The sequence below is a fragment of the Burkholderia sp. AU4i genome, from assembly GCF_000466765.1.
Classification (GTDB): Bacteria; Pseudomonadota; Gammaproteobacteria; order Burkholderiales; family Burkholderiaceae; genus Burkholderia; species Burkholderia cepacia.
The window spans coordinates 1-55,984 of the sequence record NZ_ASSI01000029.1 but is presented as its reverse complement, the minus strand read 5'-3'; the positions used below and the strand labels follow the sequence as shown (position 1 = coordinate 55,984).

Here is a 55,984-nt window from a genome sequence, read left to right as displayed (position 1 = left end):
GGATATGGTGAGGTGCTGCGCGACGTCAGCGTGCATTGACGCGCGAGAGGGGGTATTGCCTGCCTCGTCCGGGGCGGGAATCATGAGCGGATCGATACCGGGAACATGATGGTCGACAAGCCTGCGAGGTTCAATTGCGTGGCGCTGGCGATCGGCGCGATCCTGGCGGTGTGGGGTGCGGAAACGATCGACGAACGGCTCGCGTTTATCGAATCGTCCGTTGCCGTGCAAGGGACGGTCGTCCGGTTAACCCACGGCGCGCATCACCCGTTGATCGAGTTCGTGACGATAAGCGGCGAACGCGTTTCGTTTCCGGGGAGCTTCGTGACGGTGGAGTTCGGCGACACGGTGCCGGTGCGCTACGATCCGGCCTGGCCGCTAGCCAGCGCAACAGTCGACACGTTCACGAACATGTGGCTCGAGTCGATCATCTCGATCGCTTTCACGATCGCGTTTCTTTACGCCGGCTTGAAGGGAAAGTCGCTTCTGCCGGAACCGGGGGGAGGCGCCGAGTAGTGCGGCCCGCATCGCGGAGATGCCTGCCATCGACACGGATGCGACAGACGCAAAAAAGCCTCCGCTTGGGAGGCTTTATTTGCACTATCAAAGATAGTTGGTAGGGTGGGAGGGACTCGAACCCTCGACTCTCTGATTAAAAGTCAGATACTCTAACCAACTGAGTTACCACCCCACGTTCTTGAAACCTGTTGGTTCGTTGCTTGAACAACTTGGGCAACGACCCAAAGAGCAAAAGATTATAGCGACGGAATATCAGGCTGTCAACATTCCGCCGCGATAATTATTTGATCGTTTCAAGCTTGCCCTGCGCCGTCTGTGCAGCATTCGACCCGGCGTACTGCGAGACGACCTGCTCGAACGTCTTTTTCGCGGCCGCCTTCTGGCCTTGCTCGAGCTGGTTCGTGCCGATCGCCACGAGGGCGTCGGCCGCGCGCGGGTGCTGCGGGAACTTGCTGACGATCCCTTGCCACGTCGCAGTCGAACCGCGGTAGTCGCGCAGTGCGTATTGCGCATTGCCGTACCAGTACTGCGCGGTCGGCTGGTAGGGGCTCTGCGGATACTTCGCGATGAACGCGCGGAACGAAGCCGCGGCCGCCTTGAAGTTGCCGTTGCGGAACTGCTGTTGCGCCGCATTGAGCGCATCCGTTTCACCCGGCTGCACGGTGCCTTCGACACCATCGATCGTCGCCTGCTGCGGCTCGAACTTCTTGAGCCGCGTGTCGAGATCCTGGTAGTACTCCTTCTGCTGCCGTTCGAGCGTCGTCAGCCGGTTCGTCAGATCCTCGTTCTCGCCGCGCAGCGTCGCGACCTGCTGGTTCAGCTGGTCGAGACGGCCGGATTGATCGAGGATCGTACGCTGGGCGGCCGACAACTGGCTGGCCAGGTTGTCGGTCTTGGTGCGCAGATCGAGCACGGCGCGGCGCGCTTCGTTGTCGTCGAACACGCCGGCGTGCGCCGGCGCGACCGACCACGCCGCGCCCGCGACGCAGAATGCTGCGGCAACGCGCAGCAGGGATACACGGTGCGTCATACGGCGATTCTTCCGTTACTTACTGTTGGTAGACGAGGTCGGCGCGACGGTTCTGCGCCCACGATGCTTCGTCGTGACCCGTTGCCTGCGGCTTTTCCTTGCCGAGGCTCACGGCTTCCATCTGCGAATCGTTCACGCCGAGCAGTGCCATCGCACGACGGACGGCTTCCGCACGCTTCTGGCCCAGCGCGAGGTTGTACTCGCTCGTGCCGCGTTCGTCGGTGTTGCCCTGGATCAGCACGTGGCGCTGCGGGTGGCTCTTCAGGTACTGGGCGTGCTGCTGCATCAGCGACTGGTAGTCGTCCTTCACCGAATAGCTGTCGAAGTCGAAGTAGATGCTGCGCTTCGCGAGCGGGCTGTTCGGGTCGTTCAGCGGATCGACGTTCACTTGCGCGACGTTGTCGGCGCTCGGCTGCGTGCTGACCGCACCCGCGTTGTTGGCCTTGTCGTCGAGCTTCACGCCCGACTTGCACGCTGCGAGCGCGCTGATCATCATCACGGCCAGGGCCAGACGAGCTTTATTCGACATCATGGTTACTCTCCTTGTGGTCATTGCATGAAGGGCCCCCACGACGGCTCACGTACGGAGCCGCCCTGGACGGACAGGATTTGCGGCGGCGCGCTGCCGTCGGAGGGCACTGCTGCCAGAACATTGCGACCACCCGACTGGGTAGCGTACAGAAGGTACTGGCCGTTTGCCGCGAAGCTCGGCGATTCGTCGCGATTCGTATTCGTGATGGCGTTCGCCGCGCCCGATTGCAGATCCTGAACGTACAGCTTGAAGCCCCCGCCCGTGCGGGAGATGTAAGCGAGCAGCTTGCCGTCCGGGCTGATACGCGGACTCGTGTTGTAGCTGCCGGTGAAGGTCACGCGCTGCGCGGCGCCGGCGCTCTCGCCCTGTGCGGGCATCCGGTAGATCTGCGGCGCACCGCCGCGATCGCTCGTGAAGTAGATCCAGCGGCCGTCCGGCGAGTAGAACGGCTCGGTGTCGATCGAGCTGCTCTGCGTGAGGCGGCGCAGGCCGCCGCCCGTCGAATTGACCGAATAGATTTGCGTATTGCCCGTCAGCGACAGCGCGACGGCCAGCGTGTTGCTGTCCGGCGACCATGCCGGTGCGCTGTTGTTGCCCTTCTGGTCGGAGACGATGTAGCGGCGGCCGGTCGGCAGGTCGTGAATGTAGACGATCGGCTTCTTGCGCTCGAACGACACGTACGCGACCTTCGTGCCGCTCGGCGACCACGACGGCGAGATGATCGGCTCGGTGCTCGACAGCGCGATGCGCGCGTTCTGGCCGTCCGAATCCGAGATCTGCAACTGGTAGCGGTTACCGGTCTTGATCACGTACGACAGGCGCGTGGCGAACACGCCGCGCACGCCGAGCAGCTTCTGGTAGATGTAGTCGGCGATCTTGTGGCCGGCCGTGCGCAGCGTGGTGTCGGTGGCCGTCAGCGACAGGCCGCCGAGGCTTTGCTGCTTCACGGTGTCGTACAGGATGAAGTTGACCTTGTACTGGCCGTTCGCCTCGCGGTTCACGCTGCCGGCGACGAACGCATTGGCGCCCTTGGCCTTCCATGCGCCGAGATCGACCGATGCGGTCTCCGGCACGGGCGTGCTGCCTGCGTCGATGTTGGTGAATTTGCCGCTGCGGGCGAGGTCGGCGCGGACGATCGACGTGACCTGCTGCGGCAGGTTCGCCTCGTTCGCGAAATTCGCGGTGGCGATGGGGAACTGGGTCGACCCGACACCGGTGATCAGCACGTTGACCTGGGCGTTAGCGGCGCTGCCCGCCGTAATCAGACACGAGGCCACGAGTGCCCTGAAACCTAGCTTTGTCATCAAACTCATGCTTCTTGCTTCCCGTATGGCTTGGATCGCTGCGCAACGGCAGAGACAGTAAAAATACCCGATTCGTTCCCGTCCGACAGCGACGCCCGGAGTGTAAGCGCATTTCGTTTCACTCCGCCGCCTTGAAGGTAATCGTAATGTCAGACGGGGTACGACCGTTAGAATCGGGCGGCAACGGGACCGATGCGTGGATCGCATTGACCACGGCTTGATCCCACCCCGAATTCCCGCTGGAGCGGGAGACCGATGCGCTCAATACGTCACCGGACGGCGTGCACCGAATCTTGACGACGGTGGTCAGGCCTGCCCGCTCGCCGCCCCAAACGATGTTCGGCTTGACGCGGCGGCGCACCTTGTCGGCATAGCCGGGCGTCGCGGCATTGCCGCCGGAACCCGTACCGGTGCCGCTTTTCGCGAGGCCTTCGCCGCCGCCTTCACCGGCGCCGGACAGGCCCTGCATCTGCGCGAGACGCGCACTGCGCTCGCGGTCGAGCTTCGCGTTCGCCGCCGCATTGGCCTTCGCGCGTGCGGTGGCTTCGGCCTTCGCCTTGGCCTGGGCTTCCGCCTTTGCCTTCGCGGCCGCGTCGGCTTTCGCCTTCGCCGCCTGCTGTGCTTCGAGCTGCGCCTGCTTCTGCTGCTGGAGTTTCTGCTGTTCGAGCTTCTGCTGCTCAAGCTTCTGCTGCTCGGCGAGCTGCTGTTGCCTGAGCTTGTCGGCCTGTTTCTGCCGGTCGCGTTCCGCGGCCTTTTGCGCGGCGAGTGCGGCTGCCTGCTGCGCGGCAAGCTGCGCGCGCCGGGCTTCCTCTTCCTGTTGCGCCTTCAACTGCTGTGCGCGGCGCTGCTGCTCGAGCAGCGCTTCACGCGCGGCCGCTTCCTGCTGCCGCTTCTTCTGCTGCAGCGCGATGTCGGCCTGCTCGTCGCGCACGGGGGGAGCGGGGGGCGCGACCTTCGCGGGCGGCGCGGGCGTGACGACGGGCCGCGGTGCGGGCACGTCGGGCACCTCGGTCCACAGCTCGGCTTCGGCGCCGGCCGGCGTGCTGTTCTGCCACTGCACGCCGTGATAGAGGAACAGCGCGAGCAGCACGTGCATCAGCGCGGCGAGCGCGAATGCGCGCCAGGTACCGCGCTCGCGGGGAGGTTGAGGCGGGTAGGCGGAGCTGCGCGTGGATTGCTGCCGGTTCATTGCGATTTGACGAGGAGGCCGACGCGCTTGACGCCGCGCGCCTTCAGATCGGACATCACGGTCATGACTGCATCGTACTGCACGGTCTTGTCGGCCGCGATCACGACCGGCTGGTCGGGATGATCGGCCTGCCGGGCCACGATGAAGCTGTCGAGCTCGGCCTTCGTCATCGTGTCTTCCTGGGTCGCGCCCGAGTCGCCCTTGTACTTGACGCTCATCGTGCGATCGGCCTTGATGTTGACGACGACGGGCGGCGTCTGCTCCTGCGGCGCGGCGTTGCCGACGGTCGGCAGGTTGATGATCGACGGGGCGACGAGCGGTGCGGTGACCATGAAGATCACGAGCAGCACCAGCATCACGTCGATGTACGGCACGACGTTGATGTCGGCCATTGCACGGCGCGAGCGGCCGCCGCGCATGCTGGATCGGATGGGGCTTCCTGCCATGGCGCGCTCCTTACTGGGCCTGACGCTGCAGGATGTTCGAGAACTCTTCGATGAAGGTCTCGAAGCGGATCGCGAGGCGGTCGATGTCGTGCGCGTAGCGGTTGTACGCGACCACGGCCGGAATCGCGGCGAACAGGCCGATCGCGGTGGCGACGAGCGCCTCGGCGATGCCTGGCGCGACGTTCGCGAGCGTGGCCTGCTGCACGTTCGCGAGGCCGCGGAACGAGTTCATGATCCCCCAGACCGTGCCGAACAGGCCGATGTACGGGCTGACCGAGCCGACCGACGCGAGGAACGCGAGGTTCGCTTCGAGCACGTCCATTTCACGCTGGAACGACGCGCGCATCGCGCGGCGTGCGCCGTCGAGCACGAGGCCCGGATCGCTGATGCGCTTTTCCTTCGCCTTCAGGAACTCGCGCATGCCCGATTCGAAGATCCGCTCGAGCGCGCCGATCGTGTGGCGGTTGTTGGCTGCGCTCTGGTACAGCGCCTGCAGGTCGCCGCCCGACCAGAAATCCTTCTCGAAGCGTTCGGTCTGCGCGCGGGCGCGGCGGATCGCGAACCACTTGCGGAAGATGAAGGTCCACGACATCAGCGACAGCAGCAGCAGCAGCCCCATCACGGCCTGGGCCAGCACGCTCGCGTTGAGGACGAGGGAAATGATCGACAGGTCTTGAGAAGTGTTCATAGAGGTTTGAGTAACGTCCCTTCGGGGCGCCCGGTATGCGTGCGGCGCGGCGCGCCGGCCATGCCTGGCGCCGAACCTTGCTTAGTATCGAATCAGAAAGGCAAGTTCATAGGCTGTGTCTAAACGGCGCTCATGCGAGCTTCGTTGACAGTGCAGTCTGCCCGTCGTCGATGACGGGCCCGCGTTCCAGCGCGTCGAGCACGGCCGGCGGGATCGCCGCGGGCCGGATGCCGGTACGGTCGACGCAACCGAGGCGGATGTGCCCGGCCACGAGCAGCGTGTCTCCACACCAGGCTTCCTGCGTGAACTCCACCGATGCGCGGCCGATGCGTCCGGGCCGGCTCGTGATCGCCAGGGTGTCGTCGAGTCGCGCCGGTGCGCGGTAGTCGAGCGACGTGCTGCGGACGACGAAGATCGCACCGGTATCGTCGGCGAGCCGACGCTGGTCGATGCCGCAGGCGCGCAGCCACTCGGTGCGGGCGCGTTCGAAGAACTTCAGGTAGTTGGCATAGAAGACGATGCCGCCTGCGTCGGTATCCTCGTAGTACACGCGCACCGGCCAGATGAAGCCGGAGGGCGCTTCCGGGGAGCGGGTAGGCTGGGTCATGGCGCGCATTCTACCGGAAGGCAGGAGCCTGATTCGTAACCGATTCGTAACGGAATGTAGTATGCGGTAGCACACTGCTGGCCGGCCCGAAGGGGCCGGCCAGCGGGGCTTCAGCCGCGATGGACGGTCGGGCCGCCGGGTGCTTGCGCGATCGGCATCAGCTCGATCGTGTTGACGTTGACATGCGCCGGGCGCGTCGCGATCCAGTAGATCGTGTCGGCGATGTCCTCAGGCATGAGCGGCTGGACGTTGTTGTAGACGTTCGCCGCTTTTTCGTTGTCGCCGCGATAACGGACGTTCGAGAATTCGGTGCCGCCGCACAGGCCGGGCTCGATGTCGGTGACGCGCAACGGCGTGCCGAGCAGGTCGGCGCGCAGGTTCAGGCTGAATTGTCTGACGAAAGCCTTGGTCGCCCCGTAGACGTTTCCGCCTGCATAAGGGTACGAACCCGCGACCGAGCCGAGATTGAAGATATGGCCGCGGCCGCGCTCGATCATGCCGGGCAGCAGCGCGTGCGTGACCGTGACGAGGCCCGTGCAGTTCGTGTCGATCATCGTGTGCCATTCGTCGAGGCTGGCCTTCTGGGCCGGCTCGACGCCGAGCGCGAGGCCGGCGTTGTTGACGAGCACGTCGAGCGCCGCGAATTCGGCGGGAAGGGCGGCCGGCACGGCCTCGACGGCCGCGCGATCGCGTACGTCGAGCTCGAGTGGCAGAAGGGAATCGCCGAGTTCGGCGGCGAGCGCATCGAGACGATCCTTGCGACGCGCGGTCGCGACGACGCGGTGGCCTCCGTTGACAAAGGCACGGGCGATGGCGGCGCCGAAGCCGGCGGACGCGCCTGTGACGAACACGATCATTGCTGCTCCTGGTCGAAGACAAAATAGCGGGTGATATCCCGCAAGCCTACTGAGAATGCCGCACCGCGGCAAGGCGGCAAAGCGTTCCGGCACGGGCGCGTAGAGTCTGGCCCCAATTGCTTCGGGCGCACCGCCGTGCGGTTGCCTATTCATGACGCATCCAATACACTAACGCGCTCATCACCCCTGCGTGACTGGCGATAGAACCCTTCGGGTTCAAGGTGGAGCATCCCACCGTGAAGCGCGGGGCGCCGTTTTTGCCGTTCGCCTGGGCAGCCGTTGTGCGCCGTCGCGTGCATCGCCGGTGGCTGTCCTGCCTCGCGTCATACGGATTCTTCCGCCACGTCGAGCTGGTCCCGCCAGCAGCGCACCGTACTCGGCCACTTCGGTCAACCTGTACACACTTAACGGAAACCGTATGTTTGACAGAGCCCAAAGCACCATCGCGAACGTCGATCCCGAAATCTTTGCTGCGATCGAGCAGGAAAACCGCCGCCAGGAAGATCACATCGAGCTGATCGCGTCGGAAAACTACACGAGCCCGGCGGTGATGGCCGCGCAGGGTTCGCAGCTCACGAACAAGTACGCGGAAGGTTATCCGGGCAAGCGCTACTACGGCGGCTGCGAATACGTGGACGTGGTCGAGCAGCTGGCGATCGATCGCGTGAAGCAGCTGTTCGGCGCGGAAGCGGCGAACGTGCAGCCGAACTCGGGTTCGCAGGCGAACCAGGGCGTGTTCTTCGCGATGCTCAAGCCGGGCGACACGATCATGGGCATGAGCCTCGCGCACGGCGGCCACCTGACGCACGGTTCGCCGGTGAACATGTCGGGCAAGTGGTTCAACGTGGTGAGCTACGGCCTGAACGAGAACGAAGACATCGATTACGAAGCGGCCGAGAAGCTGGCGCAGGAACACAAGCCGAAGCTGATCGTCGCGGGCGCGTCGGCGTTCTCGCTGAAGATCGATTTCGAGCGTCTGGCGAAGATCGCGAAGTCGGTCGGTGCGTACCTGATGGTCGACATGGCGCACTACGCCGGCCTGATCGCTGCAGGCGTGTACCCGAACCCGGTGCCGCACGCGGACTTCGTGACGACGACGACGCACAAGAGCCTGCGCGGCCCGCGCGGCGGCGTGATCCTGATGAAGGCGGAGTACGAGAAGCCGATCAATTCGGCGATCTTCCCGGGGATCCAGGGCGGCCCGCTGATGCACGTGATAGCGGGCAAGGCGGTGGCGTTCAAGGAAGCCCTGTCGCCGGAATTCAAGGCGTACCAGGAGAAGGTGGTCGAGAACGCACGTGTGCTGGCGGAAACGCTGGTGAAGCGCGGGCTGCGGATCGTGTCGGGCCGCACGGAAAGCCACGTGATGCTGGTCGACCTGCGCGCGAAGAACATCACGGGCAAGGCAGCGGAAGCTGCGCTCGGCGCGGCGCACATCACGGTGAACAAGAACGCGATCCCGAACGATCCGGAAAAGCCGTTCGTGACGAGCGGCGTGCGCCTGGGCTCGCCGGCGATGACGACGCGCGGGTTCGGTCCGGCGGAAGCGGAACAGGTGGGCAACCTGATCGCTGACGTGCTGGACAACCCGGAAGATGCAGCGACGATCGAGCGCGTGCGCGCGCAGGTCGCCGAGCTGACCAAGCGTTTCCCGGTCTATCGCTGATCGACGATGCGCTGCCCGTTCTGCCGGCATGACGACACGCAGGTCGTGGACTCGCGCGTGTCCGAAGATGGCGCCGCGATCCGGCGGCGCCGTCGCTGCTCGGCTTGCGACAAGCGCTTCACGACGTACGAGCGGGTCGAGCTGTCCCTGCCGTTCGTCGTGAAGAAGGACGGCAGCCGCACGGAGTTCGACCGTCGCAAGATCGTCGCCAGCATGCAACTCGCGCTGCGCAAGCGGCCGGTTGCTGCCGACGCGATCGACGCGGCGGTCGCCCGCATCGAGTATCAACTGCTCGCGACAGGCGAGCGCGAAGTGCGTAGCGAGAAGCTCGGCGAACTCGTGATGAACGAGTTGCGCGGCCTCGATACGATCGCTTATGTCCGCTTCGCATCGGTGTATCGCCGGTTCGAGGACGTTTCCGAATTTGCCGACGTGATCGAAGAGTTCCGTCGCGCCTCTCCCGCCAAGACTCCGCGTAAGCGCTGACGCGCTGCGTCCGTTCATCGTCTTCTCCGTTGGATCAGTTCGCGCCGATTGTGTCGGTCGCGATCGCATGCCGCCAGTCGGCCGTTCGGCAAATGGCGCGCGTCCGCACGCGTCGCTACAGTCGTCGCATCACCTTGGCGAAGGACGGCTGCGATGGGACTGCACGCTTTACCCCTGAATAATGTGTTGCGCCGCTCGGGCGGGTTCACGCTCGTCGAGCTGATGGTCGCGCTTTCGCTGGCGGCCGGGCTCGCGCTCCATGCGGCGCCCGCGTTTGATCAGTGGCGCATGCGTGAACGTGTGGATGCACGCTCGCGCGCGTTGCTCGGCGCGCTGTCGTTTGCACGTACCGAGGCGATGCGCCTCGGCGTGCGCGTCACGCTGTGCAGGGCCGGGAGCGGCGGCACCTGTTTGCGTGCGGGTGAGCGGTGCGATCCGGCCGAATGGTCGTGCGACTGGATCGTCAGCGGGCAGGTCGACGGGCAGTCACGCGTGCTGAGGCGCTATCCGCGCGATGTCGAGGTGGCCGTCGCGGGTGCGGCGCACGATCTCGCGTTTGCGCCGCCGGTCGGTCAGGCAATCGGTGGTATCCGGCGCTTCGAATTGAGTCCGCGACGCGACATATCGGGGGCTGACGCGACACGTGCGTCGCGTTGCGTGCGGATCGCGGCAGGTGGCCGGGCGCGGGTTGTCGCCGGCCGCTGCGACGCGGCGTGAGTGTCATGCGCAGCGTAATGCGCGGCACGTCGCTGCTCGAAGCGATGCTGGCCGTCGCGCTCCTCGCGGCCGTCATGCTGGCCGTGGCGGGCAGCCAGCTTGCGATGGCGCGTGCGCAGCGCGCGACGATCTGGCGTGAACGCGCGCTGTGGCTGGCTGATGCGCGTATCGAGCGCTTGCACGTGGCCGCGCAGGCTGACGATGGCCTCGCGGCGCGGGCCGCGGCGTCGCTGCCTGGTGGCGCGATGACGCGTGGCGATGGGCCGGGTGGCGTCAGCTACGCGGTTGTCGGCTGGCGCGGCGGTCATGCGGCTACCGGGCCGCGATGCGATGCGACGGGCAGGCCGGCGCAGCTGTCGTCTTGCGTCCGGATTCCGTATCGGGAGACTGACGCCGATGAACGCTGATCGCCGCACGCGTGCGCATACGCTGCTTGAAGTATTGATTGCGATGACCGTCGGTCTGCTCGTGCTCGTGGCGGCCGGTGCGCTGCTCCACGCGCAGCGCATCGCCCAGCGGCGTGCGGACGACGGGTTCCGGATGCGCGATGCGGCCGGCACCGCACTGATGCTGATCGGCCAGCAGATCCAGATGGCAGGATTCCGGCCGCTCGATGCAGGGGGCGTGTCGTCGTTGCCGCCGGTGTTCGGCTGTTCGATGGCGCGTGTGAGGGGAAGTGGCGCGCAAGTGCGGTGCGAGCCCGTGCGCGCTGTATCGGACGCGCTGCTGGTCCGGTATGTCGGCGACGCCGTGTCGACGTGGGCCACCGTTAGCGGCCAGGTGCCGGATTGCCTCGGGCAGGGTATTGGCGGGGCCGGCGAACGTGCGCCGGTGGAGAACCGCTTCGATGTGCACGTTAGTCCGTCGACGGGTGAGCCCGAACTGTATTGCGAAGGAAACGGCCGTCCGGGCACGCCGCAGCCGGTCGTGTCGGGAATCGATCAGTTGCGGGTGCGCTATCTTCGTCGCGGAGGCACGCAGTTCGTCGATGCCGATGCCATGCGCGTCGACGACTGGCGCGAGGTCGTGGCCGTGCATGTCTGCGTGCGGGCGCGCGGTGAACCGTCGGGCGAGCCGGCGCGGCACGTCGACTGCGATGGTCGCACCGTCGTTGCACAAGACGGCCGCGCGCGCATGACGCTCGATCGCATCGTCGCGTTGAGGAATGTCGCGGGCGCATTCGACGATACGCCGCGCGATGCAATGGATGAACGCGAGGTGCCGCGATGAGCGGAGCGGGGCGGTACGCGCCGCAGCGGTCGGGATGCGGCGCGGCAGGCAACACCCGCGAGCGTATCGCGACAAGTGGCGAAGACCTGCGGCGGGCTGCGGGTGCGGAGGCCCTGGCGTCGAGACGGCGAGCGCCGCACCTGCGCTTGCGGTCAACCAGCCGCGATCGGCGTCGCGAAGCGGGCCTTGCATTGCCCGCGGTGATCGCGGTCGGCGCGGCGGTTGCGGCGTTGACAGGCACGTGGTTCGAGGCTGCGCTGACGGAATCGCGCCGCACGCGCGTGTTGTCCGATCGGCTGGTCGCATTTCACGCGGCCGATGCCGCGCTTGCTGCGTGCACAGCGCGATTGCGCCGGGGCTCGGCGCCCTACGTAAGCGAAGGCGAGTCGCATGAGGAGCCCGACGCGTGGCGGCGCGCGCCGGCGCTGGCGGCGGCCGAAGCGTTCGCGCCGTTCGCAGGATGGCCGGCGGTCGGGCAACCGCCACGATGCCTGATCGAAGCGTGGCGCGGGGCAGGGCCGGCCGATGCCCGTGCGTACGTGGTCACCGCGCGCGGTGTCGGTGCGCATGCATCGAGCGCCGTCTGGCTGCAGCATCAGGTCGCGATCCGCGACGGACACATCGTCGCCTTGCGCTGGCGTCACGTCGCGACGGTGCTTCGATGAGCGGTGGCCCATCCATGCAACGCGCGGCGGGATTCACGCTGATCGAGCTGATGATCGTGCTCGCGATCGTCGCGGTGCTGGCCGGATGGGGTATCCCGTCGTATCGCGAGCAGGTGGCGCGCGCTCATCGCGCATCGGCAGTCGCCGCGCTGTACCGGGCGGCCCAATATTTCGAAGCACTGGAGGGCGTACCGCCTTCGGCATTGCCCACGGCACTCGCGCAAGCGCCGCCGGACGGCCGCGCGGTCTATCGTTTGGCGCTCCGGCGGCCGGACGGCGACGATTCGGCCGTGAGCTACGAGCTGGAAGCCATCCCGCTCGACACCGGCCCGATGCACGGCGATGCATGCGGCGCGTTCACGTTGCGCTCGGACGGGACGAAAGGCAATGTCCGAAGTGATGCCGTCGACGGACAGGTCGCCGCGTGCTGGGGTGTGCGTTGAGTTCGAACGAAAGGCGCGCCACGGCGGATGGCCGTGCGCGCAGGATGCCGACGATCAGTCGTCGTGCGCGTCGAGCCCGCGCTCGTCGCGGGACGCCTTCCAGATCCGGTAGACCTCCCATGCAGCGAAACCGAGGGTGCCCCACTTCAGCGCGGGCCCCGCGCTCGCGCGCAGCAGCGAGCGAACGGGTTTGGCGAGCACGAGCGATGCGAGCGAACTCAGCATCGGATACTGGTTGACGAGCTGGCCGAGGCTCGCGTTCAGGTTCCTGGCGGACTGGCCGAACTTGTTGCTGGACAGGCCGGGGATGAACACCTTGAGCCAGCTGAAGCGCGTGACGGCCTGGCGCATTTCGCCGGCGGCTTCCGCGAGTTCGAGCCGCTCGACTTCGGATCGCAGGATCAACAGTTCCTTGCGGAGCGCGCGATGCTGCGACGCGCTCCAGTTCGATCGCGACGAATGGGAGCGGGGGGAATTGCCCGTGACGTTCTGGCTCATGGCGCGTCGGCGAAGTAGGTGGGAGGGGTGAGCGCGACTGCGTTCACGGCTTGCCGCGGAACAGTTCGCGGTCTTTCTCGAGTTCGGCGAGCGTCGCCTCGAATACGGTCGGCGCGTCGCGCAGGCCCGAGCGGGCTTTCAGTGCGCACGCGATCCCGCCTGCGGCATAGAGCGCGGTGATCGCCGCGAGCGATTGCCAGCGGTAGGTATCCCAGAACGCGATCGCGACGAGTACGGTCAGGCTGATGAGTGCCATCGTCGCGAGCATCATCGCGGCGAGCCCGAGGAACAGCACGCCCATCAGGCGCTCCTTCTCCTCGGCAAGCTCGATGCCCACCAGTTCGAGGCGCGTTTGCAAAAGCCCGATCGCGGAGCCGACGAGGCGGCGCAGCGGTCCTTGGCCGGACGGCTGCGAGGTGGTGTCTGTCGTCATGGGTAAGGTGCGTGCGCGTGCAGTGTGCAGCTAGGACAAAGCCGGCCGGCGGAAACCGCCGGCTGGCTTCGACGCCCGCAGGCCGCGTGAAGCGGCCCGCGGGACGGAACGCGCAGGGCGCGTTACTTGCGGTTGATCAGCAGGCCGATCAGCACCCCGACGCCGGCGGCGACGCCGATCGACGTCCACGGATGCTCGTGCACGTAATCGTCGGTCGCGCGGGCGGCCTTCTTGCCTTTCTCGACCACGACGACCTGGACGTCGGCTGCCTTTTCCTTGGCCTGCTTCAGGCGCGACATGGCTTTCTCGCGCAGCTCGGCCGCACGGTCGCCCGTGCTGCTCGCAGCTTGCTTGAGCAGGTCTTCGGCGTCCGAGAGAACGGTTTTGATATCCGACATCAGTTTCTCCTTGTTGATTTCCGACATTGCAACTCCCTTCATGCTGTCATGCTGCAGGTTCACATCGTAGCGAAACGCCTGCCTGCTGGCGAGCCGGGAAGAAACACGACGGCAGCGCAAGACCGCATGGTAAACGATTTGTAATCATCAACAGAGCGGCAAACGGGGTGAAAAGTTTCCCGCAGGGCTACCCGCGCTGCACCGGTACCGCGCAAAAATGACAAAAAAGTATGAATATCAAACGGAATAATCGTTCGCATGCCCCATTGCTTCCCGTAAGCTGACAGACTTTCCCGCGCCGACCCGGGCGCGGTTTCAACCAGCATCGTTCGAGGAGGGAACATCATGAGTCTGCGTCTTGGCGACATCGCACCGGATTTCGAGCAGGAATCGAGCCTGGGCCCGATCAAGTTTCACGAGTGGCTGGGTGACGGCTGGGGTGTCCTGTTCTCCCATCCGGCCGACTACACGCCGGTATGCACGACCGAACTCGGGCTGACCTCGAAACTGAAGGGCGAATTCGAGAAGCGCAACGTGAAGGTGATCGCGCTGTCGGTCGACGGTGTCGAATCGCACAAGGGCTGGATCAACGACATCAACGAAACGCAGTCGACGGTCGTTGGCTTCCCGATCATCGCCGATGCGGACCGCAAGGTTTCGCAGCTGTACGACATGATCCACCCGAACGCGAACGAAACGCTGACGGTGCGTTCGCTGTTCGTGATCGACCCGAACAAGAAGGTGCGGCTCATCATCACGTATCCGGCCAGCACGGGGCGCAACTTCGACGAAGTGCTGCGCGTGATCGACTCGCTGCAACTGACCGACAACTACAAGGTCGCGACGCCCGGCAACTGGAAGGATGGCGACGACGTCGTGATCGTGCCATCGCTGCAGGATCCGGAAGAGCTGAAGAAGCGCTTCCCGAAGGGCTTCAAAGCAGTGCGCCCGTATCTGCGCCTCACGCCGCAGCCGAACAAGTAAGCATCGGCGGCACGTGAACGCGATACCGGGCCGCCGGCCCGGAGCGCGGATCCGATGAAAAACGGCCCGCCCGGCAGTGATGCCGGGCGGGCTGTGTCTTTTATGCGTGCGCGGCGCGGTGCGGCGTGGCTGCCGGGCGCGCCGCATCCGGCCGGTCAGAAGAACGCCTGGATGCCCGTCTGCGCGCGGCCGAGGATCAGCGCGTGGATGTCGTGCGTGCCTTCGTAGGTGTTGACCACTTCGAGGTTCACGAGGTGGCGCGCGACGCCGAATTCGTCGGAGATGCCGTTGCCGCCGAGCATGTCGCGCGCGAGCCGGGCGATGTCGAGCGCCTTGCCGCACGAGTTGCGCTTCATGATCGAAGTGATTTCGACGGCCGCCGTGCCTTCGTCCTTCATCCGGCCGAGGCGCAACACGCCTTGCAGGCCGAGCGTGATTTCGGTCTGCATGTCCGCGAGCTTTTTCTGGATCAGCTGGTTCGCGGCGAGCGGCCGGCCGAACTGCTGGCGGTCGAGCACGTACTGGCGCGCGGTGTGCCAGCACGACTCGGCGGCGCCCAGCGCGCCCCAGGCGATCCCGTAGCGGGCCGAGTTCAGGCACGTGAACGGGCCGCGCAGGCCGCTCACGTTCGGCATCAGGTTCTCTTCCGGTACGAACACCTCGTCGAGGACGATCTCGCCGGTGATCGATGCGCGCAGCCCGACCTTGCCGTGGATCGCAGGCGCCGACAGGCCCTTCCAGCCCTTTTCGAGGATGAAACCACGGATCGCGTCCTTGCCGTTCTCCTCGAGCTTCGCCCACACGACGAACACGTCGGCGATCGGCGAGTTCGTGATCCACATCTTCGCGCCGGACAGCGAGTAGCCGCCGGGCACCTTCTTCGCGCGGGTGACCATGCTGCCCGGGTCGGAGCCATGGTTCGGCTCGGTCAGCCCGAAGCAGCCGATCCATTCACCGGTCGCGAGCTTCGGCAGGTATTTCTGCTTCTGCGCGTCGGAGCCGAATTCGTAAATCGGCACCATCACGAGCGACGACTGGACGGACATCATCGACCGGTAGCCCGAATCGACGCGTTCGACTTCGCGCGCGATCAGTCCGTAGCTCACGTAATTGAGGCCGGGGCCGCCGTATTCCTCGGGAATCGTCGGGCCGAGCAGGCCGACTTCGCCCATCTCGCGGAAGATTTCAGCGTCGGTGCGCTCGTGGCGGAACGCCTCGGTGACGCGCGGGGCAAGCTTGTCCTGCGCATAAGCCTGCGCCGCGTCGCGCACCATCCGCTCTTCTTCGGTCAGTTGCTGGTCGAGCAGCAGCGGATCGTCCCAATGAAAAGTTGCAGCACTCATCGTCTCATCTCCTGTCGGGCAGAGCCGGCGCTTCAGCGCTTGCTCCGGCCCCATGCCAAAAGTTCGCTTGACTCGTGTTCCGCTGTGCGGAACAATGTTTTGCAAATCGAACCCAGTGTAGCACCAGATGACACTTTCAACCATCGACGAAACCACGATCGACGAGCGCAAGTTCGTCGTCGCGCTCGCGCGCGGGCTCGACCTGCTGCGCGCATTCCGGCCCGGCGAGACGATGCTCGGCAACCGCGACTTCGCGGAGCGCACGGGGCTGCCGAAGGCGACCGTGAACCGGCTCGCCTATACGCTGACCGTGCTCGGCTACCTGCGCTACGACGAGACGCTCGGAAAGTATGCGCTCGACGCCGGCGTGCTGTCGCTCGGCTACGCGCTGCTGTCCGGCTCGGGGACGCTCGACCTCGCGCGGCCGCACATGCAGGCGCTCGCGCGCGACATCGGCGCGGCCGTGTCGCTCGGCTGCCGCGACGGGCTCGACATGATCTATCTGGAGACGATCCGCAGCGAGACCGCGCTGACGCTCGGGCTCGCGCCCGGTTCGCGGCTGTCGATGCTGACGAGTTCAATGGGGCGCGCGTACCTGGCCGTGCAGCCGGAAGACGTGCGCCGCGCGCTCTATGCGGAACTGCACCGCGCGGCCGGCGGCGCGGCCGACGCCGATGCGCTCGTCGCCGCCGCGCAGCACGCGGTGGCCGAGTTCCCGGCGGGCGGTTGCTGTTATTCGTTCCGGGCGTGGCACATGGACGTCAACGCGGCGGCCGTGCCGTTTCGCGAGCCGCGCGAGGGGCGCTGGCTGATCCTGAGCTGCAGCGGCCCCGCATCGTCGATGGACGAGGAGGTGTTTCGCACGCAGGTCGGGCCGAAGCTGAAGGCGCTCGCGCAGCGGCTCGGGCAGACGGCCTGAGAAACGCGGCGCGCGTTGCCCTCGCACCGCCACCGCGTCGTCGCCGGTGAAGGTGTTGGTGATGGTGACGGCGGGTGACGGACGGCTGCCGCCGTCTCTTGTGCCGCGCTCGAACCGCGCTCATCATCGTTCGCCAGCTTCCCGACGACGAGGTCTGCGATGTCTCACCCCGAATCCATGGAAGGCGGATGCGCGTGCGGCGCGATCCGCTACCGTATCGCCCAGGTCCCGACCGACGCCGGCTTCTGCCATTGCCGGCTCTGCCAGCGCACGACCGGTGCGGCGGTCGTCGCATCGGCATCGGTGCCGATCGACGCGTTCGAATACCTGCAGGGCGAACCGACCGTCTACGCGTCGAGCGCGTGGGGCGAGCGGCGCTTCTGCGGCTGTTGCGGCGCGCAGCTCGAATACCGGCTGAGCGACGCGCCGAAAACGGTCGAGATCAATTACGCCACGCTCGATGAGCCGTCGCGGCTACGTCCGGCGTGGCACGTCTGGTATGGGGATCGTTTCCCGGGCATCGAGATCGACGACGATCTGCCCAAGTACGACGATGGTGGAAGCGAGTAAGCGGTAACCGTCTGCACCGACGGGCAGGCGTCGCGCCAGGCCACCCGATCGCTTCATCCTTCTTCAAGCGGCGCCACACCCTCGCCGCGCATCCGGCGCGCCGCTCCCCGCGTGCGCCGGCTACCTCCTGTCCGTTCAGGCCGTCACGACCTTCGCGAACACGGGCCCCTGCATGAACCGCACGTCGTGCTGGCGCAGCAGCTCGCACTGCGTTTCGTCGACGACGCCGTCGAAGATCAGCGGAATCCGCACGCGCTGCGCATATGCGACGAGCGCCTTGACCATCCCGTCGCGCAACGCGATGCCCGCATCCATCTTGATGTAGTCGGGGCGCGCCATGTCGGATTCGACCGCGAGGATGCGGCCCGGGTCGGGCAGCTTGTCCGCCACCTTGAAGCCGTGATGCTGGTAGCTGCGTGTCAGGTAGCCGAGGAAGGTCTTGTGCGCGACCGCGACCGCCGGCAGCTCGATCACGATCCGCTCGGGCGGCAGCCCGAAGCGCTGCAGCACCGACGAGAAATGCTTGCCGTGGTCGTACTTCACGCTCTTCAGCAGGCGTTCGTGCACGCGCAGGAACAACAACCCGTGGCGCTGCGCGCCGAAGAAATTGATTGCGTGCAGCGCGCGCGACAGGCGGTCGATCGCCACGAGCGTCTGGTCGTCGACAGCCGAGTCGACCGGATCGTGCGGCGCGCCCGTGACGACCGTCACGGCCTGGAAGCCGAGTTCGTCGCCATAGCGCTCGATGGCGTCGGCGAACGACGTCGATTGCGGCGCGCCCGGCATCGTCACGTCGTAGATCGGTTCATAGGCGCTGCCGAGCGTGCGCTCGGGCAGGTTCGCGCTTGCGGTGCCGCCATCGGCGAGCGCGAGGTGATCCCGCAGATACGGCAGTTGCCCGGCACGGGCGACCAGCTCGGGAATGGTGGGCGGAATCATCGGCGTGAGAAGGAAAAACGGCGGCCGAACGGGCCGCCTCGTAGCTTGATATTAGCAGTGCCGGCCAAGCTCGGCTCGGCGTTTCACTTATATGGTTATCCCGTCTTCGCGCCTCCGCCTAGGGTTTACGTTGATTTCACTATTCGTAATTGGTTTTACTATTCGTAAATCCAGAATTTGTCGCCGATCAAGAAATGCGGCAGGCGGGCGCCGCGAAACGGCGCCGTTCGCGAATCAACAGGAAGCAAGGAGCGAGACGTGGCGGTTGACAGGAATGGCACGCGGGACGGCGGCGCGGCGCGCCGGCAGGCGACGGGCGGGATGACGGGCGAGCCGGCGCGCGCCCGGCAGGGTTGAGGGGCGGACGGCGACCATGAGCATCGATTACCAGACGCTGAAGTTCGAATACCGTCCGCGTGCGCAGGACGCAACCGTTCACCCGGTGATCGTCGTCGGCGCGGGCCCGGTGGGCCTCGCGGCGGCGATCGACCTCGCGCAGCAGGGTGTGCCCGTCGTGCTGCTCGACGACGACGACACGCTGTCCACCGGCTCGCGCGCGATCTGCTTCGCGAAGCGCACGCTCGAGATCTTCGACCGGCTCGGCTGCGGCGAGCGCTTCGTCGACAAGGGTGTCAGCTGGCACGTCGGCAAGGTGTTCCTGCAGGACGAGCAGCTGTACGCATTCGACCTGCTGCCCGAGGAAGGGCATGCGCGCCCCGCGTTCATCAACCTGCAGCAGTACTACGTCGAAGGTTATCTGGCCGATCGTGCGTTCGAGCTGCCGAACATCGATATCCGCTGGAAGCACAAGGTGACGGGCGTCGAGCAGGCGGCCGAACACGCGGTGCTGACGATCGAGACGCCGGAAGGCCTCGCGACGCTGCGCGCGCAGTACGTGATCGCGGCCGACGGCTCGCGCAGCCCGATGCGCACGATGATGGGCCTCGAAAGCCACGGCCGCACGTTCAAGGACCGCTTCCTGATCGCCGACGTGAAGATGAAGGCGGAGTTTCCGACCGAGCGCTGGTTCTGGTTCGACCCGCCGTTCCACCCCAATCAGTCGGTGCTGCTGCATCGCCAGCCCGACAACGTGTGGCGCATCGACTTCCAGCTCGGCTGGGATGCCGATCCGGTCGCCGAGAAGCAGCCGGAGCGCGTGATCCCGCGCGTGCGCGCGCTGCTCGGGCCGGACGTCGAGTTCGAGCTCGAATGGGTGAGCGTCTATACGTTCCGCTGCCAGCGGATGGATACGTTCCGTCACGGCCGCGTGCTGTTCGCGGGCGACTCCGCGCACGGCGTGTCGCCGTTCGGCGCGCGCGGCGCGAACAGCGGCGTGCAGGACGCCGACAACCTCGCCTGGAAGCTGAAGCTCGTGCTCGATGGGCGTTCGGCCGACAGCCTGCTCGATACGTATGCGAGCGAGCGCGAGTTCGCGGCCGATGAGAACATCCGCAACTCGACGCGCTCGACGGACTTCATCACGCCGAAAAGCCCGGTGTCGCGCGTATTCCGCGACGCGACGCTGAAGCTCGCGCGCGACTGCGAGTTCGCGCGCAAGCTCGTGAACAGCGGCCGCCTGTCGGTGCCGGCGGTGCTGGCCGACTCGCCGCTGAACACGCCGGACCGTAATGGCGACGCATTCGCGGGTGCGATGCGCCCGGGCGCGGCGGCAGCCGATGCGCCGGTGCGTGCACAGGGCGCGCCGGGCTGGCTGCTGCGGCATCTGGGCAGCGGCTTCACCGGCGTGCTGTTCGGGCTGCCGGGCGATGCGGGCGCGCTCGCGCAGGCGCTCGACGGCCTCGCGCTGCCGGTGCTGCCCGTGCTCGTGGTGCCGGCCGGGCACGCGCAGCCGGTCGCGGGTGTCGACGTCGTGGAGGACGTCGACGGTTTCGCCGCGCAACGCTACGACGCGAAGCCCGGCACGTTCTACCTGCTGCGCCCCGACCAGCATGTCTGTGCCCGCATGCGCACGCTCGAGCGCCAGGCGCTTGCCGACGCGCTGGCGCGCGCGACCTGCGCACGCTGAATACGATAAAGACACCGGAGACTCCGTCATGCCCTCACTCGACACCCGCCCGCGCCTGGCTGACCCGGACGCGTTCTACGAAGCGCTGATCGACATGCATCGCGACCTGTCCGACGCCGACAGCCAGCTCGTCAACGCGAAGCTGATCCTGCTGCTCGCGAACCAGATCGGCGACGCCGACGTGTTGCGCGAAGCGATGGCGCTCGCGCGCCAGGGCGTGACGCCGCCCGTGCATCCGGCCGCCGAGGTCGCGCAATGAGCGCGGCGCCGGCCGACGCGCGCGTGCTCGAAGTCGAGCACGTGATCGACGAAACCCATCGCCCGGGTTTTCACTGGATGCTGCTCGTGCTGTGCGGGCTGTGCCTCGTGATCGACGGGTTCGATGCGCAGGCGATGGGCTACGTCGCCCCGAGCGTGATTGCCGAATGGGGCGTGCCGAAACAGGCGCTCGGGCCGGTGTTCAGCGCGAGCCTGTTCGGGATGCTGCTCGGCGCGCTCGGGCTGTCGGTGCTGGCCGACCGGATCGGGCGGCGCCCGGTGCTGATCGGCTCGACGCTGTTCTTCGCGGTGACGATGCTCGCGACGCCGTTCGCGGGTTCGATCCCGGTGCTGATGGCGCTGCGCTTCGTCACGGGCCTCGGCCTCGGCTGCATCATGCCGAACGCGATGGCGCTGGTCGGCGAGTTCAGCCCGGCCGCGCATCGTGTGAAGCGGATGATGATCGTATCGTGCGGCTTCACGCTCGGCGCGGCGCTCGGCGGCTTCATCAGCGCCGCGCTGATTCCGGCGCTCGGCTGGCGCTCGGTGTTCTTCGTCGGCGGCGCGGTGCCGCTCGTGCTCACGATTGCGATGGCCGCGCGGCTGCCCGAATCGCTGCAGTTCCTGGTGCTGAAAGGGCGCGTCGCGCAGGCGCGCGACTGGCTCGCGGGTTTCGCGCCGCAGGCCGGCATCGATGCGAACACGCGGCTCGTCGTGCGCGAGCGGGCCGCGACCGGCGCGCCGGTCGCCGAGCTGTTCAGCCATGGCCGCCTGCCGGTCACGCTGCTGCTGTGGGCGATCAGCTTCATGAACCTGATCGACCTGTATTTCCTGTCGAACTGGCTGCCGACGGTGATGCGCGATGCCGGTTATTCGCCGGGTACGGCCGTGATCGTCGGCACGGTGCTGCAGACGGGCGGCGTGATCGGCACGCTGTCGCTCGGCTGGTTCATCGAACGCTACGGCTTCGTGCGCGTGCTGTTCGCCTGCTTTGCGTGCGCCGCGGTGTCGGTCGGGCTGATCGGCTCGGTCGCGCATGCGCTGCCGTGGCTGCTGGTGGTCGTGTTCGCGGGCGGGTTCTGCGTGGTCGGCGGGCAGCCGGCCGTGAACGCGCTCGCGGGCCAGTATTACCCGACGTCGCTGCGCTCGACGGGCATCGGCTGGAGCCTCGGCATCGGCCGGATCGGCTCGGTGCTCGGGCCGCTCGTCGGCGGGCAACTGATTGCGCTCAACTGGTCGAACGGCGCGCTGTTCCACGCGGCCGCGGTGCCCGTGCTGTGCTCGGCGCTGTTCGTCCTCGGGCTTGCGGGCGTAACGCGGCGCAACGGCGTGCAGGCGCCGACCGCCGCCACGAATTGAGGGAGAAAGGAAACGATGACGCTTGACCTGTCGAAACCGGCAAATGCCGGCTACCTGAGCGGTTTCGCGAACGAATTCGCGACCGAGGCACTGCCCGGCGCGCTGCCGCACGGCCGCAACTCGCCGCAGCGCGCGCCGTACGGGCTGTATGCGGAGCAACTGTCGGGCACCGCGTTTACCGCGCCGCGTGGCCACAACCGCCGCTCGTGGCTGTACCGCATTCGCCCGGCGGCCGTGCATCGGCCGTTCGAGCCGTACGCGGGCCCGCAGCGGCTCGTGTCGGAGTTCGGCGACTCGGCCGACGTGCCGCCGACGCCGCCGAACCAGCTGCGCTGGGACCCGCTGCCGATGCCGGTCGAGCCGACCGATTTCGTCGAAGGGCTGGTGACGATGGCCGGCAACGGGTCGGCCGCCGCGATGAACGGTTGCGCGATCCACCTGTACGCGGCGAACCGCTCGATGCAGGACCGCTTTTTCTACAGCGCCGACGGCGAACTGCTGATCGTGCCGCAGCAGGGGCGCCTGTTCATCGCGACGGAATTCGGCCGGCTCGACGTCGAGCCGTTCGAGATCGCGGTGATCCCGCGCGGCGTGCGTTTCTCCGTCGCGCTGCCGGACGGCGATGCGCGCGGCTATATCTGCGAAAACTTCGGCGCGCTGCTGCGTCTGCCGGACCTCGGCCCGATCGGCTCGAACGGTCTCGCGAACCCGCGCGACTTCGTGACGCCGCAGGCCGCTTACGAAGACCGCGAAGGCGCGTTCGAGCTGATCGCGAAGCTGAACGGCCGGCTGTGGCGCGCGGACATCGGCCATTCGCCGCTCGACGTCGTTGCGTGGCACGGCAACTACGCGCCGTACAAATACGACCTGCGCCTGTTCAACACGATCGGCTCGATCAGCTACGACCATCCCGATCCGTCGATCTTTCTGGTGCTGCAGTCGCAGAGCGACACGCCGGGCGTCGACACGATCGACTTCGTGATCTTCCCGCCGCGCTGGCTCGCGGCCGAGGATACGTTCCGCCCGCCCTGGTTCCACCGCAACGTCGCGAGCGAGTTCATGGGGCTCGTGCACGGCGCGTACGACGCGAAGGCCGAAGGCTTCGTGCCGGGCGGCGCGAGCCTGCACAACTGCATGTCGGGCCACGGGCCCGACGCGGACACGTTCGAGAAGGCGTCCGCGAGCGATACGAGCAAGCCGCACAAGGTCGACGCGACGATGGCGTTCATGTTCGAAACCCGCACGCTGATCCGGCCGACGCGCTACGCGCTCGACACCGCGCAGCTGCAGGCCGACTACTTCGAATGCTGGCAAGGCATCAGGAAACACTTCAACCCGGAGCAACGATGAGCGATACCCAAGACTGGCGCGCGACGCTCGACCCGGCCCGCAAGAGCTGGGTCGAGACGGCGAACGATCCCGCCTGCGATTTCCCGATCCAGAACCTGCCGTTCGGGATCTTCAGCGATGCGAAGCAACCGGCGCGCCGCGCGGGCGTCGCGCTCGGCGACCAGATCGTCGATCTGGCGGCGCTCGTGCGTGCGGGCCTCGTGACGCTGCCGACCGATGCCGATGCGTTCGCCGCGCCGACGCTCAACGCGTTCATCGCGCTCGGCCGCGACGCGTGGCGCAGCGTGCGTGTGCAACTGTCGGCGCTGTTCTCGAACGACAACGCGACACTGCGCGACGACGCGGCGCTGCGCGCGCAGGTGCTCGTCGCGCAGCGCGACGCGGTGCTGCATCTGCCGGTCGAGATTCCCGGCTACACCGATTTCTATTCGTCGAAGGAGCATGCGACCAACGTCGGGTCGATGTTCCGCGATCCGAAGAACGCGCTGCTGCCGAACTGGTCGGAGATGCCGATCGGCTACAACGGCCGCGCATCGTCTGTGGTCGTGAGCGGCACGCCGGTGCGGCGGCCGAACGGGCAACTGAAGCTGCCCGACCAGGAGCGCCCGGTGTTCGGCGCGTGCCGCAAGCTCGACATCGAACTGGAGACGGGTTTCATCGTCGGCAAGGGCAACGCGCTCGGCGAGCCGATCGCGTGCGAGGACGCGGAAGCGCACATCTTCGGGATGGTGCTGCTGAACGACTGGAGCGCGCGCGACATCCAGCAGTGGGAATACGTGCCGCTCGGCCCGTTCAACTCGAAGGGCTTCGCGACGACGATCTCGCCGTGGATCGTCACGCTCGACGCGCTCGAACCGTTCCGCGTCGCGCAGCCTGAGCAGTCGCCGCAGCCGCTCGCGTATCTGCGCCATGCGGGCAAGCATGCGTTCGATATCGCGCTGGAAGTGACGCTGCGTGCCGAAGGGGCGGCCGAGGCCACGTCGATTTGCCGCACGAATTTCAGGCACATGTACTGGACGATGGCGCAGCAGCTCGCGCATCACACGGTGGCCGGCTGCAACACGCGCGTGGGCGACCTGATGGGCTCGGGCACGATCAGCGGGCCGACGAAGGATTCGTTCGGCAGCCTGCTCGAACTGACGTGGAACGGCAAGGAGCCGGTCGCGCTGAACGGCGGCGGCAGCCGCACCTTCATCGAGGACGGCGACGAACTCACGCTCGCCGGATGGTGCCAGGGCGACGGCTATCGCGTCGGCTTCGGCACGTGTGCCGGCAAGATCCTCCCCGCGCGGAGCGCCTGACGGGGCGCGGCGCGACACGCAACAGATCGTTCGGAAGGACAGGGCGGCCCGCATTGCGCGGGCCGTTTTCGTTTGGCAGGCCGGGGGCGGCGCGTGTGCGTCCGTGTGGGGCGCCGAGTATGAGCGTTAATGTTTGAGTCTGCGTCTGCGTCTGCGTTTGCGACATCGACATCGACATCGACAGCGCCGATATCAGACCGCGCGCTGCAACGCGGCGCGGCGCTCCCACAGCGCGGCCGCGACGAACGCGGCGACACAGACGACCAGCACGCCGACCAGCGCGTTGCTGCCCAGTTGCTCCATCAACGCGCCGGCGACCAGCGGGCCGCCGAAGCTCGCGGCGCTCCACGACGCCGACACGAGCGAACTCGCGGTGACGAGCGCCGCGCCGCGGAAGCGTTCGCCGCACGCGACGAGCGACAGCGTGTAGATGCTGCCGGCCGCCGCGCCGAGCACGAACAGCAGCGGCCAGCACAGCCACGGGTTCGCGATGACGAGCGGCAGCAGCGGCAGGCCGGCCAGCACGATCCAGCCCGCACCGAGGTGCACGCGTTCGCGGCCGAGCTTGTCCGCGAGCCAGCCGATCGGGAACTGCATCGCGGTATCGCCGAACAGCATGATCGACGCGAGCAGTACGGCCGTGGCGCTCGCGACGCCGTGATCCATCGCGTAGAGCGGCAGCAGCGACAGCGCGAGCGTATCGAACAGCGCGAAGAAACCGGTGCCGATGATCAGCGCGGGCATGCGCGGCAGCACGTCGAGCCAGCGGCCGTGCGCTTCGTGATGCGCGTCGTCGCCGGCGAGCGGCGCGCGCCGGATCGTCGCGAGCGTCGGCAGTGCGAGCAGGAACAGCGCGCCGCACAGCGCGAAGCGGATGCTCGTCGCACCGGCGATCTGGCTCACGAGCACGGGGCCCGCCATCTGGAACAGCGTGAAATTGGTCGCGTAGATCGCGACGACACGGCCGCGCGTCGAATCGTCGGCGAGCTGGTTGACCCACGCCTCGCCGATCGTGAACAGCAGCATCAGCGCGGCGCCGCACAGCACGCGCAGCGCGCCCCACAGGATCAGGTTCGACGTGAACTGCATCAGCGCCGTGGCTGCCGCGAGCAGCACGACCGATACTACGATCGCGCGGCGCGAGCCGATGTGGCGTGCGAGCGCGGTGACGAACGGGACGATCGCGAGGCCGCCGAGGGCCTGCGCGGCGGTCAGCATGCCGACGACGTTGGTGCCGTGCCCGGCCTCGGTCAGCGCGAGTGCGGTGAGCGGCAGTGTGGCGCCGGTGCCGAGGCCGACGACCGCGACGCTCAGGATCAGCGCGAGGAAATCGCGATTCAGAATGGCTTTCATCGGCCGGGATGCTACACCGCGGACCTTGAAAGGTCCATGAAGGCCATCAGGTTCGGATGGTGTTGCTGGCGTTGCGCGCGCAACGAATGCGCGCGGGCGTTACACGTATTCGGTCGGCACGGTCACCGGGCGGCGTTCGAGCGACGCCGACCACAGCGTGAGCGCCAGCGCGGCGACGGCCATCGCGACGCCGACCCACGGCAGGCTCACGAGCGACACGCCGGAGCCGATCGCCATCCCGCCGAGCCACGCGCCCGTCGCGTTACCGAGGTTGAACGCGCCCTGGTTCAGCGTCGATGCGAGGTTCGGCGCATCGCTTGCGCGGTCGACGATCAGGATCTGCAGCGGCGGCACGATCGCGAACGCGAGGATGCCCCACACGAAGATCGTCGCGAGCGCGGCGAACGGCAGGTGCATCGTGCCCGCGAACAGCGCGAGGACCACGCCGATCAGCGCGAGCGTCGCGATCAGCGACGGCATCCGGCGCCAGTCGGCGAGCTTGCCGCCGAGCGTGCCGCCCACCGTCAGCCCGAGGCCGAACAGCAGCAGCACGTAGGTGACCTGGCGCGGGGAGAAGCCCGTCACGTCCTCGAGGATCGGCGTGATGTAGGTGAACACGCTGAACAGGCTTGCCGACGCGAGCACGCTGATGCCGAGCACCATCAGAACCTGCGGATGCTTCAGCACGCTGAATTCGCGCGTGATGCTGGTGTCGGGCATCGCGAGATTCCTTGGCAGGCAGACGGCGAGCGCGGCGGCTGCGGCGATGCCGATGCCGGTGACGGCCCAGAACGTCGCGCGCCAGCCGAATGCCTGGCCGAGCGCGGTGCCGAGCGGCACGCCGAGCACGTTCGCGAGCGTGAGGCCGGTGAACATCAGGGCGATCGCCTGTGCGCGGCGGTTCGGCGCGACGAGGTTGCTCGCGACCACCGAGCCGATCCCGAAGAACGCGCCGTGGCAGAACGCGGTGACGACGCGCGCGGCCATCAGCACCGCGTAGCCCGGTGCGATCGCGCAGAACAGGTTGCCCGCGATGAACAATCCGATCAGGCCCATCAGCGCGCGCTTGCGCGGCATCTTCGCGGTGACGATCGCGAGGATCGGCGCACCGATCGTCACGCCGAGCGCGTAACCCGACACGAGCATCCCGGCGGCCGGGATCGACACGCCGAGATCGCGCGCGACGTTGGGCAGCAGCCCCATGATCACGAATTCGGTGGTACCGATTCCAAATGCGGCGACGGCGAGGGCGAAAAGAGGTAAGGGCATCGCGGTGGGCTCGGGAAAAGCCGCCGCTCGGGCTGGCGCAGGATGCGCGGGACGGGCGGGCGGGAAGGCGAACGACAGCCGCGATTCTACTTCAGTGAAAACCCCTATGCTTGGGGCCAAAACGGATGTTGCCGGCGTGCGACGAGGCTGCGCGCGTGAAGCTCACAGTGTGGGATTCGATGGGGTTTTCTGGGGTGAATGTGCCGGTGCCGGCGCGATGCCGGCGACCGCGTACACGTCAGGCGATGCGTTCGGGGGAGCCGTCGACGCTCGTGGTCGGCTCGCCCGGGGTGCTTGCGGAGCCGGAGGCCGTGCCGGTGCCCGCTGTCGCGTCCACGCACGACGAAGGCGTCGAACGCGTCGAAGGCGTGCCGGCGACATCGATCGGGGCCGGATCGTCCCAGCCGTTTTCGAACAGGCACGCTTCGATCGGCATCCGTGCGGCCCAACGCTCCTGCTCGAGCATCGGCTTCGCATAGAACGCGTCGACGTGCCCGACGCACAGCACGGCGATCGGCTTCGCGCCGTCGGGCATGCGCAGCAGCGCGCGCAGCGCGTCGACGTCGAACAGCGAGACCCAGCCCATCCCGAGCCCTTCGGCGCGGGCCGCGAGCCACATGTTCTGGATCGCGCACGCGGCGGATGCGAGATCCATTTCCGGCAGCGTGCGGCGGCCGAACACGTGGCGCTCGCGGCCGTCGGCGAGCGCGACGACCAGCAGCTCGCCGCATTCGCGCACGCCTTCGACTTTCAGCCGCATGAATTCGTCCTGGCGCTCGCCGAGTGCGTCGGCGGTCGCGCGGCGCTCGGCCTCGACCAGCGCGTGGATCGCGGTGCGCAGCGCGGGATCGGTGATGCGGATGAAGCGCCACGGCTGCATGAAGCCGACGCTCGGCGCGTGATGCGCCGCGCGCAGCAGGCGCGCGAGCACGGCGGGATCGACGGGCGCCGGCGTAAAGTGGCGCATGTCGCGCCGTTCGAAAATGGCGCGGTAGACGGCGGCGATGTCGGAATCGTCGAAACGCATGAGCGGGAGGGGCGGGATAACGTCGGCGCAACGATAGCAGACGGCGCACCGGAATCGTTACATCAGTCGAAACAAAGCACGAAATTGTTGATGAAACGCGCTTCGTTTGCAGCGATGGCCACAAGCAAACGATTGCGGTGGCGCCGGCAACGGTCAAATGAGCCGTTTTAATCGGTTTGTCAGCGATTCGCGGTCACGACGTTCTGCGGCGTGCCCGCATGCCAGGCCTCGATGTTCAGCAGCGTCGTGTGCGCGATCTCGGCCAGCGCTTCGCGCGTGAAGAACGCCTGGTGGGACGTGACGATCACGTTGGGGAACGTCAGCAGGCGGGCGAGCACGTCGTCCTGCAGCGGCAGGTCGGAGTGATCCTCGAAGAAGAGCCCGCTTTCCTCTTCGTACACGTCGAGCCCGAGATGGCCGAGCTGGCCGCTCTTGAGCGCATCGACCAGCGCCTGCGCATCGACGAGGCCGCCGCGCCCGGTGTTGATCAGCATCGCGCCATGCTTCATCCGCGCGAGCGTCCGTTCGTTGATCAGGTGGTGCGTCGACGGCAGCAGCGGGCAGTGCAGGCTGACGATGTCGGCGTGGTGCAGCAGTTCGTCGAGCTCGACATAACGCGCGCCGAACGCGATCAGTTCGTCGTTGTACGGCGGCACCGAGTGCGCGAGCACATGCATCCCGAAGCCCATCATGATCTTCGCGAACACGCTGCCGATGATGCCGGTACCGATCACGCCGACGGTCTTGCCGTGCAAGTCGAAGCCGAGCAGGCCGTTCAGCGAGAAGTCGCCTTCGCGGGTGCGCGCGACCGCGCGCGGCAGGCGGCGGTTGAGCGCGAGGATCAGCGCGACCGCGTGCTCGGCCACCGCGTGCGGCGAATAGGCGGGCACGCGCACGACCGTGATGCCGAGCCGCTCGGCGGCGGCCAGGTCGACATGGTTGAAGCCCGCCGAGCGCAGCGCGATCAGGCGCGTGCCGCCGTCGGCCAGCCGTGCGAGCACGGCCGCGTCGACGGTGTCGTTGACGAACGGGCAGACGACCTCATAACCGTGCGCGAGGATCGCGGTTTCCGCGTCGAGGTGCGACGGCTGGAAGTGCAGCCGATAGCCGAACCGCCGGTTGGCGGCAGCGAACGAATCGTCGTCGTACTGCCGGCTGCTGAACAGGATCACGCGCACGCTGCATCTCCGAAGGCTGACGCGCGCAGTTTACTGCAGGCCCGTGACGATGTCGGAGCGGTCGGGCCCGCGCGGCGGCCGCAGGAAGCCGTAGTCGGTTCGTTCGCGGGCCGGCTGCGCACTGAAGTGATCGAGCGCGTGCTCGACGAAGCTGCGCGTGCGGGCCGGCACGTACTGGCGGTTCGGGTAGACGAGCGACAGTTGCGTGTCGGGATCGTCGATCCGGTAGCCGGCCATCAGCCGCACGAGCGTGCCGCTCGCGAGCGCGCCGGCGACGCACGGCTCGGGCAGCACCGCGATGCCGGCGCCGGCCACGGCCGCCGCCTGGACGAGCGCGAGCTGGTTGACCGTGCAGGTCGGGCGCACCGTGACGGAATGCGCGATGCCGTCGTGGCCGACCAGTTGCCACGCGGGCGCATGCTGGTGCGATGCGAGCGTGACCCAGTCGTGGCCCGGCAGGTCGTCGGGCAAGCGCGGCTCGCCGCGTCGCTCGAGATAGGCCGGTGCCGCGCACGCGACGAACGGGTTCGGCGCGAGCGCGTGGCCGATCAGCGTCGGGTTGCCGTCGAGCCGGTTGCCCGTGACGATGCCGACGTCGTAACCCGAATCGAGCACGTCGAGCGGCCCCTCGGAGACGGTCAGCTGCACGCGCAACTCGGGGTAGCGGTGCCGGAAGCTGCTGACGAGCGGCGTCAGTGCAAGCGGCGACAGCAGGCCCGACGCGACGACGCGCAGCGTGCCGGCCGGTTCGCGCACGGCATGCGCGACGGACGATTCGAGGTGGTCGAATTCCTCGAGCAGCGCACGGCACCCGTCGAGGTAGCGCACGCCGGCCTCGGTAAGCGACAGGTTGCGCGTGGTGCGGTGGATCAGCCGTGTGTTCAGGTGGCCCTCGAGCATCGCGATCGAACGCGTGACGAGTGCATTGGACACGCCGAGATGGTGCGCCGCGCGCCGAAAGCTCTGCTGCTCGGCGACGCAGACGAATACACGCATGGTCTGAATCTGGTTCATGGCTTGCGTATTTCTGGCCCGGTTGATTGATTATGGTTGACGCTTTTCGCCGCGCAACCTCGAAAGCGTATCGCGCGGCACCCAGTTTTCCTTCGTATCGAAAAATCGTTTTTTTCGATTCCGCAGACGATTGTTCAATACAGAAGCGATATCCGTCAACCTGCGAAAAGGGGCGGGTTGCGGAAAATCGAAATAGGGAGTAACGCGTTAAACACGGTGCTGTATCGATGCCGGCCGTTCAAAGGCGGCAGGGTATTAGAGCAAGCGCTGGGTTTCTGGTATTTCATATGTAAATCAATGGGTTGTAGGCAATTCTGGTGCACTTGCTCCGGTATTGAAGGGAAGCGTACCCCAATACATGCAGAGGTAATGGATGTTTTTTGGGGCGGCACGTCGATTTTGCGTGCCGGATTCCATGAGGCGATTTTTAGGGCGGATTCGGTCTATTTTTTTGATGCAGAAGTTGCATTGAACCGGCGGTTTCGACGAATCACGGTGTTATTGACGGAGAAAATCGTGCGCTTGGCGCACGAATGGAACCGTTTCACAACCTCGCCCGCAATCGTTTCTCATTTCGAATGGCTGGCGTGCGGCACGCGCACGGCTGGCTGGCCCGGTCCGGCGACCGGGCCAGCGTTGCGCTGTCCGGCCGTGCGTGCCTCTTGCGCGAGGCGGCGGAACACGGAATGATCGATCAGTTCGCCATGCAGCGCGGCGAGCGTCCGTGCACTTCCTTTCCTCACCTTTTACCCGCCATGTCCATCGATTACTCGCCGATTCCCTGTCCCGTCGTCGTGCCGCTCGACGCGATCCTGCCCGAAGAACCGCTGCTGATGATGGGGGCCGGCCCGGTTCCGATCCCGGCCGCCGTCGCGAAGGCGAACACGATCGTGATCAACCACCTCGGCGCGACGATGGCGAAGATCATTGAGCAGGTGAAGGAGATGGCGCGCTACGTGTTCCAGACCCGCACGAAGTGGGTGCTCGGCGTCGCGGGCCCCGGTTCGGCCGCGATGGAAATGGCGATCTCGAACCTCGCGTGGCGCGGTACCCGCGTGCTGTCGATCCGCAATGGCTTCTTCAGCGCGCGGATGGCCGAGATGGCCACGCGCGTCGGCGCCGACGTCGCGACGCTCGAAGTGGCCGATCGCGCGGTCGCGAGCCTCGACGAGATCGCGGATGCCATCGCGCGCGAGCGGCCCGAGATCGTCACGATCGTGCAGGGCGAGACGTCGAACACCGTGTGGAACCGCGACCTGCGCGACATCGCGGCGCTCGCGAAGGCGGCCGGCGCGCTGGTCGTGGTCGACGCGGTGTGCACGCTGTCGACGATGCCGCTCGAGATGGACGCGTGGGGCATCGACGCGGTGATCACCGGCGGCCAGAAAGGGCTGTCGTCGATTCCCGGCGTATCGCTGATCGCGTTCTCCGACGCCGCGTGGAACCGGATGAAGCAGCGCCCCGAACCGAACGCGCACTGGTGCCTCGACATGGCGCTCGCGGAGAATTTCTGGCACAACGCGGGCTATCACTACACGGCGCCCGTGTCGGGCGTGCTCGCGCTGCACGAAGCGCTGCGGCTCGTCTGCGCGGAGACGCTCGAAAGCCGTTTCGCGCGCCACCTGCGCTGCTCGCTAGCGCTGCAGGCAGGCGTCGAGTCGATGGGGCTCAGGCTCTATGCGCCGAAGGATTGCCGGCTGAACTCGGTCGTCGGGATCGAGACGCCGGAAGGGCTGACGCCGGGGATGATCTGCGGCCACATCTCGAAGCAGTACCAGGTTGAGATCTCGGGCTCGTTCGGGTTGCCGATCGTGCGGATCGGACAGATGGGCGAGCAGTGCCGTGAACACAACCTGTTCCGGACGCTGCATGCGTTCGGTCGCACGATGGTCGACCTGAAGGTGCCGGTCGACCTGCCGGCCGGCGTCGCGGCGCTCGAACAGGAACTGTCGCGGCGCGGCGCGTAAGCGGCGACGGGGCCGCGCTCAGCGGCCCTGCATCGCACGCCGGTAGGTATTCGGCGTCGTACCGTGAGCGTCGCGGAAGCGATGGCTGAAGTGGCCGGCGTTCGCATAGCCGCAGTCGGCCGCGATCTGCGCGAGCGGCAGCGCCGTCGTGCGCAACAGCTCGCGCGCCCGCGCCAGCCGTTGCTCGGCCACCCACGCGTGCGGCGCCCGGCCGAACGACAACCGGAACATCCTCGAAAAGTGGTACTCGGACAGCGCGGCGACGTCGGCGAGTTCACCGAGCGTCAGCGGTTGCGTCAGGTACGTGTCGATGTAGTCGCGCACGCGGCGGCGCACGGCCGGCGCGAGCCCGCCGCGGAACGACGTGTCGGTGCGGGTCGTACTCTGCCCGCGCAGCAGCAGGCTCAGCACCTCGTGTGCGGTCTCGTTCACGCGCAGCCGCTCGTCGGCATCGTCCCAGCCGTCCAGCGCGAGCGAGCGCAGCAGGGCGGCGACGCGCGCATCCTCGAAGTAGGTGCGGTCGGCGAGCTTCAGCTCGCGCGGCTCGCGGTCGAGTTCGCGGATCGCGCGCTGCGTGAAGTGCTCGGGCAGGAAATACAGGTGGATGAAGTGCATCTCGCCGCGCACCCACCAGCGTGATTCGTGGTCGCCGGGCAGCGCGCACAGCAGGCTCGGCGCACCGTAGCGCGGCACGCGCTGGCGTTCCGTCTGGTAGCCGCCGTCGAGGTAGCACGACAGCGTGTGGTGGCCCGGCTGCTCGTAGATCGTCTCGCTTTCGTCGGTGATCCGCGTCCATTCGGCGATCGCGAGATGGTCGCCGAGCCACGCGAAGCGCTCGAGCGTCGCGTTCGCGTCGGCGAGCGTGCGGCAGACCGACTGCAGGCCGAACGGCAGATCGCCGCCGGCCAGGGCGGCGGGGTGGTCGATGGGGGGCGCGGAAAGGGTGAGGCTCATGATGGGCCGAGTATAAGCGGGCGGGCGGCGCCGCGGGCGGCGGCCCGAAAAAGACAGCAATTCCGGACAATCGGCGCGCGTTGGGCGGCGGCATAGTCGGAGTCCCGTTTCACCCGTCTTTTTGGATCGTCGCCGCCATGAACCTGTCGCTTTATTTCGTCACCGTGCTGATCTGGGGCACCACCTGGATCGCGATCAAGTGGCAGCTCGGCTCCGTGCCGCCGCCCGTGTCGATCGCATGGCGCTTCTGGCTCGCGGCCGCCGTGCTGTTCGCGCTGCTGCGCGTGATGCGCCGGCCGGTGCGCCCGCCGCGCGAAGCGTGGCGTTTCCTGCTGGCGCAGGGCTTCGCGCTGTTCTGCCTGAACTTCCTGTGCTTCTACTACGCGGAACAGGTCGTGCCGAGCGGCCTCGTCGCGGTGATCTTCTCGACCGCGCCGCTGTTGAATTCGATCAACGGCCGGCTGTTCATGGGCCGCCCGCTGCGGCCGTCGGCGATCGCCGGCGCGCTGCTCGGCCTGACCGGCATCGCGTGCCTGTTCTGGCAGCAGATGGCCGGCCATCTCGACGACCACGCGACCTGGACGGGGCTCGCGATCGCGCTTGCGGGCACGATGTGCTTCTCGGCCGGCAACCTGCTGTCGAGCCGGATGCAGTCGATGGGGCTGCACCCGCTCGTGACCAACGGCTGGGCGATGCTGATCGGCGCGGCGATCCTGACCGTCGGCAGCGCAGCGGCCGGCTTGCCGTTCACGCTCGACACGAGCCCGCGTTATCTCGGCGCGCTCGTCTACCTGGCCGTGCCGGGCTCGGTGATCGGGTTCACCGCCTATCTGACCCTTGTCGGCCGGATCGGGCCGGAGCGTGCCGCGTACTGCACGGTGCTGTTCCCGATCGTCGCGCTGGCGGTGTCGACGGTGTTCGAGGATTACCAGTGGTCGCCGCTCGCGGTGGTCGGGCTGCTGCTGGTGGTGGCCGGCAACCTGGTTGCGTTCGACCTGACGCGGAGGCTGTTTCCGAGGACGGCGTGACGGATGAGGGGGCTGCCCGATGTCGCCTGCCCGCTCGTCAGTTTGGTTGTCATGGTTGACTTGGTTTCGAATCGAGCCTACTCTCGAGCTTCCGGTCGTGCGAGGAGGTAGCGATGGTCAGGCAGGCTCATGCGCTTGAAGGCGCGGCTGCGGTTCTCGATGTCGAGACCGAGGAGGCGCTGCGCAGCGCCGTCGGCGCCGCGACCATGCTCGGGCCCGATCGGGCCCGGGCGCTGCTCAGGCTGTCGGACGAACAGCTGGGGCACTTGTTCAAGGTCGGCATCGCCCAGGTCATCGATCTGGCCGGCACGATCACGTTCGGCATCGCTGCCGCCGCGACCCGCGACAGGCAACCGTCCGTTCGCAGGAAACCGCCTGCGAGGCCGGCGGCCCGCGCGGATGCCGCGGCCGCCGATTTCGAGCAGCGTGCGCTGGCCGAACGGCGGGCGCTCGTCTCGAAGGGCGCGCTGCTGCCGGCCGCGGAGATCTGGGCAGGGCTCGGCATGACACGGCAGGCGCTCAGCAAGGCGGTCGTGTCGGGGCGCATCTTCGCGGTCGACGTGGGGGCGGCGCAGTACTACCCGGCCTTTTATCTGACGGGCGATATCGATCGCAAGACGCTCGGAAAGGTGACGCAATGCCTCGGTGGGTTGCCGGGGTGGAGCAAATGGCAATTCTTCACGACGCCCAAGGCGTCCCTCGGCAATGTCACGCCGCTGAAGGCGCTGTCGCAGGGGAAGCGTGCCGAGGTCGAGCGTGCCGCGGCGGCGTTCGCGGAACGCTAGGAGGCGCGGTTGACGTTGAGGCCGCCGAGCGAACACTTCGCGAATGCGACGCTGGTTACGCGGACGATTCCGCCGGCGGCGCTGGTGCGCGTTTCCCGGTACGAGACGGGCGAGCCGTACTTCGGCAAGTCGGGCGGCAACCGTTTCGACGACCCGCGCAAGCAGCGCCGGTATGGCACCAGCTATTTCGGTTTCGACCTGCACTGTGCGTTCGCCGAGACGGTGCTGCACGACGAAGTCGCCGATCTCGCCGTTGGCGGCTTTCCGCTCGTGACGACGGAGCTCGAGCGCTTCGTGCTGTCGTTTACCGGCTCGCCGCTGACAGTGGCCGTCCGGCACGGCTTGCCGCTGAAAAACCTTGGCGGCGACGGCGCGCTGTCGACCGTCGTACTGTACGGCATCCCGCAGCAATGGTCGCTCGCCGTGCACGGGCATGGCCGCCGGGTCGACGGTTTTCTGTATATGTCACGCCATCTCAACACGTCGGAAGCGCTCGTGCTTTTCGATCGTGCCGAACCGAAGCTCACGCTCGAGCGCGCCGTGCCGTTCCGGCGCCACGTCGACGCTGCCCGCGTGCTGCGGGACTTCAACATACTGCCGCGTTAAGTCACGTCAAGCCGTGCCTCGCCGGACGCCGACGAATGGCCCCGCGCGGCTTTCGTCGGAAGGAGGGCCCGCGCGATATCCCGCGGCCCGGGCGCTCATGCCGCCGCGCCGCGCCCCGCAACGCGCGCCTGCCGCTGGTACAGCACCATCGACAGTGCGACGCCCGCGGCGGCGGCCACCGCCGCGAACAGGAACACCTGCGGATAACCGAACGCGCCCGCGACATAGCCGGCGAGCGGGCCCGTGATGCCGAGCGACAGGTCGAGGAACACCGAGTACGCGGACAGCGCCGCGCCGCGGCTCGCGGGCGGCACGAGCGCGACGGCCTCGACGCCGAGTGCCGGGAAGATCAGTGCGAAGCCGAAACCCGTCAGCGCGGCGCCGACGAGCGCGACATGCGGCACGGGCGCGAGCCACAGCAGCAGGAGGCCCGAGCATTCGAACGCGAACGACACGATCGCGACGCGGAAGCCGCCGTACGTCTTGATCGTGTTCGCGAACAGCAGGCGCGCACCGATGAACAGCGTGCCGAACACGGTCAGCGACAGTGCGGCGTTCGGCCAGTGGCGCGCCGCGTAGTACAGCGTGACGAAGGTGGCGATCGAGCCGAAGCCGGCCGAGCCGAGCGCGAGGCCGAGGCCGTGCGGCAGCACGCGCGTGAACACGCTCGCATACGACATCCGTTCGCCGTGCACGAGCGGCACGGAATCGATCAGGCGTGCGAGATAGAAGCCGGCCGCGGCGAGCGCGATCACGATCACGCCGATCAGCGCCGGATTCAGCGTATGCGCGATCGCGACGCCGACCGGCGCGCCGAGCGCGAGTGCGCCGTAGGTGGCGATCCCGTTCCACGAGATGACCTTCGCGTTGTGCGTGACGCCGACCCGGCCGATGCCCCACAGGATCGCACCGGTGCCGCACAGGCTCTCGCCGACGCCGAGCACGAGACGGCTCGCGACCAGCAGCACGAGGCTCGCGACTGGCCAGTGCGCGAGCAGCAGCGCGACGAGCAGCAGCACGCCCGACACCCCGCAGCCGACCAGCCCGCGCAGCACCGTCTGCTTCGGCCCGAGCGTATCGGCAAAGCGCCCGGCGAGCGGCCGCGACGCGAGCGTCGCGAAATACTGGACGCTGATCGCGCCGCCCGCGACGATCGCGGAAAAACCGAGGTCGTCATGGACGAAGCCCGGCAGCACCGCGAGCGGCAGGCCGATGGTCAGGTAGCAGATGAACGTGAAGCAGACGACGGACACGATTTGCAGCGTGACCGCGAACCCGCTGCGCGGCGGTGTGGCGGAATCTGTTGACATGGGGTCGGAACGAATGAACGGAACGAGCGGAAGACGGCGAAAAAGGGAATCGGGATTTTCCCATGGAACCGGTTTTCACGCAGGTACCATTTAGTTAGTCGCACCCCGTTTTTGACGATGGCGGACGGTGTTGAAGGCGTCGGGAACGGGGGCGGGGCACCGTGCGGAAAGGGCTGCGGGCGGCCCCGGCGTTCCCCGGCGTTCCCCAGCGTTCATATCGCGGCAGTTATATGGGCCCCATGCGTGATGGGCTATGGGTTGCGAAATTTGATGGTGTTAGCGTGCAAACTGTCAGAAAAACGTCGGTCGAGCGCACTGCGCAGGCCGCCTTGCCCCCCATTTGAAGAATCATCGAGACATGAGTGAGCCGATCCGCTTCTACCATCGTCACGCGATCCGCGAAGTCAGCGGCGCGGACGTCACCCGCACCGTGCTGCAGTATCTGCGCGAGGACGCGCATTGCACCGGCACCAAGGAAGGCTGCGCGGAAGGCGACTGCGGCGCATGCACGGTCGTCGTCGGCGAGCTGACCGACACCGGCGCGGTCGAGTTCAAGGCCGTCAACGCATGCATCCAGTTCCTGCCGACGCTCGACGGCAAGGCGCTGCTGACGGTCGAGGACCTGCGTCAGCCGGACGGCGCGCTGCATCCGGTGCAGCAGGCGATGGTCGACTGCCACGGTTCGCAATGCGGGTTCTGCACGCCGGGCTTCGTGATGTCGATGTGGGCGCTGTACGAGAAGCACGGCCACGAAGGCTGCGGCAGCGCGTGCGCGAAGGCGAAGGACGTGCCGACGCGCACCGAGATCGCCGATGCGCTGACCGGCAACCTGTGCCGCTGCACCGGCTACCGGCCGATCGTCGATGCCGCGGTGCAGATGTTCGACGCACCGGCACCGTCGGCGCCGGTCGACACGGCCGCGCTGGCCCGCACGCTCGCGTCGCTCAAGCGCGACGACACGTTCGACTACACGACGCACGACGGCGCGCGCTTCGCGGCGCCGCGCACGCTCGACGCGCTGGCCGCGCTGAAGGTCGAGCGGCCCGACGCGCGCATTCTGGCGGGCAGCACCGATATCGGCTTGTGGGTCACGAAGCAGATGCGCCGGCTCGACGACCTGATCTACGTCGGCCGGATCGCCGAACTGCAGCGCGTCGTGCACGGCGACGACTGGATCGAGATCGGTGCGGGCGTGACGGTCGAGAACGGGTATGCGGCGCTGGCCGGTACATATCCGGAGCTGACCGAAATGTGGAAGCGCTTCGCGTCGCTGCCGATCCGCAACGCCGGCACGATCGGCGGCAACGTCGCGAACGGCTCGCCGATCGGCGATTCGATGCCGGGCCTGATCGCGCTCGGCGCACGCGTGGTGCTGCGCGGCGGCGACACGGTGCGCGAGCTGCCGCTCGAGGCGCTGTACACGGGCTACCAGCAGAAGGATATGGCGCCGCACGAATTCGTCGTCGGCCTGAAGGTGCCGACCCGCACCGGCGCGCGCGCGAAGCTGCAGTTCCGCACGTACAAGCTGTCGAAGCGGTTCGACTCCGACATCTCGGCCGTGTGCGCGGCGTTCGCGTTCATCGCGGACGGCGACACGATCCGCGAGCCGCGCATCGCGTTCGGCGGGATGGCCGCGACGCCGAAGCGCGCGACGCACACGGAGAGCGTGCTCGACGGCGCGCAATGGCACGAAGCCACCGCGCAGGCCGCGATGCAGGCGCTCGAGCGCGACTACCAGCCGCTGTCCGACATGCGCGCGACGAGCACGTACCGCCTCGATACCGCGAAGAACCTGATGTACCGATTCTGGCTGGAGACGCGCCCGCACGACCCGCTGCCGCCGCAAGCCCTGAATGTGCGTGAAGTGGCCGCCGAAACCGGCACCGACGCGGCGCGCGTCTGAAGACGGAGAACCCCGAACATGAACCAGCAAGCAGAACCGTTCCTGAACACCCTCGATCCGCAAGCCGACGCCGCGCAGGTCCACGTCTCGCGCGCGCACGAATCCGCGCACCTGCACGTCAGCGGACGTGCCACCTACACCGACGACATCCCGATCGTCGCGGGCACGCTGCACGCGGCGCTCGGCCTGTCGGCGAAACCGCACGCGAAGATCGTGTCGATGAACTTCGACGCGGTGCGCGCGACGCCGGGCGTGGTCGCCGTGTTCACGGCCGACGACATCCCGGGCGTCAACGATTGCGGCCCGATCATCCACGACGACCCGGTGCTCGCGAAGGGCATCGTGCAGTTCGTCGGCCAGCCGATGTTCATCGTCGTCGCGACGTCGCATGAAACCGCGCGGCTTGCCGCGCGCCGCGCACAGGTCGACTACGAGGAGTTGCCGGCGATTCTCACCGCGCAGGAAGCGCGCGCGGCCGAAACCTACGTGATCCCGCCGCTGAAGCTCGCGCGCGGCGACGCGGCGGCACGCCTCGCCGCCGCACCGCACCGCGAGTCGGGCGAAATGCTGCTCGGCGGCCAGGAGCAGTTCTACCTCGAAGGGCAGATCGCGTACGCAGTGCCGAAGGACGACGACGGGATGCACGTGTACTGCTCGACGCAGCACCCGAGCGAGATGCAGCACCTCGTCGCGCACGTGCTCGGCGTCGCGTCGCACAACGTGCTCGTCGAGTGCCGCCGGATGGGCGGCGGGTTCGGCGGCAAGGAATCGCAGTCGGGCCTGTTCGCGTGCTGCGCGGCGCTCGCCGCGTGGAAGCTGCTGTGCCCGGTGAAGCTGCGTCCGGATCGCGACGACGACATGATGATCACCGGCAAGCGTCACGACTTCCATTACCGCTTCGACGTCGGTTACGACGACGACGGCCGCATCGACGGCGTCGCGCTCGACATGACGTCGCGCTGCGGCTTCTCGGCCGACCTGTCGGGCCCGGTGATGACACGCGCGGTATGCCATTTCGACAACGCGTACTGGCTCGGCGACGTGAACATCGCCGGCTACTGCGGCAAGACCAACACGCAGTCGAACACCGCGTTCCGCGGCTTCGGCGGCCCGCAGGGCGCGTTCGCGATCGAGTACATCCTCGACGACATCGCGCGCTCGCTCGATCGCGATCCGCTCGACGTGCGCTACGCGAACCTGTACGGCAAGACCGAACGCAACGTGACGCCTTACGGACAGACGGTCGAGGACAACGTGCTGCAGGAGCTGCTCGGCGAACTCGAGGCGACGAGCGACTACCGCGCGCGGCGTGCGGGCGTGCGCGAATTCAACGCGCGCAACACGGTGCTGAAGAAGGGCATCGCGCTCACGCCGGTGAAGTTCGGCATCGCGTTCAACGTCACGCACTTCAACCAGGCCGGCGCGCTGGTGCACATCTATACCGACGGCTCGGTGCTCGTGAACCACGGCGGCACGGAGATGGGGCAGGGGCTCAACACGAAGGTCGCGCAGGTCGTCGCGCACGAGCTCGGCATCCGCTTCGGCCGGATCCGCGTGACGGCGACCGACACCAGCAAGGTCGCGAACACGTCCGCGACGGCCGCTTCCACGGGCTCGGACCTGAACGGCAAGGCCGCGCAGGATGCGGCGCGCCAGCTGCGCGAGCGGCTCGCGGTGTTCGCGGCGAAGCAGTTCGGCGACGGCAAGGTCGATGCGGCCGACGTGAAGTTCGGCAACGATTTCGTGTGGATCGGCGGCAACGGCGTGCCGTTCGGCGACGTGATCGCGAAGGCGTACCTCGCGCGCGTGCAGCTGTGGTCCGACGGTTTCTACGCGACGCCGAAGCTGTACTGGGATCAGTCGAAGCTGCAGGGCCGGCCGTTCTACTACTACTCGTACGGCGCGGCCGTGTCGGAAGTCGTGATCGACACGCTGACGGGCGAGATGCGCACGCTGCGCGTCGATGCGCTGCACGACGTGGGCGCATCGCTGAACCCGGCGCTCGACATCGGCCAGGTCGAAGGCGCGTTCATCCAGGGGATGGGCTGGCTGACGACCGAGGAGCTGTGGTGGAACAAGGGCGGCAAGCTGATGACGCATGCGCCGTCGACGTACAAGATCCCGACGGTGAACGACACGCCGCCCGAGTTCAACGTGCAGCTGTTCAAGAACCGCAACGTCGAGGACAGCATCCACCGTTCGAAGGCCGTCGGCGAGCCGCCGCTGCTGCTGCCGTTCTCGGTGTTCTTCGCGGTGCGCGACGCGGTGGCCGCGGTCGGCGACTACCAGGTGAACCCGCCGCTCGATGCGCCGGCCACCGGTGAGTCGATCCTGCGCGCGGTCAGCGCAGTGCGTGCGGCGCGCGCCGGTCAGGCAGGCTGAGATGAAACGGCTCCCGTGCTCGCTTTGTTCGCTGCTTCCGATGGGGGCGGTCAGCCTCCTTGGGGCGGCCCGACGGAGGCTGACATGAACGGCCCCACGCGCTCGCTTCGCACCGCGCCGCCGGAGGCGTTCGCGCAGGGCACCGGCCAGCGCAACCGCGCGAGCGGCACGCGGGCGCCGATGCACATCGTGCTGTTCGGCGCCGGGCACGTCGGTCACGCGCTCGTCACGCTGCTCGGCGCGCTGCCGTGCGTCGTGCAGTGGGTCGACACGCGCGACGAGCTGTTCCCGGACGAATGTCCGCCGAACGTGCAGCCGGAGCCGACCGACACGCCGGAGGCCGTCGTCGACGCGGCGCCGCCCGGCGCATATTTCCTCGTGATGACGCACAACCACGCGCTCGACTTCTCGCTCGCCGCGCAGATCATGCGGCGGCGCGACTATGCGTACTTCGGGATGATCGGCTCGCGCACCAAGCGCGTGAAGTTCGAACGCCGGCTTGCCGCGCGCGGCGTCGATCCGGCGCGGCTCGTCGAGATGGTGTGCCCGATCGGCGTCGCGGGCATCGTCGACAAGGCGCCGGGCGCGATCGCGGTGGCCGTGTGCGCGGAGCTGCTGCAGGCGCGCTCGGGCATGCCGGTGGCCGATACGAAGGCCGCGGCGGCGGGGCGTGCGCGCGACGACGTGTCCTGCGCGCGATAGCACCGCGCGGCCAGCGCATGGCCGCGCGTTTTTGCATACACTGCACGACGACGCGCGGCACCGGGCCGCGCCTTACCGTGCACGCACCATGTCCGATCACCAGGTTTATCTCGACACGCTCGATGCGAGCCTCGTCGCCATCGAGCGCTGGCTGTCCGGCGCCGATACCGCGCCCGGGGCGCTCGACGCGCTGCTCGCTTGGTTCTCCGCCGATTTCACGATGATCCTGACCGACGGCCGCGAGGTCGACCACGACGGCACGCGCGCGCTGTTCGCGAAGCTCGCCGGCGCGAAGCCGGGGCTGCGCATCACGCTGTCGGATACCCGCGTGCTCACGGCCGACGCGTCGCATGCGACGCTCACCTATCTCGAAGCGCAGCACGCGGCCTCGGGCGAGCTGCCCGCGCGCCGCGCGACCGCCGTGTTCGAACGCGACGCGGCGGGCGTCGTGCGCTGGACCCATCTGCAGGAAACCTTCTGCACGGCCTGAGCGGCCTGAGTGGCCGCGCCGAGGCTCGACGTTCGCGGCTCAGCGCTTGCGGCCGCGGGCGACCGTCAGCTCGTCGGACACGCTCTGCATCAGCGCACACAGCCACGCGATGTCGGTCGGCCGGTCGGGTTGCGGATGCGTGAGCAGGTAGCTCTTGATACGCGGAAACGGCACCGGCGGCGTGACGACGACGAGCGGCAGCAACTGCGCATAATGCGTCGCGAAGCGGCGCGTCGTCGTGAAGATCAGGTCAGACTGCAGCAGCACCTGCGGCACGATCCCGAAGTACGGAAGCGTCGTCACGATGCGCCGCGTGAGGTGCGCGCGCGCAAGGCCGATCTCGATCGCGTTGCGCTTGTCGCCGGTGTACGGCGTCGGCGCGACGTGCGCGGCCGACGCGTACGCTTCGCGCGTGAGCGGCCCGCGCGCGAGCGGGTGCGCGTCGCGCATCAGGCACACGATCGTGTCGGAGAACAGGTCCTGGCGTGCGAACTGCGGGTCGGGCTTCGGCCAGTTGCCGATCACGAGATCGAGCGCGCCGGATTCGAGCGCGCCCGCGTGATCGAGCGCGGGATTCAGCGAATCGATTTCCAGGTGCGCATGCGGCGCCGCGTCGCGAAAGCGTTCGATCAGCGTCGGCATGAAGAAATCGTTCAGGTAATCGGGCGCGGCGACGCGGAACGTGCGTCGTGCGGACGACGGATCGAAGTCGCCGTGCGGCGTCGCGATGAAATCGACCTCGCGCAGCGCGCGCTGCGCGGCCTCGAGCAGCGACGCGCCGTATTCGGTCGGCACCATGCCGGATTTGCCGCGCACGAGGATCGGGTCGTTCAGCGTCTCGCGCAGCTTGCGCAGCGCGGTGCTGATCGCGGGCTGGGTCTGGTTCAGCCGCAGCGCGGCCTGCGTGACGCTGCGCTCGAGCAGCAGCGTGCGCAGCACACGCACGAGCCAGATATCGAGCGAGGCGGTACGGTCGTCGTCTTCCATCGGTGGGGGTGATTCGGGTGACGCGTAACGTTACCGTAATCGCGCGTTGCCGTGCGTGATACCGGCCATCACGCGCGGCCCTTCGGCAGCGCGCTGATCCGCTTGACCTCGCGCGATTCGAGCCAGTTCGGCGTGCGCGCGCAGTACAGCACCATCGGCAGCGCGTCCTCGCCCCAGAACAGCTGCCGGTTCATCCAGAACGTCGGCACGCCGAACACCCCGAGCGCGATCGCGTCGGCGTTGTTGCGCGCCAGCTGCGCGGCGGTCTCCTCGAATTCGATCAGCTCGTCGCCGTGGCCGACGCCGACCCGCTCGCACAATGCCGCGAACCCTTCCGGCGTCGACGGGTCGTTGCCGTCGCGCCAGATGAAGCGGAACATCTCCAGCACGGTCGCGATGTCGGCGCGCAGCGCGATCGCGAGGCGCAGCACCTTGTCGGACTCGAACGGGTGCGCGGGCGGCATCTTGAAGCGGATGCCGAGCTGCTCGGCGCGGAACAGCGCGTGACGGTACGTGAACACGCGCTTGGCCGGCACGTCGGCGCTGGGGCGCTGCCCCCAGTGCCGCTGCAGGTCGGGCAGCGACACGGCGACGGGTTCGAACGGCACGTCCGGCCACTTGTCGTGCTGTTCGAGGAGCAGGTAGGAGAACGGCGACACGAAGTCGAAGAACCAGGCGGGCTGGGCGATATCGAGGCCGGTTGTCATGTCGATCTCCAGTGGATGGGGCGTGCGGCGTCTGGCGGCGGCCTCCATGTTACGCGGCGGCGCACGCATGCGGCAATGATCGCGGATCGTCCGCTCAAGCGGAACCGGGAGTCGCCCGAGGGGGCGCGCCGGCCGGCGGCGCGGCGTCGGCACGTGCCTGCGGCGCACCGTCGGCGCCCGGCGGGCCCGCCGGCGTGTCGTGGTCGTGCGCGGTGAGCCGTTCGCGCACGAAGCCGATGTGCTCGCGCAGCACGTAGAACTGGCCCGCATAGGCGAGCGGCATCTTCATCCGGTTCACGGCTTCCTCGATGTCGTCGAGTTCGTCGAGCAACTGCACGCGCTCCTCGGCCGTGTGCTCGCCGAGCGCGCGGCGCTCGAGTGCGATCAGCGCGCCGTACCAGCGGTAGATGCGCGAGCGCACGCGCCAGCCGTACAGCGACGGCACGAGCCGCAGCCCGGGGATCAGCACGACGATCAGCGGCACGACCACGACGAGCAGCCGGTCGACGAGGCTCGCGACCCAGAACGGCAGCCGCCGGTACAGGAAGGACTTGCCGGATTTATAGTAGCGCGCGGCGTCGTCGGACAGCGGGAAGCCGCGCGTGACGGACGACGGGAATTCGCCCGCGTGCTGCAGGATCGTCGCGTGGCCGTGCACCTCGCGCGCGGCCTCGATCAGCAGGTCGGACAGCGCGGGGTGCAGCGAGTCGCGTGCGACCAGCTCGATGGTCGGCGCGACCGTGTGGATGTCGGCGGGCGGCAGGTTGCGGCCGAGATCGTAGACGCCCATCGGCAGCGTGATCGCGGTCAGGTACGGGAAGCGCCGCGCGTACGCCTCGGCCTGCGTGAACGAATACACGTGCACGCCCGGTGCGCGGAACAGCTTCGCCATCACCGGGATCTGCGTCGAGTCGCCGGACAGGAATGCCGCGTCGATCTTGCCGTCGAGCAGCGCAGTGGCTGCATCCTCGCCGGCGGTCGGCAGCAGCTCGGTCGACCCGCCCGGCACGATGCCGTTCATCTTCAGCAGCGCGAGGCTCAGTTCGCGCGCGCCGCTGCCTTCCGCGCCGAGCGCGAGCCGCTTGCCCTTGAAATCGGACAGGCGCGCGACGACCGGGCCGCGGTACATGATCGCGAGCGGCACGTAGCCGATGCTGCCCAGCGACACGAGGTGCTCGTCGCGCTCCTTCGGGCCGATGCCGCTCTGCACGAAGCCGACGTCGACCGGCGCGTTCGGGTTCGACAGCCGCGCGAGGTTCTGGGCGGACCCTTCGGACGACTGGACGTCGAGCGTGACGCCGTTCTTCGCGAGGATCGTCTTGTATTTCTGCGCGGCGTTCCAGTACGTGCTGCCGGGCGGCCCGGACGAGATCACGAGCGTGGACGGCGGGGCCGGCTGGATCAGCTTGACCGCGAGCCAGACGGCCGTGGCCGCGAGCAGCACGGTGGGGCCGATCGACAGCGCGAGGTCGCGCCACGACACCGCGACGAAGCGGGCGAGGATGCGGCGAGGCGGGCGGGGGCGGGCTGGCTTCATGGGGAGCGGCGGATGACGCTGGCGTGACGTATCGGTGACGGTCGGCGCGGACGAGGCGGATTCTCGCGGCGATGGTACCCGGTTTCGCGGTGCGTGCGCGAGTGCGGCGCGGCGGCGCGACGACAGCGGCGGGGGCCGCCGCGTCAAAAGCTTTGCGCTTCCGCGGGCGCTGGATTACATTGTGCGACGCAGCCGCGCCCGATTCGCGCGCGACCCGGCACGCAATGAGACCGGGCGCGTCCGGCCGGCGGCTGTCCGGCCCGGCCGGCCCGCTCCCGCGTGCGCCGTCCGCCAGCCCGTCTTGCCTCTCTCGTATCGCCGTGGAAAACACCGGCTGTCCCGCCCGTTCGCGCGCGGGCCGGCTGTTTTTGGGGGTATCCGGCCGTACTGTGCACGGCCGTTCCGGAGTGATAAGGAGATAGCATGAAGTCGATCGTGTTGAGAGCGTTGGGTGTCGCCGCCGTGGCGGCCTGTCTGTCGGGCAGCGTGTATGCGCAGTCGAGCGATGCGGCGGCAACGGAAGCGCCCGCGGCAGCGACCAGCGCGCCGAAGGCCGCCGCGAAAACCGCGAAGAAGGCGAACCGCAAGCTCGGCTATACGGTGCGCAAGGCGATTTCGAAGGAATCGGGCGTGAACGTGTCGAACCTCGTCGTGCGTTCGAAGGGCGGCGCGATCACGCTGGAAGGCACGATGCCGGCCCAGGACCAGATCGACAAGGCCGAAGCTGCAGCCAAGGGCGTGGCGGGCGTGACGTCGGTCACGAACAAGCTGACGGTTCAGCAGCAGTGATGCCGGGCGGCGGCGCGCGAGCGCCGCGTGCGCCCGTTTCCAGGCGGGCCCCGGCATGCCGGGGCCCGTTTGCGCTTGAGAGGCCGCAAGCCGCATGAAGCGGCGGCGGACCGATAACGATATCGAGAGGGCGGCGATGACGAGGCTCGGGTGGGGCAGGCGGATGGTTTTCGGCGCGGCGCTGGCCGCGATCGCGCTACTCGGCGCCTGTAACGGCGACGAATCGGCCGAGCGCAACCGGTTGCCCGGTTTCGTGTCCGGCAACGTGCGCACGACAGCCTATGACGGCGCGAGCGACGACCTGCTGACGGCCGGCCTCGGCAAGACGGGCCTCGGCTCGGCCACCGCCCCCGGCTTCGCGAACGCCGCCCGGCCGACGAGCGCCGAGCTGCGCCGCCTCGCGATCTGGTCGAACTACCGCGCGCTCGTCGACATGAGCGCGAACGGCGGCTACGGCCGCTTCTGGGGGCCGAACGTCGATCTCGACGGCAACGACACGCTCGGCGAAGGCAAGATCCCCGGCACCGAATATCTCGCGTATTCCGACGACGGCAGCGGCAGCAAGAACGTGACGCTGCTCGTGCAGGTGCCCGCCAGCTTCAATCCCGCGCAGCCGTGCATCGTCACCGCGACGTCGTCGGGCTCGCGCGGCGTGTACGGCGCGATTTCCGCGGCCGGCGAATGGGCGCTCAAGCGCGGCTGCGCGGTCGCCTACAACGACAAGGGCGGCGGCAACGGCGCGCACGAACTCATGTCGGACACCGTCACGCTGATCGACGGCACGCTCGCCAACGCGGTGCTGGCCGGCACCGCGAGCCTGTTCACCGCCAACGTGACGAGCGGCGATCTCGCCACCTTCAATTCCCGCTTCCCGAACCGCTATGCGTTCAAGCACGCGCATTCGCAGCAGAATCCCGAGCAGGACTGGGGGCGCGTGACGCTGCAGTCGGTCGAGTTCGCGTACTGGGCGCTCAACGAGCAGTTCGGCCCGCTGATCGACAGCTCGCATCACGGCGTGCGCTATCGCGCGGGCGACATCACGACGATCGCCGCGTCGGTCAGCAACGGCGGCGGCGCGTCGCTCGCGGCGGCCGAACAGGACAGTCGCGGCTGGATCACCGCGGTCGTGGTCGGCGAGCCGCAAATCAACGTGCGGATGGCGCCGAATGCGGTCGTGCGCTCGGGCGGCCAGCCGGTGCCGTCGTTCGGCCGGCCGCTGGCCGACTACGCGACCCTCGCGAACCTGCTTCAGCCGTGCGCGGCCGCGTCGGCGTCGCTCGCCGGTGCGCCGTACCTGAGCGCGCTGCCGGCGGCGACCACGCAGTCGATCCGCACGCAGCGCTGCGCGACGCTCGCCGCGGCCGGGCTCGTGGCGGGGGCCGATACGCAAAGCCAGGCCGCCGACGCGCTCGCGCAGCTCCACGCGGCCGGCTACCTTGCCGATTCCGACCTGCTGCAAGCGCCGATGTGGGATTCGCAGGCGATTCCGGCGATCGCCGTCACGTATGCGAACGCATACACGCGCTCGCGCGTCACCGACAACCTGTGCAATTTCAGCTTCGCGACGACGAACCCGGCAACGGGCGCCGTCGCCGCGCCGGCCACGTCGCCGATGCCGGCCGTCTTCGGCGCCGGCAACGGCGTGCCGCCGACGGCCGGCATCAACCTGGTGTTCAACACGGGCGCGGGTATCGACCACCGGCTCGCGACACCCGATGCGAGCTTCGCGGGCGCGCTGTGCCTGCGCCAGCTCTGGACGAACGGGATGCTCGGCATGCCCGCGAACGTCGACGCGGTGCGCGTGAACGCGAACCTGCAGGGCAAGCCGGCGATCATCGTCCAGGGCCGCAGCGATGCGCTGGTGCCCGTGAATCACGCATCGCGCGCGTACGTCGCGCAGAACGGCATCAGCGAAGGCGGGCGCAGCCGGCTCGTGTTCTACGAGGTGACGAATGGCCAGCACTTCGACGCGTTCCTGCCGGTGCCGGGCTTCGACACGCGCTTCGTGCCGGTTCACTACTACAACGTGCAGGCGCTGAACCTGATGTGGCGGCACCTGAAGAACGGTGCGCCGCTGCCGCCGTCGCAGGTGATCCGCACGGTGCCGCGCGGCGGCACGCCGGGCGCCGCGCCCGCGCTGACGAGCGCGAACCTGCCGCCGATCTCGGCCGCACCGGGGGCGAACGCGATCACGACCGGTGCCGGCACGATCGACGTGCCGCTCTGACGGCGCCCGCCGCGCCGCCCGCACGAAGCCGGACAGCCGTCCGGCTTTTTTCTTTGAGCGAATGGAATCGGTCCCGGATTGGCTTTTGTCCGAATGGCGAGCGCTGTAACAAATTATTACTTTACGGCGCTAAATCAGAACCCTAATATGCGCCGGTATTTTCACTTAATTTAATAAATTACGGATACGAAGATATTCCTTTCCGTTTAGTTAATCGATCCTTTCGATTTTGTTAAATCGGCTCGAGTCGCGGTTGATCGCTGTTCTGCGATTAATCGGTATCTCGCCGAAGGGGATCGTTCGTCTGTTCAAAGCGAGGCGCCCTTGTCGGGCGGGCCTTGCGGGGTGTGTTTTTGCCGTCGATTTTGTGTGCATGCAAATTCGCGCAATGAATTCGTATTGCCGCGGATTATTGGATTGCCGTTTGCAATGGAATTGATTCCATTGTGCGGTTGCAAAAAAAAACATGGGTGGGGTAAATCGTGCCGATCGGTATTCGCCGATGCGGTAAAAAACTCGGAGTGCGTCGCATAACGAATGCATTCCTGGTGCGGAGCGCCGGCGCAAATGATCCTTTGCGACCGGCGGTATTTATCGTTCTGTTCGAGAGGCAATAATGACGACACGGAAGTCCTTGAAAGACGGTTTCGCGCTATTCGGAACGACACTGAGCGTGCCGCTCGCCGCAGCCGCGGCCGCGGCGCTGCTCGTCACGGGGTGCGGCGGCGACGACGGGCCGAGCCCGGCTGCTTCGGCCGCCGCCGCGGCCGCGACGTCGGCTGGCGCCAGCACGCAGGCCAACACCAGCGCAACGGCCGCAGCGGCCGACCAGCCGTACGTCGACACCGACGTGTACGGCACCGGGCCGAACGACGCGGTCACGGATTCCACGGAAGGGGCGGCCGTCGTCCACCGTTCGGTCACGATCGGCGGCAAGACCATCAAGTACACGGCCACCACGGGCCACCTGACGACGATCGACCCGGTCACGTCGGCGCCGAACGCGAAGATGTTCTACGTCGCGTACACGCAGGACAATCCGGACCCGTCGAAGCCACGCCCGGTCACGTTCTTCTACAACGGCGGCCCCGGCTCGTCGTCGGTCTACCTGCTGCTCGGCTCGTACGGGCCGAAGCGCCTGCAGTCGTCGTTCCCGAACTTCACGCCGCCCGCGCCGTACAAGCTGCTCGACAACCCGGACAGCCTGCTCGACCGTACCGACCTCGTGTTCATCAACCCGGTCGGCACCGGTTATTCGGCGGCGATCGCCCCGGCGAAGAACAAGGACTTCTGGGGCACCGACCAGGACGCCCGCTCGATCGACCGCTTCATCCAGCGCTACCTGACCAAGTACTCGCGCTGGAATTCGCCGAAATTCCTGTACGGCGAGTCGTACGGCACCGCGCGCAGCGCGGTCGTGTCGTGGGTGCTGCACGAGGACGGCATCGACCTGAACGGGATCACGCTGCAGTCGTCGATCCTCGACTACGCGAATGCGTTGTCCGCGCCGGGCACGTTCCCGACACTCGCGGCCGACGCGTTCTACTGGAAGAAGACGACGCTCAACCCGACGCCGACCGATCTCGACGCGTACATGGTCCAGGCCCGCAACTATGCGGACAACACGCTCGCGCCGCTCGCGCAGAAGCCGAACCCGCAGGACGGCGGCTTCGTGAACGTGCGGCTGAACCTGAACCTGCAGACCGCGCAGCAGATGGGCGCGTACATCGGCACGGACCCGACGTCGCTGATCCAGACGTTCGGCAACCCGGCCGCGCTCGGCAACGTGCCGTCGTCGGACGACAACCCGCCGTACACGTTCTTCCTGACGCTCGTGCCGGGCACGCAGATCGGCCAGTACGACGGTCGCGCGAACTTCACGGGCAAGGGCATCGCGCCGTACATCCTGCCGAACTCGGGCAGCAACGATCCGTCGATCACGAACGTCGGCGGCGCGTATACGGTGCTGTGGAACAGCTACATCAACACCGACCTCAAGTACACGTCGACGTCGTCGTTCGTGGACCTGAACGACCAGGTCTTCAACAACTGGGACTTCAGCCACACCGACCCGACCGGCGCGAACAAGGGCGGCGGCAACACGCTGTACACGGCCGGCGACCTGGCGTCGACGATGAGCGTGAACCCGGACCTGAAGGTGCTGTCGGCGAACGGCTATTTCGACGCCGTCACGCCGTTCCACCAGACGGAGCTGACGCTCGCGCAGATGCCGCTCGACCCGACGCTCAAGGCGCAGAACCTGACGATCAAGAACTACCCGTCGGGCCACATGATCTACCTGAACGACGCGTCGCGGACCGCGCTGAAGGGCGATCTCGCCAACTTCTACGACGGGATCCTCGCGAACCGCACCGCCCTGCAGCGGGTGCTGAAGCTGCAGGCGCGCACGCAGCAGCTCAAGCAGCAGAAACTGCAGCAGCAAGGGCAGTAAGCGGAGCGGGCGGCTCGAGCCGCCCCGGATGGACGACAGCCCGATCGGCGCAGGCCGGTCGGGCTGTTTTTCATCGCAGCGGAGGCGGGCGCGGCGCGTCGGCGGCGCTGGCCGGGAAAAAGCGCAACCGCGGGCGAAGGGCGGGATCGGCGCCCGCCTACGCGAGCACGAGCCTCACGCCGACCGCGACGAGCGTCGCGGCGAGCAGGTTGCGCAGCAGCCGCTCGGGTGCGCGCGCCGACAGCAGGCTGCCGAGCACGATGCCCGGCAACGAGCCGAGCAGCAGCGACAGCAGCATCGACCAGTCGACCGAGCCGAGCAGCCAGTGGCCCATGCCGGCGACCAGCGTGAGCGGTACCGCGTGCGCGATGTCGGACCCGACGATGCGGGTCGTCGCGAGCATCGGATACAGCAGCAGGAGCACGGTGACGCCGATCGCGCCGGCACCGACCGACGTCATCGACACGAGCACGCCGAGCACGGCGCCCGTCAGCACGGTCGACCACAGCGTGCGCGCGGGGCTCGGTGTGAGCGGGTTGCGCGCGGCGAACGCGGTGAGCTGGGGCCGGAAGATCAGCGCGAGCGACGTGAGCAGCAGCGCGACGCCGAGCACGAGCTGGATCATCCGCGCGGTGCCCGGCGTATTCATCCCGTGCGTGTGCAGCCACCACAGCGTGATGGCCGCGGCCGGCACGCTGCCTGCCGCGAGCCGGCCCGTGATGCGCCAGTCGATCGAACCCTTCAGGCCGTGGACGAGCGTGCCGGTGGCCTTGGTCGCCGCCGCATAGAGCAGGTCGGTGCCGACCGCCGTCGCGGGGTGGACGCCGAACAGCAGCACGAGGATCGGCGTCATCAACGAACCACCGCCGACGCCGGTCAGGCCGACGAGGATGCCGACGAACAGGCCGGACAACGAGTACAGCAGATCGATATGGGGAAGCGACATCGGAAGGAGGCAGTTATGCGGCGTTCGGCGGCAGCGGCGCGTGGGTCAAAGTCCGCCATTGTCGCAAATGTGGCGGGTCGGTGTACGACTGCGTTAAAAATCGGCCGGGAAGGCGCGGGCGGCAGGCGGCGCTGAAACGGGCGTTTGAACGGGGCAGGGCCAACGTGGTGGCCGGTGCCGGCTTGCCACGACAGGACCGGCGGTGCGCGGCACCCGGAAGAAGAAAAAGGGCGCGACGGTGCGCGCCCCAGGTTCGATACAGACGGCCGGATTCATCCGCCGCCTGCGGCTCGTCGGCGTCAGTGCATCGCGGGGCCGGTACCTTCGACTGCGTCCTGCCGCCGGATGCGCAGCGCGAGCCCGATCAGCGCGGCGGCGGCAGCGAATGCCGCGCCGAACGCGAAGGCTGCATGGTAGCCGCCGTTCAGTGCGTCGAGCGGCGCGGCGTTCGCGGCCGCGAGCACGTCGGTGCGGGCGGCCGCGAGGCTCGCGAGCACGGCGAGGCCGAGCGCGCCGCCCATCATGAACGCGGTGTTGACGATCCCCGACGCGAGCCCGGAATCGGCCGGATCGACGTCGCTCATCGCGGCGAGCAGCATCGGGTTGAACGCGACGCCCGCGCCGATGCCGAGCAGCGTCATGCCGGGCAGCACGTGCCAGGCGAAGCCGCCGTCCACCGGCGCGCGCGAAAACAGGGCGAGGCCGCAGGCCGCGATCAGCAGGCCGGCCGCGATCGGGCCGCGGATCCCGAAGCGCATCACGATGCGCGCGGACAGCCCGAGCGAGAACGCGGCCATGATCAGGTTCGCCGGCAGGAACGCGAGACCGACCTGCAGCGGCCGGTAGCCGAGCACACGCTGCATGTACAGCGCGGACAGGAAGAACCACGCGAACATCGCGGCCGCCCACAGCACGCCGATCACGTTCGCGAGCGCGACGTTGCGCGCGGCGAACAGCGTGAGCGGCATCAGCGGATGCGCGGCGCGCGCCTCGATCGCGATGAACAGGGCGAGCAGCGCGGCCGCGGCGCCGATCAGCACGACGGTCTGCGTCGACAGCCAGCCGGCTTCGTTGCCGCCGACGATCCCGTAGACCGCCAGCATCAGCGACGCGGTCACGGTGACCGCGCCCGCGACGTCGAGCCGTGCGGCGCCGGCCGGCGCGCGCAGGCGCGGCAGCAGCGCGACGCACATCGCATAGACGGCGATGCCGATCGGCAGGTTGACGAGGAAGATCCAGTGCCACGACAGCGAGCTCGTCAGCAGCCCGCCGAGCAGCACGCCGATGCTGCCGCCGCCCGCGCAGACGAAGCCGTACACGCCCATCGCCCGCGCGCGCTCACCGGGCTCGGTGAAGAGATTCATGATCAGCGACAGCGACACGGCCGACACCACCGCGCCGCCGAGCCCCTGCACCGCGCGCGCGGCGATCAGCATCGTCTGCGACTGGGCGAGGCCGCATGCGAGCGACGCGAGCGTGAACACGACGAGGCCGGCGAGGAACATGCGCCGCTGGCCATACAGGTCGCCGAGCCGGCCGCCGAGCAGCAGGCAGCCGCCGAACGTCAGCAGGTACGCGTTGACGACCCACACGAGGGCCGTTTCGGTGAAATGGAGGTCGGTGCTGATCGACGGCAGCGCAACGTTCACGATCGTGCTGTCGAGCACGATCATCAGCACGCCGAGGCAGAGGACGATCAGCGCGTACCAGCGCTTCTCGCCGTGGATCCCGTGGGTCATGGGCTTGCAGCCTTCTGATAGTTATTTGAAAGGATGCATTGTAGGCCCCCTCGGCGCGGGCTTCCTGCCGGTTTGTGGCAGGAGCGATGCGTAGTCGCGCGTTCGGGCGGGACGCGCGTGACGGATGCGACGGGCGTTATGTGCGCGCCGGCAGTTCGCAGCCGTCGGGGCCGCAGGCGGCCGCGTCGCTGCCGTCGAGCTCGACGATGCCGTCGCGCCATGCCTGGTCGAGCGCCTGCGCGAACGCGTCGGCCGGCTGCGCGCCCGACACCGCGTAACGGCCGCCGAACACGAACAGCGGCACGCCGCGCCCGCCGATCTGCGCGGCGCGCGCGATATCGGCTTCGACTTCGTCGCGATACAGGTCGCTGCGCAGCACGTCTTCGACGGCCGCGCGCTCGAGCCCCGCTTCGACCGCGAATTCGGTGAGCTCGGCGTGATCGAACAACGAGCCGTGCTCGCAGAAATACGCGCGGTACAGCCGCTCGGTCAGCGCGTGCGCGCGGCCCGTCGCTTCCGCGAGCTTCACGAGCCGGTGGCCGTCGAGCGTGTCGCCGACGAGCGTGCCGGGCAGGTCGTAACGCAGCCCGACGCTCGCGGCCGCATCGGTCACCTGGCGCAGCATCTGGTCGACCTGCGCGAGCGACATCCGGTACTTGCCGGCGAGCATTGCCTCGACCGGCTCGACCGGCTGGCCCGGCATCAGCCGGTATGCGCGCAGCGCGACGTCGACGCGCTCGGCGTGCGCGAACGCGGCGAGCGCCTCGTCGAAGCGGCGCTTGCCGATCCAGCACCACGGGCAGATCAGGTCGGACCAGATTTCGACGGTCAGGGTCGGGCGGGCAATCGGGGCGGGAGCGGTCGTCATGGGCGGTTCCGGGCAGCAAAAAAAATGTAACCGGGACTATATCACTTGTGCTTCGACGCTTCGTCCAGGCCGGGCGGGCGCGTGAAACGGGCGCCCGCCGCATCACGAAGCATAGACACGGAAGCGGCGCACCGATAGCGATGGCCGATACCGGCCGCCGCCGCGCGTCCCGACGAACGGGCGTTTCGTCGTTCCGGCGAACGGGCGAACCCGCCCGCCCCCGCGTTTCGCTTACGCGTCGCCCTGCGTTTCCTTCAGGTGCTTGAGGTGCTTGTAGACCGTCGCGCGGCCCATCCCGAGCACATTCGCGACGTAGTTCGCCGCGCTCTTGCCGCGGAACGCGCCCTCCGCGTATAGCGCTTCGACGAGCTCGCGCCGGTGCTCGCGCGTGAGCCCGTTCAGCCCGACCTGCCGCTCGCGCAGCCAGCCGTGCAGGAACGTGTTGATGCGCTCCTGCCAGTCGTCGCGGAACAGCTCGTCCGGCTGTGCGATCACGCCCGCACCCTTGATGAACAGGTCGAGCGTCGCGCGCACCTCGTCGAACACCGCGATGTTGAAGTTGATGCACATCATCCCGGCCGGGTGGCCTTCGTCGTCGAACAGCACGTTGCTCACGCAGCGCATCCGCCGGCCGTCCCAGTTCAGCTTCTCGTACGGGCCGATCACGCGCTCGCGCGCGGAATGATCGATTTCCTCCAGCGCGGAATCGTCGCCGACCTCGCGCTTCGACAGGTTGTTCGCGAGATACAGCACGGTCTGGTCGTGCAGGTCGTGGATCACGACTTCCGCGTACGGGAAGAACAGCGCGGCGATACCGTCGGCGATCGGCGCATAACGGGTGAGCAGCAGGTCTTTGACGGGGGATTTCTTCTTGCGCATCGGTGTCGCCATCTCGAGTGGGCGGGGGCCGGGCGGCCCATCGGGCCGGCGAGGCGGCGCGCCGGTGGCCGGCATGCCCGTGCGCCCGCGCGCGGCCGCCGCGGCGGTTGCGCCATTGTATCGGCCCC

General features: G+C 67.8%; 56 protein-coding genes, 1 tRNA gene and 1 riboswitch (1 of these 58 cut by a window edge). Of the genes, 29 read left to right on the top strand and 28 right to left on the bottom strand.

Annotated elements, in window-relative coordinates:
- Positions 1-39, top strand: partial view of a fatty acid desaturase family protein gene (locus L810_RS04500; RefSeq protein ID WP_021157177.1) — the 3' end only. Its footprint begins 906 nt before the window's first position; 39 of the gene's 945 nt are visible here — the last part of the coding sequence; its start codon lies beyond the left edge, outside the window; it ends in the stop codon at positions 37-39.
- Positions 40-105: 66 nt separating this feature from the next.
- On the top strand, positions 106-516 hold the full coding sequence (locus L810_RS04495) for a DUF3592 domain-containing protein (RefSeq protein ID WP_021157176.1): 411 nt from the start codon (positions 106-108) through the stop codon (positions 514-516).
- Between the two features lie 98 nt (positions 517-614).
- Here L810_RS04495 and L810_RS04490 read toward each other — a convergent pair.
- The 9 genes from L810_RS04490 to L810_RS04450 all read right to left on the bottom strand — a co-directional run bounded on the left by L810_RS04490 (position 615) and on the right by L810_RS04450 (position 7,172).
- Positions 615-691, bottom strand: a tRNA-Lys gene (locus tag L810_RS04490).
- A gap of 108 nt (positions 692-799) precedes the next feature.
- A complete protein-coding gene (gene ybgF, locus L810_RS04485) occupies positions 800-1,549 on the bottom strand; it encodes a tol-pal system protein YbgF (protein ID WP_021157175.1) in 750 nt (249 codons plus the stop codon).
- A gap of 19 nt (positions 1,550-1,568) precedes the next feature.
- Complete coding sequence (pal, locus tag L810_RS04480; RefSeq protein ID WP_021157174.1) at positions 1,569-2,081, bottom strand: peptidoglycan-associated lipoprotein Pal; 513 nt, start codon at positions 2,079-2,081, stop codon at positions 1,569-1,571.
- 17 nt (positions 2,082-2,098) lie between these two features.
- Positions 2,099-3,394, bottom strand: a complete 1,296-nt coding sequence (gene tolB / locus L810_RS04475; RefSeq protein WP_027788267.1) for a Tol-Pal system beta propeller repeat protein TolB — start codon at positions 3,392-3,394, stop codon at positions 2,099-2,101.
- Between the two features lie 109 nt (positions 3,395-3,503).
- Positions 3,504-4,574: a cell envelope integrity protein TolA gene (tolA, locus tag L810_RS04470; RefSeq protein WP_021157172.1), complete on the bottom strand. Its 1,071-nt coding sequence runs from the start codon at positions 4,572-4,574 to the stop codon at positions 3,504-3,506.
- Complete coding sequence (gene tolR, locus L810_RS04465; RefSeq protein ID WP_011351075.1) at positions 4,571-5,020, bottom strand: protein TolR; 450 nt, start codon at positions 5,018-5,020, stop codon at positions 4,571-4,573. The genes tolA and tolR overlap by 4 nt, the downstream gene beginning before the upstream one ends.
- 10 nt (positions 5,021-5,030) lie before the next feature.
- Positions 5,031-5,708 carry a protein TolQ gene (tolQ, locus tag L810_RS04460; RefSeq protein ID WP_021157170.1) on the bottom strand — a complete coding sequence of 226 codons (678 nt, stop codon included), beginning with the start codon at positions 5,706-5,708 and terminating at the stop codon, positions 5,031-5,033.
- A gap of 130 nt (positions 5,709-5,838) precedes the next feature.
- A complete protein-coding gene (gene ybgC, locus L810_RS04455) occupies positions 5,839-6,324 on the bottom strand; it encodes a tol-pal system-associated acyl-CoA thioesterase (protein ID WP_042973175.1) in 486 nt (161 codons plus the stop codon).
- A 101-nt stretch (positions 6,325-6,425) separates the two neighbouring features.
- Positions 6,426-7,172: an SDR family NAD(P)-dependent oxidoreductase gene (locus tag L810_RS04450; protein WP_021157168.1), complete on the bottom strand. Its 747-nt coding sequence runs from the start codon at positions 7,170-7,172 to the stop codon at positions 6,426-6,428.
- Between the two features lie 180 nt (positions 7,173-7,352).
- Positions 7,353-7,453, top strand: a riboswitch (ZMP/ZTP riboswitch).
- Between the two features lie 137 nt (positions 7,454-7,590).
- Between L810_RS04450 and glyA the strand changes: the two genes are divergently transcribed.
- From glyA to L810_RS04415, 7 genes are all read left to right on the top strand, one after another.
- On the top strand, positions 7,591-8,838 hold the full coding sequence (gene glyA, locus L810_RS04445) for a serine hydroxymethyltransferase (RefSeq protein WP_021157166.1): 1,248 nt from the start codon (positions 7,591-7,593) through the stop codon (positions 8,836-8,838).
- A 6-nt stretch (positions 8,839-8,844) separates the two neighbouring features.
- The gene (gene nrdR / locus L810_RS04440; RefSeq protein ID WP_006476792.1) at positions 8,845-9,324 is read left to right on the top strand and encodes a transcriptional regulator NrdR; all 480 of its coding nucleotides are present in this window, start codon (positions 8,845-8,847) and stop codon (positions 9,322-9,324) included.
- A gap of 153 nt (positions 9,325-9,477) precedes the next feature.
- Positions 9,478-10,041 (top strand): GspH/FimT family pseudopilin, encoded by a 564-nt coding sequence (locus L810_RS04435; protein WP_051392154.1) that lies wholly within the window; start codon positions 9,478-9,480, stop codon positions 10,039-10,041.
- A gap of 5 nt (positions 10,042-10,046) precedes the next feature.
- Complete coding sequence (locus L810_RS04430; RefSeq protein ID WP_042973170.1) at positions 10,047-10,448, top strand: hypothetical protein; 402 nt, start codon at positions 10,047-10,049, stop codon at positions 10,446-10,448.
- Positions 10,438-11,271 carry a PilW family protein gene (locus L810_RS04425; protein ID WP_021157163.1) on the top strand — a complete coding sequence of 278 codons (834 nt, stop codon included), beginning with the start codon at positions 10,438-10,440 and terminating at the stop codon, positions 11,269-11,271. The genes L810_RS04430 and L810_RS04425 overlap by 11 nt, the downstream gene beginning before the upstream one ends.
- 203 nt (positions 11,272-11,474) lie before the next feature.
- On the top strand, positions 11,475-11,936 hold the full coding sequence (locus L810_RS04420) for a pilus assembly protein (protein WP_042973188.1): 462 nt from the start codon (positions 11,475-11,477) through the stop codon (positions 11,934-11,936).
- A 14-nt stretch (positions 11,937-11,950) separates the two neighbouring features.
- Entirely contained in the window at positions 11,951-12,379 is a 429-nt protein-coding gene (locus L810_RS04415; RefSeq protein WP_021157161.1) for a type IV pilin protein, read from the top strand.
- Between the two features lie 54 nt (positions 12,380-12,433).
- Here L810_RS04415 and L810_RS04410 read toward each other — a convergent pair whose 3' ends face one another.
- The 3 genes from L810_RS04410 to L810_RS04400 form a co-directional block, all read right to left on the bottom strand.
- The gene (locus tag L810_RS04410; RefSeq protein WP_021157160.1) at positions 12,434-12,877 is read right to left on the bottom strand and encodes a DUF3318 domain-containing protein; all 444 of its coding nucleotides are present in this window, start codon (positions 12,875-12,877) and stop codon (positions 12,434-12,436) included.
- 43 nt (positions 12,878-12,920) lie between these two features.
- Positions 12,921-13,310, bottom strand: coding sequence for a phage holin family protein (locus tag L810_RS04405; RefSeq protein WP_021157159.1), 390 nt, complete (start codon positions 13,308-13,310; stop codon positions 12,921-12,923).
- Positions 13,311-13,432: 122 nt separating this feature from the next.
- The gene (locus L810_RS04400) at positions 13,433-13,735 is read right to left on the bottom strand and encodes a DUF883 family protein (RefSeq protein WP_006494044.1); all 303 of its coding nucleotides are present in this window, start codon (positions 13,733-13,735) and stop codon (positions 13,433-13,435) included.
- Between the two features lie 318 nt (positions 13,736-14,053).
- Here L810_RS04400 and L810_RS04395 point away from each other — a divergent pair, with 318 nt between their 5' ends.
- Positions 14,054-14,692 (top strand): peroxiredoxin, encoded by a 639-nt coding sequence (locus L810_RS04395; RefSeq protein WP_021157158.1) that lies wholly within the window; start codon positions 14,054-14,056, stop codon positions 14,690-14,692.
- A 155-nt stretch (positions 14,693-14,847) separates the two neighbouring features.
- Here the strand turns inward: L810_RS04395 and L810_RS04390 are convergent, their stop codons facing one another.
- Positions 14,848-16,035 carry an acyl-CoA dehydrogenase gene (locus L810_RS04390; protein ID WP_021157157.1) on the bottom strand — a complete coding sequence of 396 codons (1,188 nt, stop codon included), beginning with the start codon at positions 16,033-16,035 and terminating at the stop codon, positions 14,848-14,850.
- A 127-nt stretch (positions 16,036-16,162) separates the two neighbouring features.
- On the opposite strand from L810_RS04390, the gene L810_RS04385 reads away from it, so the two are divergent.
- Positions 16,163-16,954 carry an IclR family transcriptional regulator gene (locus tag L810_RS04385; protein ID WP_021157156.1) on the top strand — a complete coding sequence of 264 codons (792 nt, stop codon included), beginning with the start codon at positions 16,163-16,165 and terminating at the stop codon, positions 16,952-16,954.
- Positions 16,955-17,113: 159 nt separating this feature from the next.
- Positions 17,114-17,524: a GFA family protein gene (locus L810_RS04380; RefSeq protein WP_021157155.1), complete on the top strand. Its 411-nt coding sequence runs from the start codon at positions 17,114-17,116 to the stop codon at positions 17,522-17,524.
- A 135-nt stretch (positions 17,525-17,659) separates the two neighbouring features.
- Here L810_RS04380 and L810_RS04375 read toward each other — a convergent pair whose 3' ends face one another.
- A complete protein-coding gene (locus L810_RS04375; protein ID WP_021157154.1) occupies positions 17,660-18,463 on the bottom strand; it encodes an EAL domain-containing protein in 804 nt (267 codons plus the stop codon).
- A gap of 373 nt (positions 18,464-18,836) precedes the next feature.
- Between L810_RS04375 and L810_RS04370 the strand changes: the two genes are divergently transcribed.
- From L810_RS04370 to fahA, 5 genes are read left to right on the top strand one after another with little or no spacing between them, the layout of a single operon-like run.
- Positions 18,837-20,489: an FAD-dependent oxidoreductase gene (locus L810_RS04370; protein WP_021157153.1), complete on the top strand. Its 1,653-nt coding sequence runs from the start codon at positions 18,837-18,839 to the stop codon at positions 20,487-20,489.
- A 28-nt stretch (positions 20,490-20,517) separates the two neighbouring features.
- Positions 20,518-20,748 carry a DUF2783 domain-containing protein gene (locus L810_RS04365; protein ID WP_021157152.1) on the top strand — a complete coding sequence of 77 codons (231 nt, stop codon included), beginning with the start codon at positions 20,518-20,520 and terminating at the stop codon, positions 20,746-20,748.
- Complete coding sequence (locus L810_RS04360; protein WP_021157151.1) at positions 20,745-22,106, top strand: MFS transporter; 1,362 nt, start codon at positions 20,745-20,747, stop codon at positions 22,104-22,106. The genes L810_RS04365 and L810_RS04360 overlap by 4 nt, the downstream gene beginning before the upstream one ends.
- Positions 22,107-22,121: 15 nt before the next feature.
- Entirely contained in the window at positions 22,122-23,456 is a 1,335-nt protein-coding gene (gene hmgA, locus L810_RS04355; protein ID WP_021157150.1) for a homogentisate 1,2-dioxygenase, read from the top strand.
- Positions 23,453-24,757: a fumarylacetoacetase gene (gene fahA, locus L810_RS04350; protein ID WP_021157149.1), complete on the top strand. Its 1,305-nt coding sequence runs from the start codon at positions 23,453-23,455 to the stop codon at positions 24,755-24,757. Before hmgA ends, fahA begins: the two co-directional genes overlap by 4 nt.
- A gap of 192 nt (positions 24,758-24,949) precedes the next feature.
- On the opposite strand, the gene L810_RS04345 is transcribed toward fahA, so the two are convergent.
- From L810_RS04345 to L810_RS04325, 5 genes are all read right to left on the bottom strand, one after another.
- The gene (locus tag L810_RS04345) at positions 24,950-26,110 is read right to left on the bottom strand and encodes an MFS transporter (protein ID WP_021157148.1); all 1,161 of its coding nucleotides are present in this window, start codon (positions 26,108-26,110) and stop codon (positions 24,950-24,952) included.
- A 99-nt stretch (positions 26,111-26,209) separates the two neighbouring features.
- A complete protein-coding gene (locus tag L810_RS04340) occupies positions 26,210-27,379 on the bottom strand; it encodes an MFS transporter (RefSeq protein ID WP_021157147.1) in 1,170 nt (389 codons plus the stop codon).
- 238 nt (positions 27,380-27,617) lie between these two features.
- A complete protein-coding gene (gene bluB, locus L810_RS04335; RefSeq protein WP_021157146.1) occupies positions 27,618-28,406 on the bottom strand; it encodes a 5,6-dimethylbenzimidazole synthase in 789 nt (262 codons plus the stop codon).
- A 179-nt stretch (positions 28,407-28,585) separates the two neighbouring features.
- A complete protein-coding gene (locus L810_RS04330; RefSeq protein ID WP_021157145.1) occupies positions 28,586-29,584 on the bottom strand; it encodes a 2-hydroxyacid dehydrogenase in 999 nt (332 codons plus the stop codon).
- A 30-nt stretch (positions 29,585-29,614) separates the two neighbouring features.
- Positions 29,615-30,598, bottom strand: coding sequence for a LysR family transcriptional regulator (locus tag L810_RS04325; RefSeq protein WP_021157144.1), 984 nt, complete (start codon positions 30,596-30,598; stop codon positions 29,615-29,617).
- A gap of 36 nt (positions 30,599-30,634) precedes the next feature.
- Here L810_RS04325 and L810_RS46880 point away from each other — a divergent pair, with 36 nt between their 5' ends.
- Positions 30,635-31,288 (top strand): hypothetical protein, encoded by a 654-nt coding sequence (locus tag L810_RS46880; protein ID WP_155836113.1) that lies wholly within the window; start codon positions 30,635-30,637, stop codon positions 31,286-31,288.
- A gap of 65 nt (positions 31,289-31,353) precedes the next feature.
- Positions 31,354-32,565, top strand: coding sequence for a pyridoxal-phosphate-dependent aminotransferase family protein (locus tag L810_RS04320; RefSeq protein WP_042973165.1), 1,212 nt, complete (start codon positions 31,354-31,356; stop codon positions 32,563-32,565).
- 18 nt (positions 32,566-32,583) lie between these two features.
- On the opposite strand, the gene L810_RS04315 is transcribed toward L810_RS04320, so the two are convergent.
- The gene (locus L810_RS04315) at positions 32,584-33,519 is read right to left on the bottom strand and encodes an AraC family transcriptional regulator (protein WP_021157141.1); all 936 of its coding nucleotides are present in this window, start codon (positions 33,517-33,519) and stop codon (positions 32,584-32,586) included.
- A 137-nt stretch (positions 33,520-33,656) separates the two neighbouring features.
- On the opposite strand from L810_RS04315, the gene L810_RS04310 reads away from it, so the two are divergent.
- The 3 genes from L810_RS04310 to L810_RS04300 all read left to right on the top strand — a co-directional run bounded on the left by L810_RS04310 (position 33,657) and on the right by L810_RS04300 (position 35,938).
- Complete coding sequence (locus L810_RS04310) at positions 33,657-34,547, top strand: DMT family transporter (protein ID WP_021157140.1); 891 nt, start codon at positions 33,657-33,659, stop codon at positions 34,545-34,547.
- A gap of 113 nt (positions 34,548-34,660) precedes the next feature.
- Positions 34,661-35,332: a hypothetical protein gene (locus L810_RS04305; protein ID WP_021157139.1), complete on the top strand. Its 672-nt coding sequence runs from the start codon at positions 34,661-34,663 to the stop codon at positions 35,330-35,332.
- Between the two features lie 9 nt (positions 35,333-35,341).
- Positions 35,342-35,938, top strand: a complete 597-nt coding sequence (locus tag L810_RS04300; protein ID WP_021157138.1) for an RES family NAD+ phosphorylase — start codon at positions 35,342-35,344, stop codon at positions 35,936-35,938.
- A 95-nt stretch (positions 35,939-36,033) separates the two neighbouring features.
- Here L810_RS04300 and L810_RS04295 read toward each other — a convergent pair whose 3' ends face one another.
- Entirely contained in the window at positions 36,034-37,248 is a 1,215-nt protein-coding gene (locus tag L810_RS04295; protein WP_021157137.1) for an MFS transporter, read from the bottom strand.
- A 358-nt stretch (positions 37,249-37,606) separates the two neighbouring features.
- Here L810_RS04295 and xdhA point away from each other — a divergent pair, with 358 nt between their 5' ends.
- From xdhA to L810_RS04275, 4 genes are all read left to right on the top strand, one after another.
- The gene (gene xdhA / locus L810_RS04290) at positions 37,607-39,151 is read left to right on the top strand and encodes a xanthine dehydrogenase small subunit (protein ID WP_021157135.1); all 1,545 of its coding nucleotides are present in this window, start codon (positions 37,607-37,609) and stop codon (positions 39,149-39,151) included.
- A gap of 18 nt (positions 39,152-39,169) precedes the next feature.
- A complete protein-coding gene (gene xdhB, locus L810_RS04285; protein ID WP_021157134.1) occupies positions 39,170-41,533 on the top strand; it encodes a xanthine dehydrogenase molybdopterin binding subunit in 2,364 nt (787 codons plus the stop codon).
- A gap of 84 nt (positions 41,534-41,617) precedes the next feature.
- Entirely contained in the window at positions 41,618-42,235 is a 618-nt protein-coding gene (xdhC, locus tag L810_RS04280; protein WP_021157133.1) for a xanthine dehydrogenase accessory protein XdhC, read from the top strand.
- An 88-nt stretch (positions 42,236-42,323) separates the two neighbouring features.
- The gene (locus tag L810_RS04275; RefSeq protein WP_021157132.1) at positions 42,324-42,725 is read left to right on the top strand and encodes a nuclear transport factor 2 family protein; all 402 of its coding nucleotides are present in this window, start codon (positions 42,324-42,326) and stop codon (positions 42,723-42,725) included.
- 39 nt (positions 42,726-42,764) lie between these two features.
- Here the strand turns inward: L810_RS04275 and L810_RS04270 are convergent, their stop codons facing one another.
- From L810_RS04270 to L810_RS04260, 3 genes are all read right to left on the bottom strand, one after another.
- The gene (locus L810_RS04270) at positions 42,765-43,712 is read right to left on the bottom strand and encodes a LysR family transcriptional regulator (RefSeq protein WP_021157131.1); all 948 of its coding nucleotides are present in this window, start codon (positions 43,710-43,712) and stop codon (positions 42,765-42,767) included.
- A gap of 68 nt (positions 43,713-43,780) precedes the next feature.
- Positions 43,781-44,419 carry a DsbA family protein gene (locus L810_RS04265; RefSeq protein ID WP_021157130.1) on the bottom strand — a complete coding sequence of 213 codons (639 nt, stop codon included), beginning with the start codon at positions 44,417-44,419 and terminating at the stop codon, positions 43,781-43,783.
- A gap of 94 nt (positions 44,420-44,513) precedes the next feature.
- Positions 44,514-45,956, bottom strand: coding sequence for a TAXI family TRAP transporter solute-binding subunit (locus L810_RS04260; RefSeq protein ID WP_042973163.1), 1,443 nt, complete (start codon positions 45,954-45,956; stop codon positions 44,514-44,516).
- A gap of 423 nt (positions 45,957-46,379) precedes the next feature.
- On the opposite strand from L810_RS04260, the gene L810_RS04255 reads away from it, so the two are divergent.
- The 3 genes from L810_RS04255 to L810_RS04245 all read left to right on the top strand — a co-directional run bounded on the left by L810_RS04255 (position 46,380) and on the right by L810_RS04245 (position 51,424).
- Positions 46,380-46,745, top strand: coding sequence for a BON domain-containing protein (locus L810_RS04255; RefSeq protein WP_021157129.1), 366 nt, complete (start codon positions 46,380-46,382; stop codon positions 46,743-46,745).
- 136 nt (positions 46,746-46,881) lie between these two features.
- Positions 46,882-48,972, top strand: a complete 2,091-nt coding sequence (locus tag L810_RS04250) for a D-(-)-3-hydroxybutyrate oligomer hydrolase (RefSeq protein ID WP_042973162.1) — start codon at positions 46,882-46,884, stop codon at positions 48,970-48,972.
- A gap of 616 nt (positions 48,973-49,588) precedes the next feature.
- Positions 49,589-51,424, top strand: a complete 1,836-nt coding sequence (locus tag L810_RS04245) for a S10 family peptidase (protein ID WP_042973160.1) — start codon at positions 49,589-49,591, stop codon at positions 51,422-51,424.
- 157 nt (positions 51,425-51,581) lie between these two features.
- On the opposite strand, the gene L810_RS04240 is transcribed toward L810_RS04245, so the two are convergent.
- From L810_RS04240 to L810_RS04225, 4 genes are all read right to left on the bottom strand, one after another.
- Positions 51,582-52,370, bottom strand: coding sequence for a sulfite exporter TauE/SafE family protein (locus tag L810_RS04240; protein ID WP_021157126.1), 789 nt, complete (start codon positions 52,368-52,370; stop codon positions 51,582-51,584).
- A 299-nt stretch (positions 52,371-52,669) separates the two neighbouring features.
- Complete coding sequence (locus L810_RS04235) at positions 52,670-54,109, bottom strand: MFS transporter (protein ID WP_021157125.1); 1,440 nt, start codon at positions 54,107-54,109, stop codon at positions 52,670-52,672.
- Between the two features lie 136 nt (positions 54,110-54,245).
- On the bottom strand, positions 54,246-54,977 hold the full coding sequence (locus L810_RS04230) for a DsbA family oxidoreductase (protein WP_042973158.1): 732 nt from the start codon (positions 54,975-54,977) through the stop codon (positions 54,246-54,248).
- Between the two features lie 231 nt (positions 54,978-55,208).
- The coding region (locus L810_RS04225) for a helix-turn-helix transcriptional regulator (RefSeq protein WP_042973155.1) at positions 55,209-55,984 on the bottom strand (776 nt) is incomplete at its 5' end.

Bases quoted from the DNA above. Each gene is read 5' to 3' on its own strand.
- L810_RS04495 (WP_021157176.1), top strand. From the start codon at position 106: ATGATGGTCGACAAGCCTGCGAGGTTCAATTGCGTGGCGCTGGCGATC.
- ybgF (WP_021157175.1), bottom strand. From the start codon at position 1,549: ATGACGCACCGTGTATCCCTGCTGCGCGTTGCCGCAGCATTCTGCGTC.
- pal (WP_021157174.1), bottom strand. From the start codon at position 2,081: ATGATGTCGAATAAAGCTCGTCTGGCCCTGGCCGTGATGATGATCAGC.
- tolB (WP_027788267.1), bottom strand. From the start codon at position 3,394: ATGAGTTTGATGACAAAGCTAGGTTTCAGGGCACTCGTGGCCTCGTGT.
- tolA (WP_021157172.1), bottom strand. From the start codon at position 4,574: ATGAACCGGCAGCAATCCACGCGCAGCTCCGCCTACCCGCCTCAACCT.
- tolR (WP_011351075.1), bottom strand. From the start codon at position 5,020: ATGGCAGGAAGCCCCATCCGATCCAGCATGCGCGGCGGCCGCTCGCGC.
- tolQ (WP_021157170.1), bottom strand. From the start codon at position 5,708: ATGAACACTTCTCAAGACCTGTCGATCATTTCCCTCGTCCTCAACGCG.
- ybgC (WP_042973175.1), bottom strand. From the start codon at position 6,324: ATGCGCGCCATGACCCAGCCTACCCGCTCCCCGGAAGCGCCCTCCGGC.
- L810_RS04450 (WP_021157168.1), bottom strand. From the start codon at position 7,172: ATGATCGTGTTCGTCACAGGCGCGTCCGCCGGCTTCGGCGCCGCCATC.
- glyA (WP_021157166.1), top strand. From the start codon at position 7,591: ATGTTTGACAGAGCCCAAAGCACCATCGCGAACGTCGATCCCGAAATC.
- nrdR (WP_006476792.1), top strand. From the start codon at position 8,845: ATGCGCTGCCCGTTCTGCCGGCATGACGACACGCAGGTCGTGGACTCG.
- L810_RS04435 (WP_051392154.1), top strand. From the start codon at position 9,478: ATGGGACTGCACGCTTTACCCCTGAATAATGTGTTGCGCCGCTCGGGC.
- L810_RS04430 (WP_042973170.1), top strand. From the start codon at position 10,047: ATGCGCAGCGTAATGCGCGGCACGTCGCTGCTCGAAGCGATGCTGGCC.
- L810_RS04425 (WP_021157163.1), top strand. From the start codon at position 10,438: ATGAACGCTGATCGCCGCACGCGTGCGCATACGCTGCTTGAAGTATTG.
- L810_RS04415 (WP_021157161.1), top strand. From the start codon at position 11,951: ATGCAACGCGCGGCGGGATTCACGCTGATCGAGCTGATGATCGTGCTC.
- L810_RS04410 (WP_021157160.1), bottom strand. From the start codon at position 12,877: ATGAGCCAGAACGTCACGGGCAATTCCCCCCGCTCCCATTCGTCGCGA.
- L810_RS04405 (WP_021157159.1), bottom strand. From the start codon at position 13,310: ATGACGACAGACACCACCTCGCAGCCGTCCGGCCAAGGACCGCTGCGC.
- L810_RS04400 (WP_006494044.1), bottom strand. From the start codon at position 13,735: ATGTCGGAAATCAACAAGGAGAAACTGATGTCGGATATCAAAACCGTT.
- L810_RS04395 (WP_021157158.1), top strand. From the start codon at position 14,054: ATGAGTCTGCGTCTTGGCGACATCGCACCGGATTTCGAGCAGGAATCG.
- L810_RS04390 (WP_021157157.1), bottom strand. From the start codon at position 16,035: ATGAGTGCTGCAACTTTTCATTGGGACGATCCGCTGCTGCTCGACCAG.
- L810_RS04385 (WP_021157156.1), top strand. From the start codon at position 16,163: ATGACACTTTCAACCATCGACGAAACCACGATCGACGAGCGCAAGTTC.
- L810_RS04380 (WP_021157155.1), top strand. From the start codon at position 17,114: ATGTCTCACCCCGAATCCATGGAAGGCGGATGCGCGTGCGGCGCGATC.
- L810_RS04375 (WP_021157154.1), bottom strand. From the start codon at position 18,463: ATGATTCCGCCCACCATTCCCGAGCTGGTCGCCCGTGCCGGGCAACTG.
- L810_RS04370 (WP_021157153.1), top strand. From the start codon at position 18,837: ATGAGCATCGATTACCAGACGCTGAAGTTCGAATACCGTCCGCGTGCG.
- L810_RS04365 (WP_021157152.1), top strand. From the start codon at position 20,518: ATGCCCTCACTCGACACCCGCCCGCGCCTGGCTGACCCGGACGCGTTC.
- L810_RS04360 (WP_021157151.1), top strand. From the start codon at position 20,745: ATGAGCGCGGCGCCGGCCGACGCGCGCGTGCTCGAAGTCGAGCACGTG.
- hmgA (WP_021157150.1), top strand. From the start codon at position 22,122: ATGACGCTTGACCTGTCGAAACCGGCAAATGCCGGCTACCTGAGCGGT.
- fahA (WP_021157149.1), top strand. From the start codon at position 23,453: ATGAGCGATACCCAAGACTGGCGCGCGACGCTCGACCCGGCCCGCAAG.
- L810_RS04345 (WP_021157148.1), bottom strand. From the start codon at position 26,110: ATGAAAGCCATTCTGAATCGCGATTTCCTCGCGCTGATCCTGAGCGTC.
- L810_RS04340 (WP_021157147.1), bottom strand. From the start codon at position 27,379: ATGCCCTTACCTCTTTTCGCCCTCGCCGTCGCCGCATTTGGAATCGGT.
- bluB (WP_021157146.1), bottom strand. From the start codon at position 28,406: ATGCGTTTCGACGATTCCGACATCGCCGCCGTCTACCGCGCCATTTTC.
- L810_RS04325 (WP_021157144.1), bottom strand. From the start codon at position 30,598: ATGAACCAGATTCAGACCATGCGTGTATTCGTCTGCGTCGCCGAGCAG.
- L810_RS04320 (WP_042973165.1), top strand. From the start codon at position 31,354: ATGTCCATCGATTACTCGCCGATTCCCTGTCCCGTCGTCGTGCCGCTC.
- L810_RS04315 (WP_021157141.1), bottom strand. From the start codon at position 33,519: ATGAGCCTCACCCTTTCCGCGCCCCCCATCGACCACCCCGCCGCCCTG.
- L810_RS04310 (WP_021157140.1), top strand. From the start codon at position 33,657: ATGAACCTGTCGCTTTATTTCGTCACCGTGCTGATCTGGGGCACCACC.
- L810_RS04305 (WP_021157139.1), top strand. From the start codon at position 34,661: ATGGTCAGGCAGGCTCATGCGCTTGAAGGCGCGGCTGCGGTTCTCGAT.
- L810_RS04295 (WP_021157137.1), bottom strand. From the start codon at position 37,248: ATGTCAACAGATTCCGCCACACCGCCGCGCAGCGGGTTCGCGGTCACG.
- xdhA (WP_021157135.1), top strand. From the start codon at position 37,607: ATGAGTGAGCCGATCCGCTTCTACCATCGTCACGCGATCCGCGAAGTC.
- xdhB (WP_021157134.1), top strand. From the start codon at position 39,170: ATGAACCAGCAAGCAGAACCGTTCCTGAACACCCTCGATCCGCAAGCC.
- xdhC (WP_021157133.1), top strand. From the start codon at position 41,618: ATGAACGGCCCCACGCGCTCGCTTCGCACCGCGCCGCCGGAGGCGTTC.
- L810_RS04275 (WP_021157132.1), top strand. From the start codon at position 42,324: ATGTCCGATCACCAGGTTTATCTCGACACGCTCGATGCGAGCCTCGTC.
- L810_RS04270 (WP_021157131.1), bottom strand. From the start codon at position 43,712: ATGGAAGACGACGACCGTACCGCCTCGCTCGATATCTGGCTCGTGCGT.
- L810_RS04265 (WP_021157130.1), bottom strand. From the start codon at position 44,419: ATGACAACCGGCCTCGATATCGCCCAGCCCGCCTGGTTCTTCGACTTC.
- L810_RS04260 (WP_042973163.1), bottom strand. From the start codon at position 45,956: ATGAAGCCAGCCCGCCCCCGCCCGCCTCGCCGCATCCTCGCCCGCTTC.
- L810_RS04255 (WP_021157129.1), top strand. From the start codon at position 46,380: ATGAAGTCGATCGTGTTGAGAGCGTTGGGTGTCGCCGCCGTGGCGGCC.
- L810_RS04250 (WP_042973162.1), top strand. From the start codon at position 46,882: ATGACGAGGCTCGGGTGGGGCAGGCGGATGGTTTTCGGCGCGGCGCTG.
- L810_RS04245 (WP_042973160.1), top strand. From the start codon at position 49,589: ATGACGACACGGAAGTCCTTGAAAGACGGTTTCGCGCTATTCGGAACG.
- L810_RS04240 (WP_021157126.1), bottom strand. From the start codon at position 52,370: ATGTCGCTTCCCCATATCGATCTGCTGTACTCGTTGTCCGGCCTGTTC.
- L810_RS04235 (WP_021157125.1), bottom strand. From the start codon at position 54,109: ATGACCCACGGGATCCACGGCGAGAAGCGCTGGTACGCGCTGATCGTC.
- L810_RS04230 (WP_042973158.1), bottom strand. From the start codon at position 54,977: ATGACGACCGCTCCCGCCCCGATTGCCCGCCCGACCCTGACCGTCGAA.